The organism is Oceanobacillus caeni, from assembly GCF_019037185.1.
GTDB lineage: Bacteria > Bacillota > Bacilli > Bacillales > Amphibacillaceae > Oceanobacillus > Oceanobacillus caeni.
Genome location: NZ_JAHHXM010000002.1, coordinates 115,343 through 173,013, shown reverse-complemented (window position 1 = coordinate 173,013; position 57,671 = coordinate 115,343). Strand labels below are relative to the sequence as shown.

General features: G+C 34.9%; 54 protein-coding genes, 2 tRNA genes and 3 other annotated features (2 of these 59 running past the window's edge). Of the genes, 48 read left to right on the top strand and 8 right to left on the bottom strand.

Annotated features, from left to right (window positions below; genetic code table 11):
* From ytxC to KM885_RS02245, 7 genes are all read left to right on the top strand, one after another.
* Positions 1 to 38: the end of a sporulation protein YtxC gene (ytxC, locus tag KM885_RS02275; RefSeq protein WP_047185369.1), read on the top strand. The gene continues 820 nt to the left of window position 1, outside the view; only the last 38 of its 858 coding nucleotides appear in the window; its start codon lies off the left edge, out of view; it ends in the stop codon at positions 36 to 38.
* A gap of 55 nt (positions 39 to 93) precedes the next feature.
* Positions 94 to 320 (top strand) — a binding site (T-box leader).
* 68 nt (positions 321 to 388) lie between these two features.
* Positions 389 to 2,338, top strand: coding sequence for a threonine--tRNA ligase (thrS, locus tag KM885_RS02270; protein ID WP_204797698.1), 1,950 nt, complete (start codon positions 389 to 391; stop codon positions 2,336 to 2,338).
* Between the two features lie 245 nt (positions 2,339 to 2,583).
* Positions 2,584 to 2,705 (top strand) — a sequence feature (ribosomal protein L20 leader region).
* A 65-nt stretch (positions 2,706 to 2,770) separates the two neighbouring features.
* The gene (gene infC / locus KM885_RS02265) at positions 2,771 to 3,277 is read left to right on the top strand and encodes a translation initiation factor IF-3 (protein WP_047185366.1); all 507 of its coding nucleotides are present in this window, start codon (positions 2,771 to 2,773) and stop codon (positions 3,275 to 3,277) included.
* Between the two features lie 31 nt (positions 3,278 to 3,308).
* Positions 3,309 to 3,503 (top strand): 50S ribosomal protein L35, encoded by a 195-nt coding sequence (rpmI, locus tag KM885_RS02260; protein WP_047185365.1) that lies wholly within the window; start codon positions 3,309 to 3,311, stop codon positions 3,501 to 3,503.
* Between the two features lie 53 nt (positions 3,504 to 3,556).
* Positions 3,557 to 3,913: a 50S ribosomal protein L20 gene (gene rplT / locus KM885_RS02255; protein ID WP_047185364.1), complete on the top strand. Its 357-nt coding sequence runs from the start codon at positions 3,557 to 3,559 to the stop codon at positions 3,911 to 3,913.
* A 65-nt stretch (positions 3,914 to 3,978) separates the two neighbouring features.
* Positions 3,979 to 4,248 carry a DUF1294 domain-containing protein gene (locus KM885_RS02250; RefSeq protein WP_225344043.1) on the top strand — a complete coding sequence of 90 codons (270 nt, stop codon included), beginning with the start codon at positions 3,979 to 3,981 and terminating at the stop codon, positions 4,246 to 4,248.
* Positions 4,249 to 4,361: 113 nt separating this feature from the next.
* Complete coding sequence (locus tag KM885_RS02245; protein ID WP_047185362.1) at positions 4,362 to 4,934, top strand: TVP38/TMEM64 family protein; 573 nt, start codon at positions 4,362 to 4,364, stop codon at positions 4,932 to 4,934.
* Positions 4,935 to 5,004: 70 nt separating this feature from the next.
* Here the strand turns inward: KM885_RS02245 and KM885_RS02240 are convergent, their stop codons facing one another.
* On the bottom strand, positions 5,005 to 5,397 hold the full coding sequence (locus tag KM885_RS02240) for a hypothetical protein (protein ID WP_047185361.1): 393 nt from the start codon (positions 5,395 to 5,397) through the stop codon (positions 5,005 to 5,007).
* Positions 5,398 to 5,724: 327 nt separating this feature from the next.
* On the opposite strand from KM885_RS02240, the gene KM885_RS02235 reads away from it, so the two are divergent.
* Entirely contained in the window at positions 5,725 to 6,213 is a 489-nt protein-coding gene (locus KM885_RS02235) for a dUTP diphosphatase (protein WP_047185360.1), read from the top strand.
* 192 nt (positions 6,214 to 6,405) lie between these two features.
* Entirely contained in the window at positions 6,406 to 7,491 is a 1,086-nt protein-coding gene (locus KM885_RS02230) for a M42 family metallopeptidase (RefSeq protein ID WP_204797697.1), read from the top strand.
* A gap of 277 nt (positions 7,492 to 7,768) precedes the next feature.
* Here KM885_RS02230 and KM885_RS02225 read toward each other — a convergent pair whose 3' ends face one another.
* The 3 genes from KM885_RS02225 to sspI all read right to left on the bottom strand — a co-directional run bounded on the left by KM885_RS02225 (position 7,769) and on the right by sspI (position 9,590).
* Complete coding sequence (locus KM885_RS02225) at positions 7,769 to 8,209, bottom strand: cell wall hydrolase (protein ID WP_204797696.1); 441 nt, start codon at positions 8,207 to 8,209, stop codon at positions 7,769 to 7,771.
* Positions 8,210 to 8,625: 416 nt separating this feature from the next.
* Positions 8,626 to 9,225, bottom strand: coding sequence for a lytic transglycosylase domain-containing protein (locus KM885_RS02220; protein WP_047185356.1), 600 nt, complete (start codon positions 9,223 to 9,225; stop codon positions 8,626 to 8,628).
* A 146-nt stretch (positions 9,226 to 9,371) separates the two neighbouring features.
* Positions 9,372 to 9,590, bottom strand: a complete 219-nt coding sequence (gene sspI, locus KM885_RS02215; protein ID WP_047185355.1) for a small acid-soluble spore protein SspI — start codon at positions 9,588 to 9,590, stop codon at positions 9,372 to 9,374.
* Between the two features lie 97 nt (positions 9,591 to 9,687).
* Between sspI and KM885_RS02210 the strand changes: the two genes are divergently transcribed.
* The 4 genes from KM885_RS02210 to KM885_RS02195 all read left to right on the top strand — a co-directional run bounded on the left by KM885_RS02210 (position 9,688) and on the right by KM885_RS02195 (position 15,455).
* Entirely contained in the window at positions 9,688 to 10,437 is a 750-nt protein-coding gene (locus KM885_RS02210; RefSeq protein WP_047185354.1) for a TrmH family RNA methyltransferase, read from the top strand.
* A gap of 365 nt (positions 10,438 to 10,802) precedes the next feature.
* Positions 10,803 to 11,837: a phenylalanine--tRNA ligase subunit alpha gene (gene pheS, locus KM885_RS02205; RefSeq protein ID WP_047185353.1), complete on the top strand. Its 1,035-nt coding sequence runs from the start codon at positions 10,803 to 10,805 to the stop codon at positions 11,835 to 11,837.
* A 13-nt stretch (positions 11,838 to 11,850) separates the two neighbouring features.
* Positions 11,851 to 14,277, top strand: coding sequence for a phenylalanine--tRNA ligase subunit beta (pheT, locus tag KM885_RS02200; RefSeq protein WP_047185352.1), 2,427 nt, complete (start codon positions 11,851 to 11,853; stop codon positions 14,275 to 14,277).
* 386 nt (positions 14,278 to 14,663) lie between these two features.
* Positions 14,664 to 15,455, top strand: a complete 792-nt coding sequence (locus KM885_RS02195; protein WP_047185351.1) for a LysM peptidoglycan-binding and 3D domain-containing protein — start codon at positions 14,664 to 14,666, stop codon at positions 15,453 to 15,455.
* A gap of 61 nt (positions 15,456 to 15,516) precedes the next feature.
* Here KM885_RS02195 and rnhC read toward each other — a convergent pair whose 3' ends face one another.
* On the bottom strand, positions 15,517 to 16,452 hold the full coding sequence (gene rnhC / locus KM885_RS02190; RefSeq protein WP_084823993.1) for a ribonuclease HIII: 936 nt from the start codon (positions 16,450 to 16,452) through the stop codon (positions 15,517 to 15,519).
* A gap of 116 nt (positions 16,453 to 16,568) precedes the next feature.
* Here rnhC and zapA point away from each other — a divergent pair, with 116 nt between their 5' ends.
* The 12 genes from zapA to uvrC all read left to right on the top strand — a co-directional run bounded on the left by zapA (position 16,569) and on the right by uvrC (position 29,977).
* A complete protein-coding gene (gene zapA, locus KM885_RS02185; protein ID WP_244986880.1) occupies positions 16,569 to 16,877 on the top strand; it encodes a cell division protein ZapA in 309 nt (102 codons plus the stop codon).
* A gap of 6 nt (positions 16,878 to 16,883) precedes the next feature.
* Positions 16,884 to 17,426 (top strand): CvpA family protein, encoded by a 543-nt coding sequence (locus tag KM885_RS02180; RefSeq protein ID WP_047183678.1) that lies wholly within the window; start codon positions 16,884 to 16,886, stop codon positions 17,424 to 17,426.
* Positions 17,427 to 17,591: 165 nt separating this feature from the next.
* A complete protein-coding gene (gene polX / locus KM885_RS02175; RefSeq protein ID WP_216883483.1) occupies positions 17,592 to 19,310 on the top strand; it encodes a DNA polymerase/3'-5' exonuclease PolX in 1,719 nt (572 codons plus the stop codon).
* Positions 19,311 to 19,331: 21 nt separating this feature from the next.
* Positions 19,332 to 21,674 (top strand): endonuclease MutS2, encoded by a 2,343-nt coding sequence (locus KM885_RS02170; RefSeq protein WP_047183680.1) that lies wholly within the window; start codon positions 19,332 to 19,334, stop codon positions 21,672 to 21,674.
* A gap of 182 nt (positions 21,675 to 21,856) precedes the next feature.
* A complete protein-coding gene (locus tag KM885_RS02165) occupies positions 21,857 to 22,264 on the top strand; it encodes a DUF350 domain-containing protein (RefSeq protein ID WP_047183681.1) in 408 nt (135 codons plus the stop codon).
* Between the two features lie 168 nt (positions 22,265 to 22,432).
* A complete protein-coding gene (locus tag KM885_RS02160; protein ID WP_047183682.1) occupies positions 22,433 to 24,115 on the top strand; it encodes a long-chain-fatty-acid--CoA ligase in 1,683 nt (560 codons plus the stop codon).
* 205 nt (positions 24,116 to 24,320) lie between these two features.
* Entirely contained in the window at positions 24,321 to 24,917 is a 597-nt protein-coding gene (locus KM885_RS02155) for a TetR/AcrR family transcriptional regulator (RefSeq protein ID WP_047183683.1), read from the top strand.
* Positions 24,918 to 24,961: 44 nt separating this feature from the next.
* Entirely contained in the window at positions 24,962 to 25,735 is a 774-nt protein-coding gene (locus tag KM885_RS02150) for an enoyl-CoA hydratase (RefSeq protein WP_047183684.1), read from the top strand.
* Positions 25,736 to 25,765: 30 nt separating this feature from the next.
* A complete protein-coding gene (locus tag KM885_RS02145; RefSeq protein ID WP_047183685.1) occupies positions 25,766 to 26,539 on the top strand; it encodes an electron transfer flavoprotein subunit beta/FixA family protein in 774 nt (257 codons plus the stop codon).
* Positions 26,540 to 26,568: 29 nt separating this feature from the next.
* Positions 26,569 to 27,546 (top strand): electron transfer flavoprotein subunit alpha/FixB family protein, encoded by a 978-nt coding sequence (locus KM885_RS02140; protein WP_047183686.1) that lies wholly within the window; start codon positions 26,569 to 26,571, stop codon positions 27,544 to 27,546.
* A 138-nt stretch (positions 27,547 to 27,684) separates the two neighbouring features.
* Positions 27,685 to 27,999 carry a thioredoxin gene (gene trxA / locus KM885_RS02135; protein ID WP_047183687.1) on the top strand — a complete coding sequence of 105 codons (315 nt, stop codon included), beginning with the start codon at positions 27,685 to 27,687 and terminating at the stop codon, positions 27,997 to 27,999.
* A 187-nt stretch (positions 28,000 to 28,186) separates the two neighbouring features.
* On the top strand, positions 28,187 to 29,977 hold the full coding sequence (gene uvrC, locus KM885_RS02130; protein WP_204797695.1) for an excinuclease ABC subunit UvrC: 1,791 nt from the start codon (positions 28,187 to 28,189) through the stop codon (positions 29,975 to 29,977).
* 236 nt (positions 29,978 to 30,213) lie between these two features.
* Here the strand turns inward: uvrC and KM885_RS02125 are convergent, their stop codons facing one another.
* Positions 30,214 to 30,654, bottom strand: coding sequence for a DUF2507 domain-containing protein (locus KM885_RS02125; protein WP_047183689.1), 441 nt, complete (start codon positions 30,652 to 30,654; stop codon positions 30,214 to 30,216).
* 323 nt (positions 30,655 to 30,977) lie between these two features.
* Here KM885_RS02125 and KM885_RS02120 point away from each other — a divergent pair, with 323 nt between their 5' ends.
* Genes KM885_RS02120 through sdhB form a run of 3 tightly spaced genes read left to right on the top strand, consistent with a single transcriptional unit; the run spans position 30,978 to position 34,159 of the window.
* Positions 30,978 to 31,598 (top strand): succinate dehydrogenase cytochrome b558 subunit, encoded by a 621-nt coding sequence (locus tag KM885_RS02120; protein ID WP_047183690.1) that lies wholly within the window; start codon positions 30,978 to 30,980, stop codon positions 31,596 to 31,598.
* A 27-nt stretch (positions 31,599 to 31,625) separates the two neighbouring features.
* Positions 31,626 to 33,377: a succinate dehydrogenase flavoprotein subunit gene (gene sdhA, locus KM885_RS02115; protein WP_047183691.1), complete on the top strand. Its 1,752-nt coding sequence runs from the start codon at positions 31,626 to 31,628 to the stop codon at positions 33,375 to 33,377.
* A gap of 17 nt (positions 33,378 to 33,394) precedes the next feature.
* Positions 33,395 to 34,159 (top strand): succinate dehydrogenase iron-sulfur subunit, encoded by a 765-nt coding sequence (gene sdhB, locus KM885_RS02110; RefSeq protein ID WP_047183692.1) that lies wholly within the window; start codon positions 33,395 to 33,397, stop codon positions 34,157 to 34,159.
* 148 nt (positions 34,160 to 34,307) lie between these two features.
* Here sdhB and KM885_RS02105 read toward each other — a convergent pair whose 3' ends face one another.
* Positions 34,308 to 34,532 carry a helix-turn-helix domain-containing protein gene (locus KM885_RS02105; protein ID WP_010651078.1) on the bottom strand — a complete coding sequence of 75 codons (225 nt, stop codon included), beginning with the start codon at positions 34,530 to 34,532 and terminating at the stop codon, positions 34,308 to 34,310.
* Between the two features lie 408 nt (positions 34,533 to 34,940).
* Between KM885_RS02105 and racE the strand changes: the two genes are divergently transcribed.
* The 12 genes from racE to yihA all read left to right on the top strand — a co-directional run bounded on the left by racE (position 34,941) and on the right by yihA (position 47,293).
* Positions 34,941 to 35,765 (top strand): glutamate racemase, encoded by an 825-nt coding sequence (racE, locus tag KM885_RS02100; protein ID WP_047183693.1) that lies wholly within the window; start codon positions 34,941 to 34,943, stop codon positions 35,763 to 35,765.
* Between the two features lie 216 nt (positions 35,766 to 35,981).
* Positions 35,982 to 37,088, top strand: a complete 1,107-nt coding sequence (locus tag KM885_RS02095; protein WP_047183694.1) for a GerMN domain-containing protein — start codon at positions 35,982 to 35,984, stop codon at positions 37,086 to 37,088.
* Positions 37,089 to 37,433: 345 nt separating this feature from the next.
* The gene (gene rph, locus KM885_RS02090; protein ID WP_047183695.1) at positions 37,434 to 38,183 is read left to right on the top strand and encodes a ribonuclease PH; all 750 of its coding nucleotides are present in this window, start codon (positions 37,434 to 37,436) and stop codon (positions 38,181 to 38,183) included.
* An 11-nt stretch (positions 38,184 to 38,194) separates the two neighbouring features.
* A complete protein-coding gene (locus tag KM885_RS02085; protein ID WP_047183696.1) occupies positions 38,195 to 38,791 on the top strand; it encodes an XTP/dITP diphosphatase in 597 nt (198 codons plus the stop codon).
* Between the two features lie 29 nt (positions 38,792 to 38,820).
* Complete coding sequence (locus KM885_RS02080; RefSeq protein ID WP_047183697.1) at positions 38,821 to 39,330, top strand: metallophosphoesterase; 510 nt, start codon at positions 38,821 to 38,823, stop codon at positions 39,328 to 39,330.
* 310 nt (positions 39,331 to 39,640) lie between these two features.
* Positions 39,641 to 39,714, top strand: a tRNA-Gly gene (locus KM885_RS02075).
* Between the two features lie 5 nt (positions 39,715 to 39,719).
* Positions 39,720 to 39,793, top strand: a tRNA-Arg gene (locus KM885_RS02070).
* Positions 39,794 to 39,914: 121 nt separating this feature from the next.
* On the top strand, positions 39,915 to 40,898 hold the full coding sequence (locus tag KM885_RS02065) for a tetratricopeptide repeat protein (protein WP_047183698.1): 984 nt from the start codon (positions 39,915 to 39,917) through the stop codon (positions 40,896 to 40,898).
* A 143-nt stretch (positions 40,899 to 41,041) separates the two neighbouring features.
* On the top strand, positions 41,042 to 42,328 hold the full coding sequence (tig, locus tag KM885_RS02060) for a trigger factor (protein ID WP_204797694.1): 1,287 nt from the start codon (positions 41,042 to 41,044) through the stop codon (positions 42,326 to 42,328).
* 443 nt (positions 42,329 to 42,771) lie between these two features.
* Positions 42,772 to 44,049, top strand: a complete 1,278-nt coding sequence (clpX, locus tag KM885_RS02055) for an ATP-dependent protease ATP-binding subunit ClpX (RefSeq protein WP_060667958.1) — start codon at positions 42,772 to 42,774, stop codon at positions 44,047 to 44,049.
* A gap of 342 nt (positions 44,050 to 44,391) precedes the next feature.
* Positions 44,392 to 46,707 (top strand): endopeptidase La, encoded by a 2,316-nt coding sequence (gene lon, locus KM885_RS02050; protein ID WP_047183701.1) that lies wholly within the window; start codon positions 44,392 to 44,394, stop codon positions 46,705 to 46,707.
* Position 46,708: 1 nt separating this feature from the next.
* A complete protein-coding gene (gene yihA / locus KM885_RS02045) occupies positions 46,709 to 47,293 on the top strand; it encodes a ribosome biogenesis GTP-binding protein YihA/YsxC (RefSeq protein WP_047183702.1) in 585 nt (194 codons plus the stop codon).
* Between the two features lie 40 nt (positions 47,294 to 47,333).
* On the opposite strand, the gene KM885_RS02040 is transcribed toward yihA, so the two are convergent.
* A complete protein-coding gene (locus KM885_RS02040) occupies positions 47,334 to 47,816 on the bottom strand; it encodes a LiaI-LiaF-like domain-containing protein (protein ID WP_047183703.1) in 483 nt (160 codons plus the stop codon).
* A gap of 205 nt (positions 47,817 to 48,021) precedes the next feature.
* Here KM885_RS02040 and hemA point away from each other — a divergent pair, with 205 nt between their 5' ends.
* The 8 genes from hemA to KM885_RS02000 all read left to right on the top strand — a co-directional run.
* Entirely contained in the window at positions 48,022 to 49,398 is a 1,377-nt protein-coding gene (gene hemA / locus KM885_RS02035; protein ID WP_047183704.1) for a glutamyl-tRNA reductase, read from the top strand.
* A 477-nt stretch (positions 49,399 to 49,875) separates the two neighbouring features.
* Positions 49,876 to 50,805 carry a hydroxymethylbilane synthase gene (gene hemC / locus KM885_RS02030; RefSeq protein ID WP_216883482.1) on the top strand — a complete coding sequence of 310 codons (930 nt, stop codon included), beginning with the start codon at positions 49,876 to 49,878 and terminating at the stop codon, positions 50,803 to 50,805.
* Positions 50,802 to 51,569 (top strand): uroporphyrinogen-III synthase, encoded by a 768-nt coding sequence (locus tag KM885_RS02025; protein ID WP_060667953.1) that lies wholly within the window; start codon positions 50,802 to 50,804, stop codon positions 51,567 to 51,569. The genes hemC and KM885_RS02025 overlap by 4 nt, the downstream gene beginning before the upstream one ends.
* Positions 51,569 to 52,543, top strand: a complete 975-nt coding sequence (gene hemB / locus KM885_RS02020) for a porphobilinogen synthase (RefSeq protein ID WP_047183707.1) — start codon at positions 51,569 to 51,571, stop codon at positions 52,541 to 52,543. Before KM885_RS02025 ends, hemB begins: the two co-directional genes overlap by 1 nt.
* Before the next feature lie 15 nt (positions 52,544 to 52,558).
* On the top strand, positions 52,559 to 53,845 hold the full coding sequence (gene hemL, locus KM885_RS02015; protein ID WP_047183708.1) for a glutamate-1-semialdehyde 2,1-aminomutase: 1,287 nt from the start codon (positions 52,559 to 52,561) through the stop codon (positions 53,843 to 53,845).
* Positions 53,846 to 53,972: 127 nt separating this feature from the next.
* Positions 53,973 to 55,496 (top strand): LysM peptidoglycan-binding domain-containing protein, encoded by a 1,524-nt coding sequence (locus tag KM885_RS02010; protein WP_216883481.1) that lies wholly within the window; start codon positions 53,973 to 53,975, stop codon positions 55,494 to 55,496.
* Between the two features lie 113 nt (positions 55,497 to 55,609).
* Positions 55,610 to 56,620: a protein kinase family protein gene (locus KM885_RS02005; protein ID WP_216883480.1), complete on the top strand. Its 1,011-nt coding sequence runs from the start codon at positions 55,610 to 55,612 to the stop codon at positions 56,618 to 56,620.
* A gap of 370 nt (positions 56,621 to 56,990) precedes the next feature.
* Positions 56,991 to 57,222: a binding site (T-box leader), on the top strand.
* Positions 57,223 to 57,309: 87 nt separating this feature from the next.
* Positions 57,310 to 57,671, top strand: the start of a protein-coding gene (locus KM885_RS02000; RefSeq protein ID WP_047183711.1) for a valine--tRNA ligase. It continues 2,287 nt past the right edge of the window; the window shows 362 of its 2,649 coding nt (coding positions 1-362); its start codon is at positions 57,310 to 57,312; the stop codon falls past the right edge of the window.

The following is a 57,671-nucleotide window of genomic DNA, read 5'->3' as shown; positions in this document are numbered from 1 at the left end:
CTCGAGAATTTCCTTTTTATAATATGAAAAACCAATAGCACTTGCAATTATAATTTTATAGAGCTATAATACACTTTAGATTGATTATTGAAGTTAAAAGTTACGATAAGGACATGATTATTTTGGATACATATAGATTAGAGAGGGAAGTCGTTTGGCTGAAAGCTTCCTCTATAGGCCTGAATAATTACCACCTTTGAACTCTTTTCCAGAAGTTATAGTAAGGAATAGCGTATCATCTGCGTTAAAGATGTAGAGCCGCTAATTTTAGCGGGAACTAGGGTGGAACCACGAACTATTATACTACGCTCGTCCCTTTTGCGTTATGCAATTGGGATGGGCGTTTTTTAATTTAATATATGTTTACAGATAGAAAGGAGCAAGCAACATGGCAGAAGAAATTAAAATAATATTTCCAGATGGTAATGAAAAAGGATTTCCAATTGGAACAACTGGTGAGGAGATTGCAGCATCCATTTCTCCAGGATTAAAGAAACAAGCTATAGCTATTAAATTAGATGGTGAACAAGTAGATTTAAGACGCGAACTTGATCGTGGTGGGAAAATAGAAATCTTAACTTATAAAAATAATGAATCTATAGATATCATGCGCCATTCCACAGCACATTTAATGGCTCAAGCGATTAAACGATTATATAAAGACGTTCAATTTGGTGTTGGACCTGTAATTGATGAAGGATTTTATTATGATTTAGACATGGAATATAAAATCACCCCAGAGGATCTTCCTAAGATCGAAAAAGAAATGAAACGTATTGTCGATGAGAATCTTGAAATTAAGCGAGTAGAAGTTTCACGTGAAGAAGCGAAAGAACGTTTTCGCGAAATTAATGATGAACTGAAACTTGAATTAATTGATGATATTCCAGAAGGGGAACAAGTGACTATTTATGAGCAAGGTGAATACTTTGATCTATGTCGAGGAATTCACGTTCCTTCCACAAGTAAAATTAAAGCATTTAAACTTTTAAGTATTTCAGGAGCTTACTGGCGTGGGGATAGCAATAATAAGCAGCTTCAACGTATTTATGGAACTGCATTTGAAAAACAAAGTCAATTGGACGAGTATCTTCATATTTTAGAAGAACGTAAGGAACGTGATCATCGTAAGCTAGGTAAAGAATTAGGGATTTTTACCGTCTCTCAAAAAGTTGGACAAGGTCTACCGTTATGGCTTCCTAAAGGGGCAACTATTCGTCGTACAATCGAACGTTATATTGTGGATTTGGAAGAACGTTTAGGATATGATCACGTTTATACACCTGTACTGGGGAGTAAGGAGCTATATGAGACAAGTGGACATTGGGATCATTATGATGATGATATGTTCCCACCGATGGAAATGGATAATGAAACATTAGTATTGCGTCCAATGAATTGTCCACATCATATGATGGTATTTAAAAATCAACTATGGAGCTACCGTCAATTACCAGTAAGAATTGCAGAACTTGGAACGATGCATCGTTATGAAATGAGTGGTGCGTTAGCGGGACTTCAACGTGTTCGTGCAATGACTTTAAATGACGCTCATATCTTCGCTAGACCAGATCAATTAAAAGAAGAATTTACTCGTGTTGTAGAATTAATTCAACATGTATATAAAGACTTTGGAATTGAAGATTACTATTTCCGTCTTTCTTATCGTGATCCAGAGGATAAGGAAAAATATATTGACGACGATGAAATGTGGGAAAAAACACAATCCACTTTAAAACAAACAATGGACGACTTGAATTTGGATTATGTGGAAGCAGAGGGAGAAGCAGCATTCTATGGTCCAAAATTAGATGTACAAGTTAAAACTGCTTTAGGTAAGGATGAAACATTATCTACTGTTCAATTAGATGTTTTATTACCTGAGCGATTTGATTTATCTTATATTGGTGAAGACGGGAAAGAACATCGTCCTGTTGTTATTCACCGCGGTGTCGTTTCTACTATGGAACGTTTTGTTGCATTCTTAATTGAAGAATATAAGGGTGCTTTCCCAACTTGGCTTGCCCCAGTACAAGTGAAAGTAATCCCTGTTTCTCCGCAGATTCATTTAGATTATGCGAAGGAAGTTGCGGATAAATTAAGAAGACAAGGTGTTCGTATTGAAGTGGATGAAAGAGATGAGAAAATCGGCTATAAGATTCGTGAAGCACAAACTCAAAAAATACCTTTCATGCTCGTTTTAGGTGACAAAGAAATTGAAAATAATGCCGTAAATGTTCGTCGTTATGGAGAACAAAAATCAGAAACAATTTCCTATGAGGATTTTGAAAATCTTATTCAAAAGGAAATTACAGAACGCAAATTACGTAATAAATAAAGAAGACTTCCATCAAGTTGGGCTTTTCTTTCATCCCCACTGATGGCTAGTCGTACTTATCGGACCTTTACGGGCTGCTCGTCTAGGTGCGATAAATGCAATGGTAGGCCAAGTATGTATTTACACATACTTGGCCTTTGTCGTGAAATATGGTAAAATATGATTAATATCATTCGACTGAGAAAAATATTTGACTAGGTTTCTTAAGTGTGATATACTTTAAAAGTTGAAAATTAAATGATCTCAAAGACAAGTAGAAGCACCCGCTTCTCACCTGTTCGACGCACGTTTCGTGTAGTTGACTGGTTCCAAATTTATTATGTGTAATTGGAATGTGTGGGTGTATTACCGACACTTTTTTTCATGTATGAAGACTTGTCAAATAGATCAGTATCGAAAAAACTTTGGAGGTGTCTGACTATTAGCAAAGATATGAACGTCAATGAAAAGATTCGTGCAAGAGAAGTACGACTTATCGATTCAAATGGGGATCAACTTGGTGTGAAAACACGTCAAGAAGCGTTGGAGATTGCGCAAACTAGAAACTTGGATTTAGTTTTAGTTGCTCCAAATGCCAAACCGCCTGTATGTCGAATTATGGACTATGGGAAATATCGTTATGAGCAACAGAAAAAGGAAAAAGAAGCTCGTAAAAAACAAAAGATTATTAATATAAAAGAAGTACGGTTTACACCAGGTATTGGCGATCATGACTTCGAAACGAAGGTTAAGAACGCAAAAAAATTCCTTGAAAAGGGAGATAAATTAAAAGCATCCGTTCGTTTCCGAGGACGTGCAATCACACACAAAGAGCTAGGACAAGAGGTTTTAACTCGTCTAGCTGAAGAACTTAAAGATGTTGCGACAATTGAATCCAAACCGAAAATGGAAGGTCGTAATATGTTTATGATGCTCGCTCCGATTAGTGAAAAGAAGTAATAGATGCAACATTACGAGGAGGAAATAAATTATGCCTAAAATGAAAACTCATAAAGGGACTCAAAAACGTTTTACAAGAACTGGTTCTGGAAAATTAAAAAGATCTCATGCATACACTAGTCACTTATTTGCTAACAAATCTCAAAAGCAAAAACGTAAACTACGTAAAAGTGCTGTTGTATCTACTGGGGACTACAAACGTATCAAAACAATGTTACCTAAATAATTAGACTATTAATGATAAATATAGATTCGGAAATGTATTAGGAGGGAATTAATATGCCACGTGTAAAAGGTGGAACAGTAACGCGCCAACGTCGTAAACGCGTATTAAAATTAGCTAAAGGTTATTATGGTTCAAAGAGAACTCTATTTAAAACTGCAAAACAACAAGTAATTAAATCTGGTCAATATGCTTATCGTGACCGTAGACAAAGAAAACGTGACTTCCGTAAATTATGGATTGCACGTATTAATGCAGCTGCTCGTCTAAACGGTATCTCTTACAGCAAATTAATGCACGGACTTAAAGTAGCTGGAATTGACATTAACCGTAAAATGTTATCCGATTTAGCAGTTAACGATGAAAAAGCATTTGCTCAGTTAGTAGAACAAGCAAAAGGTGCTTTAAAATAATTTGAAATAAGCCGAATCCATTTAGACATGGGTTCGGTTTTTTATTGCAAACTAGGAGGAAAAAAGTGAATTCCATCATCTATTATATTTTAGGGGTAAACATTGTTGGGTTTATTTTAATGGGAGTAGATAAACAAAAAGCAGTGAAACAAAAATACCGAATACCAGAAAGAACTTTTTGGATCATCGCTTTGTTAGGTGGAGCACCAGGAACCTATATTGGGATGCAACGATACCGTCATAAAACGAAACATAAATCTTTTACAATTGGAATGCCAATCTTCATCATTTTAAACTTCTTTTTGTTTTTCTATTTGTCAGGTCTTGCTAGTTGAACCTTATCATAAATAGCATTTAAGGTCATATAAATGAATAGAAGGTAGAAATCTGAAGTGCAGGGTACTTTTCTCAGGGAGAACAGCTAGAAACTGGCAAAAGGAGGAAAGTTATGGAGTACATTGGGAACTATGTAATGGCGTTTATCGAAATGGGAGGATTACTTTCACCGTTATTATTTATTTGTTTTCATTTAATAAGGCCATTATTCTTTCTCCCGGTAGTATTTGTATGTGTCACAGGAGGAATTTTATACGGGCCGATAGCAGGCACTATTTATTCGGTTGTAGGAATAACCTTATCTAGCGTTATATTTTATGGATTAGTTAATCGGATGCCCAAAAAATTAGATAAACTAATCCGATTGAAACAAAAACTACTAGGGAGTAGCACTACATTAAATACATCCCAAATCGCCATACTTAGACTTGTCCCTTTTATTCATTTTCATCTATTGTCTTTATGCATTATGGAAATATCTTCTGGGATGAAGCAGTACACGAAATCATCTTTATTATCTAACATTCCGTTAGCCATCGTTTATACATGTTTAGGCGGATGGATTGCGAATTTATCCCCATTTCATATTTTCATATTTTTAATTGGTTTACTACCTTTCATTTATTTGGTTAGAAGTAAAGAAATTATTATAAAGTGGCGAGACTTTTTCCAGATGAGTACTTAACAAATAAAAGCCGAAAAATCCAAGTTAATTGGTTTTTTCGGCTTAAAATGTTTTTGTGGAAGGTCTAATACTACTCCATTTTCGTAATAAGTATTTCATTTATAGGATGTTTCCATTTGATTTTTGCATGTGGGTATCTAATAAGTATTTCATTTTCTAAGAAATATAAATCCTCGCGAGTAAACCCTTTCAAATCAAATGGGTCACGAATACTAATATCAATATCCACCACTTCAAATGAATCATCCACCACGCCTATATATTTTTCGCCTTCAAAGACACATCTTTTATACACAAGCTTCAAGTTTTTCTTGCTATTATTCGCTTCATCTACCATATAAAAATGGTTAGATTGTTTTGCAATTTTTAATTGTCTTTCTGGGTTTCTAGTGTACTCGATCCATGTATAAATAAGAAAAGCTATCGCGATAAGGATAAGTATACGAAATAAAATAACTATCATTATGATCGACTCCCTATTTAATTCGTTAATCTCCATACGTATTACTTGATACAATAGTTTCACGAATACTAAAAAATCATGGTACAATCAGAACAAAGGCGCAAGCGCCCGTTTATTGACGTATAGACTGGACTGAGCAGTAGGAGATAAAGGAAACACGGTGAGCGTGAGCGAGCCGATGTTGACTTATCGAACGGAGGTGAAGGAAGTCTACTAGTCACTGGGCGCTGGAGCCGGACGTGGCTATTTCTGTATCTAAGTTATACATAGCCATACAAATTTTATAATTTCCCGACAATAAAAAAGAGAGAGTGAGGATATACATTTATGAATTGGGAAGAATTATATTCCATGCAACAAAGTTTAGACAACCATATTGAATCAAATCACCAATTAAAAAATCAAGATTTATTCCAAGAAAAATACTTAGCTTTACTAGTTGAACTTGGTGAGCTTGCTAATGAAACGAGATGTTTTAAGTTTTGGAGCAACAAATCACGAAATAATAATGATATTATTTTGGAAGAATACGTAGATGGTCTTCATTTTATTTTATCACTTGGATTAGAAAAAGGATATCGATACACTAGTAGAAACCTCAGTGAATTAACACGAGCTGCTGAAACGGAACAATTTAATATAGTATTTGAATCTTGTATAAATTTTTATAAAAATGTATCAAAGGAAACTTATGAACAGCTATTTATGAATTTCTTACTACTAGGAGAAGTATTAGGGTTCAGTGAATCTGACATACAAGTTGCTTATTATAAGAAGAATGAAATAAATTTTGAAAGACAAAATAAAGGATATTAATGTTTGCCCCGCCTAAAAGGGCAGTAAGACTCCCATCTCAAGCTTCTGGGGAAATAAAGAAGGCAGGTGGGAGATCAACTGCCCATAATGGTCCGATAAGTGCGACTAACCATCAGTGGAGGATGAAGGAACGCCCCACTGATGGGAGTCTTCTTTATACAAGGCTCACAATAATAGAAGGAGGTTATATATATGACACAATTAGATGAAACGTTAATCATGCTTAAGGATTTAACCGATGCAAGAGGAATTCCGGGGAATGAGAAAGAAGTTCGTGAAGTTTTTGAAAAATACATTTCACCATACGCGGATGAAATCGAATATGATAATTTAGGTAGTACCATTGCCAAAAAAGTAGGAGATTCCAACGGCCCCAAAATTATGATTGCTGGGCATTTAGATGAAGTTGGTTTTATGGTTACACGAATTGATGAGAAGGGTTATGTATATTTCCAAACAGTTGGTGGCTGGTGGAGTCAAGTGATGTTGGCGCAACGAGTAACCATTCTAGGAGCAAAAGGAGATATAACAGGGGTGATTGGCTCAAAACCACCTCATATTCTTCCGCCAGAAGTACGGAAAAAACCTTATGAAATTAAGGATATGTTTATTGATATTGGTGCTTCTAGTAAGAAAGAAGCAGAAGAATTTGGTGTAAAACCTGGACAATCTATCGTACCTTACTTTGAATTTACACCGTTGAAAAATGAAAAAATGCTATTAGCAAAGGCTTGGGATAATCGCATTGGATTGGCAATCGCAATTGAAGTTTTAAAACAACTGAAAGATGTAAACCATCCAAATGTTGTCTATGGTGTTGGCGATGTGCAAGAAGAGGTTGGTCTTAGAGGTGCGAAAACGGCAGCTAATAAAATACAGCCTGACATTGGCTTTGGCGTAGATGTAGGGATTGCTGGAGATACTCCAGGGATAAAACCATCTGAAGCCGACAGCAAGCTAGGTGAAGGACCTCAAATCATGTTATACGATGGTTCCATGGTTTCCCATAAAGGTCTACGTGACTTATTTATTGAAACTGCAGAAGAAAAAAATATTCCATTCCAATATGCAGCTCTATCAGGTGGTGGGACGGATTCGGGCTCAATCCATCTAACCGCAAATGGTGTTCCGTCACTTTCCATCACCATTGCAACACGTTATATTCATTCTCATGCCGGTATTCTACATCGAGATGATTTTGAGAATGCAGTAAAGCTAATTGTGGAGGTAATCAAGAAATTAGATGCTGAAACGCTTAAAAAATTAATATTTGCATAAGTATGAAACAAGGCTTAGAGAATTTTTACTCAAAGCCTTGTTTTTTGAAAAGCAGTCAAAGAGATTTGCTATATATTTAAGTGCAGTGAAGTAATCTACATAAAAAAATCAACTTTTAACCCCGTCTTAAAATCAGTACGGGGTTATGCTGTTTGAGGTTTTAAAATTAAATAATTCGATTGTCACTTTACAATTGAATATATAAGGATAAAAAATCTATAAACTCTTACCGAGTATACTTAATGTAACTGCTTTAAAGATATCATTTGGAAATTAATTATCCAGAGTACACGCTATCACATGTTCCAGCCGCGGGTTCATAAAAACAATGTTGTTTAAATTGACCAGCAAATGGTTGATTGTACCATGTGGGAGGGCATGGAGCATATGGATTAAAGTACCAAAGGGCATATTTCGCTGGTTGTTTTCTCCAATATTCCAAATTCTGTCTTGCTAACCTTCTTTCAGATTCTCTTGCTCTTTGGTAAAAAACATTGCCTTTTTGAACAGCTTCAAATGAGAAATTTCCTCCTTGCACTTGAAAAATAACATCTTCAATTGTTCTTAACTCATTAAAGTCCACACAATCTGCTACAGCACGATTAACAATTACATTTCCTACATATAGCATCCCTAGTTTACCTTCGCCTTCAGCTTCAGCTCGCATCATCCTTGCCATTAAGTTAACGTCTGCGTTTCGGTAAGCAACTCTTGCCATTTTTTCCACCTCCAGAATATAGTATGAAAAAAAGTTAAATTAATGACATTGTGTGTTAAAAAACTTGGCATTTATCCCATCTTAAGCATCTGGGGAAACAAAAAGGTAGGTGGGAGATCAACTGCCCGTAAAGATCCAATAAGTGCGATTAACTGTTATCACGGCCAAAAGAGCAAGCAATCGTCGAAGAAATGTCCGTGACACGTGTTATCACGGCCAAAAGAGCAAGCAATCGTCGAAGAAATGTCCGTGACACGTGCTATCACGGCCAAAAGAGCATGCAATCACAGAAGAAAAGTCCGTGATGCCATCAGTGGGGATAAATGGAACCCCACTGACGGTTATTCTTCTTTATACATTCCTAACAACGTAAAAAAACCTCAAGCAAAGACTTTCGCTTGAGGTTTAATGTATGTTTAGGCTAAGTAATGATTCATTATCTTCCGAACGTAATTTTGTGTTTCTTTAAATGGGGGGATTCCGTTATATTTATCTACATTACCGGGACCAGCATTGTAAGCTGCTAATGCTAATTCTGTATTTCCATTATACCGGGATAACATCTGGGCTAAATATCTGGTACCACCCTCGATATTTTGCTTAACATCAAAAGGATTGGTAACCCCTAATCCTTTTGCGGTTGCTGGCATTAACTGCATTAGCCCTTGGGCACCTACTGAACTTCTAGCATAAGGGTTATAGTTTGATTCTTGTTTAATAACAGAGTGAATCAATTTCTCATCTATTTTATATTTACGAGCTATTTCTGTAATTTCAGCATCGTATGAAGAGGTAGGTATGTATGCTTTCTCCATTTTATTAGGTAAGCTCGGTAAAGGATTTGGCTGTTTTTCCTTAATATTTTGATCCGCTATTAGTTCGTTCATTTTATCTTGTAATATATGCTTAAACGTTAGTTCAGCCATAGGGGAACTTTTTACTGAAGAGTTAAAGTGAGAAGTCATATTCACAATAGCTTGAAGTTGAATAAATTGTTGTAAGTCTCTTATTTCCATTTGGTATTCCCCTTTCGTATATTTACTATTTTACGTTTAATTATTGAAATTGGCAATCTCTAAATATGTATCGTAAACAGTATAGGGGGATCTTTGGAAATAAAAGAAATAGATGCAATGAAGCATCTATTTCATATGAGGAGTTTTTAGTTAGTTGCTTGTTTAACACCTTGTTCTAAAGCCTGAACCATTTCTTGTTTATCTTCCGGACTGGATTGCTGCCAAATTAGTTCAAATAATACCCCTAGACCAGGTAGCATTTTTTCTTCGCCAGCTTGTATAGCGTCTACTATTGTTTCTTCTAATTGGTTTTGATCGTTATTAGAGAGATTGTGTAAAATTGCTTTACGAATATTTAGATCCATGGTGACAACTCCTTTGTTTTTTAACTATGGATAGTTTGACCAATGAATGCAATAATATGTATGATAATATGGAGAAAATCGATGAAGGATGAACGAAATGATTACTTCTGTAAAAAATGAGCAAGTTAAAGCATGGAAAAAATTACAAAAGCGAAAAGAACGGACCAATACTCAAACATTTCTTGTTGAAGGGTACCATTTATTACAAGAAGCGAAAAATAGTAATTGGGGTATAAAGGAAATTATCGTACAAGAAGGGGTAGAACTACCATCTTGGTGCGATGATTTTCACATTATTGAAGTAAGTAATAATGTATTCGAGCATATTTCTGAAACGAGAAGTCCACAAGGTATTGCAGCTATAATCGAAATGAAGAAAATGGAAGATGTTGTGGGAAAACATATCTTATTAATTGATTCGGTACAAGATCCTGGTAATTTAGGAACAATTATACGAACTGCAGATGCAGCTGGATTTGATGGGGTCATTCTTGGGAATGGTACGGTAGATTTATACAATGATAAAGTTATACGTGCAACGCAAGGATCTATTTTTCATATTCCGATATTCGAAAAGGATTTACAAAAAGTTATACCTGAATTAAAAGCAGATGGATTTTCCATATGGGCTACAGCATTAGAAGGGGCAACATTATACCATGAAGTGTCAATAGATACGAAAGTGGCTATTGTTCTAGGAAATGAAGGAGCAGGCGTTAATAAAGAAATCATTAATCAAGCAGATAAAATTGTAAAGATCCCCATATATGGACAAGCTGAATCTTTAAATGTCAGTATTGCTGCAGGGATTTTGATGTATTATGCAAAGGATAGTTGCAACAAGTGAAATAATTAACTATAATGTAATAAAATACGAAAAAATGAATGAAATATATGAACGCGTCGAAAGAGTTTGATAACATTCATGAGCGTTACAGGGAGGAAATGTCTAAGACTGTGAGCATTTCCATCGTATGGAATGTTGTCCCTTCACTCTGGAGCTGACACTTGGAGCTAAACAAAATAAAAGATGTGAGTACAAAATATTTTGTTTAAAGAAAGGTGTTCCGGATTTATCCGTTATCAAGTATTGAGTTGGGCACAATTAATGTGCCAACAAGGGTGGTACCGCGAATACAAGTCCTCGTCCCTTATTGGGAATGAGGGCTTTTTTTATTTTCATTCAAATGTAAAAAAAGGGAGGCTAAAATAATGAAAGATCAATTAGAAGCTATTCAAAAAGAAGCTTTGGAAAAAGTAACGCAAGCTGCAAATCTGAAAGAATTACAAGATATACGTGTAAGTTACTTAGGAAAAAAAGGATCCATTACAAAAGTGTTAAAAGGGATGGGAAAATTATCTAGCGAAGAACGTCCAATTATAGGCCAAATGGCTAATGCAGTCCGTGATGCGATTACAACTTCAATTGAAGAGAAAGCGACGAGTTTAGAGCAAGCAGCCTTAGAAAAAAGACTAGAAGAAGAATCTATTGATGTCACATTACCAGGAAGACCTGTTAATATTGGTGGACCCCATTTACTAACAAGTATTGTCGAAGAAATTGAAGATTTATTTATTGGAATGGGATATGAAGTGAAAGAAGGTCCAGAAGTAGAAACAGATTATTTTAACTTCGAAGCCCTAAACTTACCCAAAAACCATCCAGCCCGAGATATGCAGGATTCATTTTATATAACAAATGAACTATTGTTACGTACGCATACTTCTCCGGTTCAAGCACGTACAATGCAGGAGTATGAAGGGAATCAGCCAGTAAAAATGATTTGTCCTGGTAAAGTGTACCGTCGTGATACAGATGATGCTACACATTCTCATCAATTTACACAGATTGAAGGATTATATGTAGATAAAAATGTAAGGATGAGTGATTTAAAAGGTACCTTAGATAAATTTGCTAAAAAGATGTTTGGTGAGGAGCGCAAAATCCGTTTACGTCCGAGTTTTTTCCCATTTACAGAACCATCTGTTGAGATGGATATTTCTTGTAAAGTTTGTCATGGAGAAGGATGTAGTGTTTGTAAAGGAACTGGCTGGATTGAAATTCTTGGTGGCGGAATGGTTCATCCAAAAGTTTTATCCATGGCAGGCTATGATCCAAAAGTTTATTCCGGATTTGCATTTGGAATGGGACCGGAACGAATTGCTATGTTGAAATACGGTGTCAGCGACATTCGTGGTTTTTATACGAATGATGTTCGTTTCTTAAAACAATATCATAAGGCTTAAAGGAGGGACTCGTATGTTAGTTTCATTTAATTGGTTAAAAAATTACGTTGATTTAGGAGATATTACTCCAGAAGAACTTGCTGAAAAAATTACGAAATCTGGTATTGAAGTAGAAGGCGTTGAGTATTTTGCCGAAGAAAGTACGAATGTTGTTGTTGGATATGTTGTATCGTGCGAGAAACACCCTAACGCAGATAAATTAAATTTATGTCAAGTCGATGTTGGGGATGAAACTTTACAAATCGTGTGTGGCGCTCCAAACGTCGCCGAAGGACAAAAAGTAGCGGTGGCAAAACCAGGAGCAAAACTTCCGGGTGGATTTAAAATTAAGAAGGTAAAATTACGCGGTATCGAATCCAATGGAATGATTTGCTCATTACAGGAACTTGGGGTAGATGAAAAATATATCCCAACAGATATTACCGATGGGATCTTTGTATTCCCGGAAGATGCTGTAGTAGGTGAAAGTGTTGTTTCCCTTTTAAATTTAAATGATGCCATCTTAGACTTAGATGTTTTAGCAAACAGAGCGGATGCTTTAAGTATGCTAGGAGTGGCATATGATGTAGCTGCTATTCTTAATAAAGAAGTGAATCTCCCTGAAGAAGAATATTCTACTAGTGAAGGGAAAACGGAAGATTATATCGCTATTGAGGTAGAAGCACCGGAACTAAATCCATATTATGGTGCATTTATCATTCAGGATGTAGAAATAAAGCCATCTCCATTATGGATGCGAAACTATTTAATGGCCGTTGGTGTTCGTCCAATTAATAATGTTGTAGATATTACAAACTATGTATTAATGGAATACGGTCAACCTTTACATGCTTTTGATTATGATCGTTTTTCATCAGAGAAAATCGTAGTTCGCCGTGCTAATGAAGGGGAAACGATGGTTACTCTTGATGATCAAGAAAGAACGCTAACGACAGAACAGTTACTTATTACAAATGGAAAGGTACCAACTGCTTTGGCTGGAGTTATGGGTGGTGCTAACACAGAAGTAACATCAGAAACAAAAAATGTTTTACTTGAAGCGGCCTATTTCGATGGTGGATCGGTTCGCAAAACGGTTAAAGCGACTGGTTTACGAAGTGAATCCAGTACACGATTTGAAAAAGGCGTTGATCCAAATCGTGTGAAAAAAGCAGGTATGCGTGCAAGCTATCTTTTACAAAAATATGCAAATGGGAAAGTATTATCTGGTGTAGTTGAATTCGACGAGTTAGACAAGTCGGAAAAAGTAGTAACAATGGAGACTTCTGCTATCAATGCGAAATTAGGAACAGAAATTACTAGTGAAGAAATTGTGAATATTTTGAACAGATTACAATTCCCGTTCACACAAGATGGTGAGGCATTTACAATTCAAGTTCCGACTCGTCGCGGAGATGTTACAATATTTGAGGATATGTTAGAAGAAGTGGCAAGAATTTATGGATATGATAAGTTGCCATATACCTTACCAGAAGGTTCAAATCAAGCTGGACGTTTAACAGAAAAGCAATTATTAAAACGTAAAGTGAAACAATATATGCAATCAGCTGGTCTTTCAGAGATATTAACTTATTCGCTTACAAACGAGAAAAATATAAATCGACTAGTAAGTCCGGAAATATCGAAACAGAATCCAACTCCGATTAACCTTGCGATGCCTATGAGTGAAGACCACAAATATTTAAGATTAAGTATGTTACCTGAAATGTTAGGTACCTTAACATATAATTTGGCTAGAAATCAAAGTAATCTTGCTTATTACGAAATGGGATCTGTATTCATTTCTAATGAACAAAAGATTAGCAAACAGCCAAAAGAATTGTTAAGAATTGCAGGTGCGATAACCGGAAAATGGTTGGAGCAATCATGGCAACAAGAGGAAAAAGAAGTTGATTTCTTTGTTGTAAAAGGAATCTTGGAAGGTTTATCGGACTACTTAAAAGTATCAATAAGTTTCCATCAAGCGAAAGTTGACAATATGCATCCAGGTAGAACAGCGGTTGTCAAAATTCAAGATAAAACGATTGGGTTTGTTGGGCAGTTACACCCTAGTTTACAAAAAGAATTAGATTTAAAAGACACATACGTATTTGATTTAAATCTTGAAGAAATCCTTGATGCTTACGATGGTGAACCATCATTTGAAGAGATTTCGAAATATCCATCTGTTGCCAGAGACATTGCCTTCATTCTAGATAATGATGTTTTGGCAGGTGATGTTAAAACTGTAATAGAAGAAGTAGGTGCACCACTTGTCAAACAAGTAAGTATTTTTGACGTGTATGAAGGCGAAAATGTTCCAGATGGTAAGAAATCAGTTGCATATAGCTTGCTTTACCAAGATCCGCATAAAACATTGTTGGACGATGAAGTAGAAGCTTCATTTGAAAAAATTGTGGAAGCAGTAAATAATAAATTTAATTCTTATATACGTTCATAAAAGTTTGTACCGTTAACACATAGAATTTTCTGAAAGGAAGATTCTATGTGTTTTTTATGTGGATTCAAGTGCAACGATATACATGCAAGTCTAATAGCAAAACCGAGTTTTTTCTAATAAAATTTCATAGCAGTAAGAACCCAAATTATTATAGGTATGTTTGTCTTATAGAGAATAGAACCTATTAAACAAATTATATAGTAGTTGTAATGTATGAAATATACTCTTAAATGGAGTGTAACCGCACTAAGGTGTTAACCATGTTACGATTAGCTTGGCAGATAGGAAAGTTCAAACTTTCTTCCAGGGGCTTCATTACTCGCCCCACCGTAAAAGTCTGCAAAAGTGCAACAAAGGCTTTAATCAATTAAAAGGGGGACTACATAATGAAAAATTTAGTAGCCGTATTTTTGGGATTGATCTTGGCAAGCTTTGTGGGAATAACCGTAGCATCAGCACAACATGAAGTGCAAAAAGGGGATACACTTTGGGAAATTGCATTAGCACATAACACAACAGTAGAATCGTTAATGGAAGTGAATAACTTAAAAGGTACGTTAATCTATCCAAAACAAATTTTACAAACTGAAGGTGGCAAGGAAGTAAAACAGGAAAAACAACAAGGTCATCAAGAAGGTTATTATATTGTTAAAAAAGGGGATACATTAGGTAAGATTAGTGGAAATAACGGTTTAACCGTAACCCAACTAAAATCAATGAATAATCTATCATCTAACATGATTTATGCCGGTCAGAAACTAACTTTGAATGGTAATGTTCCAGCGGTAAACTCCAATCCTGCATCTGATGCTAAAGTAACTTCAATTGAGGTCAAGGAGGAAAAGGAAACTACACAAGAAAGTACTAATAATGATTCGACACCACAAGGGAAAACCATTTCCGTTGAAGCTACAGCATATACCGCTCATTGTACAGGATGTTCCGGTATAACAGCAACTGGTGTTGATTTAAGATCAAATCCAAATGCGAAAGTAATTGCTGTAGATCCAAATGTCATTCCTTTAGGAACTAAAGTACATGTGGAAGGATATGGTTATGCAACTGCTTCGGATACAGGTGGTGCAATTAATGGAAATAAGATTGATATCCATGTACCGACGAAAGAACAAGCAAATAATTGGGGCAGACGTACCGTTGAGGTAACTATCGTTGACTAGCTTTCTTTAAAATAAAAAGGTTGCTTATGCATGCATAAGCAACCTTTTTTTACATAATCAACTAATTTAAGTATTTTATTGCTTTTTTTGTGTTTGCAAAGTGTACTTTTGCCAACGAATCTAAGGCGTTTTCTCCCTTTGTTTTAATGATTTTTGCGATAACCTGATCTACTTTATTAGAAGCTCCTTTTGGTAATTCAATGCCAAATTCATTTGAAAGTTTTTCTATTTCCTTGACAAAACTAGTTCTAGCAACAATAGAACCTGCAGCCACAGCAATAGAGTAACTTTCTGCTTTTGTCATAAAATAGGTTTTTTCTTGTAATACTCGATTTTCTGATTTTAAATAATTGATATATACACCTGGTTCACAAAACTGATCAATTAATATACCTTCGTAAAATGCTTCTTTACCGATTTTTTTTCTCAAATGATTTATGGCTGCATGGTGTAACATTGCTTTCATTTTCCCCTGGGACCAACCTTTTCTTTGTAATCGGTTATATTTTTCATTATGTAAAATAACAAGCGAATACGGAATATTTAATTTCACAATTTCTTTAGATAAGTCCTTAATGATAGGGTCAGTTAAGTTTTTGGAGTCTCTAATTCCCAAATCCTTTAATAAATTGATTTGCTCTTTCTCTACATAGACCGCTCCCACTGTAATTGGTCCGAAATAATCTCCAGTACCAGCTTCATCAGAACCAATATGACTATTTGAAAATATTGTTGGCTCTGGTGAATAGGTATGTTTTTTGTTTGTTTTAGTTTTTATTAAGCTAGGTTGTGTCTTATTATTTACCCATTTATCAGCTTCCACTTCAGGAGATTTTCCTTGGAATAGTACTTTACCTGATTTATATGAGGTAATAACGGCACTGGAAGTCTTAGCTCGAAATACTGCTCCTTGCGGTGTAGAGGTAAGAGCATTCTGATAGTACTGTTTCATTTCTAGAATAATTTCTTTTGATAATTCAGTTACAATCTGTCCCAAGATATCTCTCCTTTAGAAATTTCCTTAACATAGGAATTTAATTAAACATTTAACAATATATATTGACTATAGCAAACTACGTAGGATAAGGAAAATCTTTTTAAAATAGCAGGTTCATGTTAATATTAGGTGTAGAATTCTTTGGCAGGGAGGCTTTTCTCGTGGCGGAAGTAAAAAAAGAACGTGTTACCGTGGAAATAAAAAATAGACCTTATACAGTAGTTGCAGATGAAGAATCCGCAAGTCATGTACGTTTAGTTGCAACTCTTGTTAATCAAAAAATGAAGGATTTGCAAAATGCTAATAGAAATCTTGATACAGAAAGTCTTGCTGTACTAACCGCTTTAAATACGATGAATGATTACTTAAAGTTAAAGGAAGATTATGCAAGATTGGTAGGTTCATTGAAAAGGAAAGAGGAATAGTAGAATATGTTTAATCTTGTATTATTATTGTTTTTAATGTTTGGCTTTTTTATGGGGCTTAAAAGAGGATTGATTTTACAAATATTACATTTAGTAGGATTTATCGTAGCTTTTGCCGTAGCAGCGATGTATTGTGATGATTTGGGGCCAAAACTAGCACTGTGGATACCGTACCCAGAATTACCTGAAAGTACTTGGGCTTCATTTCTTCAAACGTTACCATTGGAAAAAGGGTTTTATAATGCAGTAGCATTTGTACTTATTTTCATTGCTGTTAAAATTTTCATGCAGATTATAGCTTCTATGCTCGATTTTGTTGCCTCCATCCCTGTTATTAATTCTGTTAATAAATTGCTTGGTGCGGTTTTGGGATTTATAGAAGTATATTTGATTGCATTTATTATTTTATATATCTTAGCATTAACACCAGTAGAAACAGTGCAAGGATGGATAACTGGGTCACCAATTGCATTATTTATTGTTGAACAGACACCTTATTTCTCGGGTAAAATTTTAGATTTATGGTTCTCTTTTATGGAAGATAAGTAGAATTTGGACTTTATCCAGCAAATAAATTAAGACTGATTCATCTTATTAGTTATACAATTGTATCTCATGTACAATTGTATTAACATAAGAAGGATTAGTCTTTTAATTTTGTACAGTATATCATGAGCTACATGTAATTTTTCTAATGAAAAGGTGAAAATAACAATGGCAATAAATAAAAAAGATATTATAAAATTACTAGAGAAAATTGCAATATATTTAGAACTTAAGGGCGAGAATTCTTTTAAAATATCAGCCTATAGAAAAGCTGCTCAAGCTTTAGAAAAAGATGAACGATCGCTTGCTGAAATTGATGATTTCACAAAGATTAAGGGAATTGGTAAGGGGACCAATACCGTTATTTTGGAATATATAGAAAAAGGGTCATCAGAGACACTTAAACAACTTGAGCAAGAAGTTCCAAATGGTTTAATTCCATTACTGCAATTACCAGGATTAGGCGGTAAAAAGTTATCAAAGCTTTATCAGGAGCTAAACGTAACGGATGTAGAGTCATTAAGAGCGGCATGTGAGAATGGTAAGGTTGAAACTCTTCCTGGCTTCGGTAAAAAAACAGCGGAAAAAATTTTAGCAGCAATCGAGGAAGCGGGGACCCGTCCAGAACGGCTACCGATTGCTAATGTTATACCTATTGCAGAAAAAATAGAGACCTATATAAAATCGATGAAAGATGTTGAAAAGTTTTCATTGGCCGGAAGTTTAAGGCGAATGAAGGAGACGATAAAGGATATTGATTTTATTATTTCAACAAAAAATCCTGAGTCCATTAGAAATCAACTTTTGGACATGCCTGGTATAAAGGACGTTATTGCAAAAGGAGATACAAAGGTATCTGTTATCTATGATGATGTATATGATGTAAACGTGGATTTTCGAATCGTTACAGAAAAGGAATTTGCAACGACCTTACATCATTTTACTGGATCAAAAGACCATAATGTGGCTATGAGGCAATTAGCAAAGTCCCGTGGCGAGAAGATTAGCGAGTATGGTGTGGAAATCGAGGAGACAAAAGAAGTTCTAACTTTTAAAAGTGAGGAAGATTTTTTCCATCATTTTGGTTTAACGTATGTTCCTCCTGAGATACGTGAGAATACGGGGGAAGTTGAGTCTTTTGATAAAGCTTATCCCTTCTTAAAACTTGATGATATTAAAGGCGATTTACATATGCATACAACGTACAGTGATGGTGCACAATCATTGGAAGAAATGGTTAATCAAGTACGAAATAAAGGTTATTCCTATGTAGCGATTACAGATCATTCAAAGTATCTACGTGTTGCAAATGGATTAGACGAAAGTCGATTAAGAAAACAGAGGGAAGAAATTGATAAGTTAAATGAGAGATATGATGATATTCATATATTTGCTGGAGTGGAGATGGATATTTTACCGGATGGTAGTTTAGATTTTTCAGATGACTTCTTAACAGAAATGGATTTCGTTATTGGGGCGATTCATTCCAGTTTCAACCAATCTGAGGAGCAAATCATGGAAAGATTGTTTGCAGCATTGGAGAATCCGTACGTTTCATTAATTGCCCATCCCACCGGAAGACTAATTGGTAGACGGGATGGCTATCAAGTTGATGTAAATAAGTTAATTGAAAAAGCGAAAGAAACAAATACAGCTTTAGAAATTAATGCAAATCCAAACCGTTTAGATTTATCGGCTAAGTGGGCAAGGCAGGCCCAGGAGGCGGGAGTTCTTCTAGCTATAAATACTGATGCACACAGTTACCATATGCTTGAACATATGAAGTATGGCGTAGGAACAGCGAGAAAAGGTTGGGTTCGTAAAGATACTGTAATAAATACATGGGATAAAGATAAACTAATGAATTTTTTTAGCAGGAATAAGTAGAAATAAAAGGAGTTTAGAAGTATGAATGACCGTGTGCTTCAAATATTAGAATTTCCGAAAATTATTGAGCAATTAATCAATCAAGCAGCTACATCCATTGGTAAAGACTATGTTTCCAATATGAAACCTTCAACTGAAATAGAGAAAGTAAATCGAATGCAAGATGAAACGGATGAAGCAGCACAAATTATAAGACTAAATCAATCTATTCCTTTAGGCGGAATTACAGATATTCGAATGAGTCTCAAAAGAAGTGAAATAGGTGGTACTTTAACTACTGAAGAATGTTTAAACGTAGCAAATACCATTTATGGTGGAAGAAAAGTAAAGAATTTTATTGGAAGTCTAGAAGTTGATTTACCAATATTAAAAGAAATGGTAGACGAAATTATTTCTCTCCGGGAACTGGAACAAGAAATTAAAAATTGTATTGATGATCATGGCCATGTAATGGATAGTGCATCCCAGACGTTACGTGGTATACGTTCATCTATACGTTCATACGAGTCCAAAGTGAAAGAAAAATTAGAAGGTTATACAAGGTCAAATAGTAAAATGTTATCTGACTCCATCGTGACCATAAGAAATGATCGTTACGTTATACCGGTAAAACAAGAGTACCGTGCGTCTATTGGCGGAATTGTTCATGATCAATCATCGTCTGGTCAAACGTTATTTATGGAACCAAAAGCAGTAGTGGAATTAAATAATCACTTACAAGCTGCTTATATGAAAGAAAAACAAGAGATAGATCGGATTTTAAATGAATTAAGCGGATTAATTGCGGAACAGAGTGAATTTCTTCATCAGAATGTATCTATATTAGGCGAAATTGATTTTATTCATGCTAGAGCCTTATTAGGAAATCAAATGAAAGCTGCAAAACCAAAAATGAATAATCAAGGTATTATAAAAATGAAACAAGCACGTCACCCACTAATCCCTGTAGAAGAAGTTGTTCCAAACGATATTGAAATAGGCGAGTCTTATTCGTCTATTGTTATTACGGGGCCAAACACAGGTGGGAAGACAGTTACATTAAAAATGGTTGGATTATGTACATTAATGGCTCAGTCCGGATTACAAGTACCAGCATTAGACGGTTGTGAGTTAGCAGTCTTCCATGAGGTGTTTGCAGATATTGGAGATGAACAATCGATTGAACAGAACTTAAGTACTTTTTCATCTCACATGACAAATATTGTGGATATTATTAAAAATGTGGACCATCGTTCATTCGTATTATTTGATGAATTGGGTTCAGGAACAGATCCAGGTGAAGGTGCAGCACTGGCTATGGCAATATTAGATGAAGTTATTTCCAGAGGTGCTCAGGTTATTGCCACAACTCATTATCCGGAATTGAAGGCATATGGTTATAATCGTGAAAATGTAATTAATGCCTCTGTTGAATTTGATGTCGAAACATTACAACCGACGTATCGATTATTAATCGGCATTCCCGGGAGAAGTAATGCATTTGAAATATCAAGTCGGTTAGGGTTAGATCCCCAAATCATTGATAGAGCGAAAGGATTAGTTGGGGTAGATTCTAAAAATGTAGAAAATATGATTGCTTCATTAGAACAGTCTCAAATTTCAGCTGAAAAGGACTATGAAGAAGCGCACAAAGTATTATTAGAAAGCGAAAAAATCCACAATCAGCTGGAAAAAGAGTACAAACAGTTCCTGGATAAACGGGAACAACTATTTAAAAAAGCGGAAGAAAAAGCTGAAAAAGCTCTAACAAAAGCTCGTGAAGAAGCACAAATCATTGTAGATGAAATGAAAAATATGAAATCCAATGTGGAAATAAAAGAGCATGAGTGGATTGAAGCTAAAAAGATGTTGGAAGAAGCAAAACCGAATCTATTAAGAAAAAATGCTTCAACACAAAAGGTTTCTGCAAAAGAAACGAATGAACTTCACCCAGGAGATGAAGTCAAGTTGTTAACGGTAAATCAAAAGGGTGAAGTACTGGAAAAAGTTAGTGATAATGAATATTTAGTACAAGTCGGAATTATGAAAGTAAAGATGAAACGTAAAGACTTACAGTTATTAGGTAAACCTAAACAAAATGATGTAAAACCTGTTACAACGATTAAAGGTTCCAATTACCATGTTAAGACAGAATTAGATTTAAGGGGGGAGCGTTATGAAGATGCTCTACTTAAATTGGAAAAATATATAGATGACAGCCTGTTAGCTGGTTATCCGAGAGTGTCTATAATTCATGGAAAAGGAACAGGGGCTTTACGAAAAGGTGTACAGGACTTTGTGAAAAACCATCCGAATATTGCTTCATCAAGACCTGGTGCAAATGGTGAAGGTGGAAGTGGAGTTACTGTAATAGAGTTTCGTTAGTTTTAACTTAAAAGTAGCCATGCCCCGACAAGTGACGGAACATAGTCGAATCGGACTTTTGAACAACCTCTCTAAGGGTTTCAATTGCACCTGGCTACTTTTTCTTTATAAATATTCACATAAGAAGTTATTTTAAAAACATGGTATGATAGGCTTGGAATAAGGACGAAAGGGGCTTTTTCATGGAAATGTTTTGGGAAAATATTGTAGTGATAACTGCTGCAAGATATAGTGTTGTTGTACTATGTACCATGATTTTCCTAGCAATTTTTGAATTGGTTACTTCATATAAAAATTGGCAAGAAATTAAAAATGGAAATTTTGCTGTCGCAATGGCAACAGGAGGAAAGCTTTTTGGAATAGCTACTATTTTTCGTTATTCCATTGAACATAACGATACGATTCTGCAAAGTATAGGTTGGGGAGCTTTTGGATTTCTTTTATTACTCCTTGGTTATTTTATCTTTGAGTTTCTTACACCAACTATAAAAGTAGATGAAGAAATAGGTAAAGGGAATCAAGCAGTTGGATTTATATCTATGATGATATCCATTGGATTATCATTTGTTATAGGTGCAAATATTCGTTGACATAGAAGAGAGGTGGAAAATGGATGGTATTTGAAAGATTAGCTAAAATATTAATAGTTGTAGCTGCTATTTTCATGATTTGCGGAGTTGTTTATTTTCTTTAAAAATATTCAAAAAATAGCATTTAATTTGTATAATGGTCATAATAAGTAAAAAGGAGGTATGTAAGTGGATTATAAAAAGTGGCATGATCATTATCCAAGTGAAATACCAATAAGCTTATCTTATGATGAAAAACCGCTACACATGTTCTTACGGGAAAGTGCTGAACGGTACAGTGGGGATATAGCGCTTCACTTTATGGGAAAAGAAATGACATTCACCGAACTTTATTTACAATCAAAAAAAATGGCCAGTTATCTTCAATCACTAGATTTAGTGAAAGGGGATAAAGTAGCTATTATGCTTCCAAACACCCCGCAATCTGTAATTAGCTATTACGCTACACTTATGGCAGGTGGTATTGTTGTTCAAACGAATCCTTTGTACACGGAAAGAGAACTTGAGTATCAATTAGTAGATTCAGAAGCCAAATTTATTGTTTGTTTAGATATCTTATTGCCGAAAGTAAAAAATGTACGTGACAGAACAAATCTTCAACACGCTATTGTTACTAGAATTAAAGATTACCTTCCCTTTCCCAAAAATCTGATTTACCCATTTATACAAAAACGTGAATATAACATAGTTGTTAATGTTGAACAAACTCATGATACCCACGTATGGAGAGATATGTTAGACATGGCAAGTAGTGAGTATCTAGAGGTGGAAATAAATCCAAAAGAAGACTTAGCCCTTCTTCAGTATACCGGCGGAACTACTGGTAATCCAAAAGGTGTGATGCTCACTCATTATAATTTAGTTGCAAATGTTCAAATGTGTAATGCATGGCTATACAAATCAAAGAATAAGCGTCAAACAGTATTAGCGGTGTTACCGTTTTTTCATGTGTACGGAATGACAACTGTAATGAATTTTGCAGTGATGCAAGGATCTAAAATGATTTTAATGCCAAAGTTTAATCCAGATGACATTTTGAAGGCGATATCAAAACAAAGGCCTACTTTATTTCCTGGTGCGCCGACAATTTATATTGCGCTATTAAACCATCCTAATCTTAATGAGTATGATTTATCTTCTATAGAGGCTTGTTTAAGTGGATCTGCTGCTCTCCCTATAGAAGTACAAGAGAAATTTGAAAAGATAACTGGTGGAAGACTTGTTGAAGGGTATGGATTGACGGAATCTTCTCCTGTTACTCACGCTAATTTTATTTGGGGAAAACGAGTAAATGGAAGTATAGGTGTACCATGGCCAGATACAGATGCGAAAGTGTTTCGTGTAGATTCCGATTTAGAAGAAGTAGATTTGGGCGAAATTGGTGAAATTGCTGTAAAAGGTCCTCAGATTATGCAAGGTTATTGGAATAATCCAGAGGAGACAGAGAAAGTATTGAAAGATGGTTGGTTGTTAACTGGTGATTTAGGGTATATGGATGAAGATGGTTATTTCTATATCGTAGATCGGAAAAAGGATATGATAATTGCAAGTGGTTATAATATTTATCCGAGGGAAGTAGAAGAAGTTCTCTATGAGCATGAAGCGGTTCAAGAAGCAGTTGTAGCCGGTGTTCCCGACTCCTACCGAGGTGAAACCGTAAAAGCGTATATTGTATTAAAGAAAGGGTACCAAATTACAAAAGAAGAATTAGATAAATTTATGAAGGAAAATCTGGCAGTCTATAAAGTTCCTAAAATATACGAGTTTCTAGATGAATTACCGAAAACAGCTGTAGGAAAGATTTTAAGAAGAAAATTGGTGGAGGACGATAAAGAAAAAGAGAAAGTATAATTTTGTATTTCTTTTTTTACAGGTTAATAGGACACGCTATGGCATTGACTTTTTTTATTATTTTTATTACCATGGAGATATGAATGAGTATTCATTCATTATATTCTTAGCAGATTAGTAAGCATAAATTTTCTTATCCTGTTAAGCACAGTTAAGGTATTCTCCAGTCTAAAATACGAATGCCAAGTTTCCTAAGGAGTAAAATATGAAAAATAATCGACCAAAGTATTATCAAATTATAGATGCCGCAGTTAAAGTTTTTGCAGAAAATGGATTCCATGGTTCCCAAGTTTCTAAAATCGCAAAAGCAGCTGGTGTAGCTGATGGAACCATTTATCTTTATTTTAAAAATAAAGAAGATATATTAATTACTATGTTTAAAGAAAAAATGGGTCAGTTTATTGATAGAACCGTTCATCAAATTAATCAAAAAAAGAATGCAAATGAAAAATTATTGACATTAATCGAAATGCATTTTACTCAACTTTCAGAAGACCGTAATTTGGCGATAGTAACACAATTGGAATTAAGACAATCCAATTATGAATTACGTTATGAAATAAATAGTGTACTAAAACCTTATTTAACAGTAATTGATAATATTCTTATGGAAGGAATAAATGATAAATTATTTCGGGATAATTTAAAAATACCTTTAGTAAGGCAGATGATATTTGGAACGCTTGATGAAATTGTTACAAATTGGGTCATGAAAGATTGCAAGTACGATTTAACCGCCGAGGTTGAGCAAGTTCACCAATTGTTAATTGGAGGAATTTGTCGAATAGATAAAATAGTTTAAAATTTTGATAAATTAGTTTACAATGAAAAAAGGGGAGGAAACTTATGGGGAAAATTCAGTTTGAAATCAATAAAAATATTGCAAATCTGACCATTCAAAGCCCGCCGGCAAATGCATTATCTAGTAGTCTACTATCTGAATTAGAAGGAAAGCTCAATAAAATTGAAGAAGAACCATCTGTAAAAGCAGTAGTTATTAAAGGAGATGGAAGGTTCTTCTCTGCTGGAGCGGATATTAAAGAATTTACTTCTATGCAGAACTCTAGCGATAGCCGAACCTTTTCAAATAAAGGACAAGAGCTATTTAACCGGATAGAAAATTTCTCTATTCCAGTTATTGCAGCTATTCATGGCGGTGCCTTTGGTGGCGGATTGGAATTGGCGATGGCTTGTCATATTCGAATCGTCACTGAAAATTCTAAACTGGGATTACCTGAAATAACTTTAGGTATAATCCCGGGGTATGCAGGAACCCAACGTTTACCAAGGTATGTTGGTAACGCCAAAGCTTATGAAATGATGCTTACAGGTGAACCTATTTCAGGAACAGATGCTTTTGCATTTGGTCTAGCTAATAAGGTGGTGAAAGAAGAGGAATTGATTTCAGAGGCAACTAAATTGGCGGAAAAAATTGTATCCATGAGTAAACCTGTTATTAATCAAATTATGCATCTAGTTAATTTTTCTAAATCTGATTTATTTGAAAAAGGGGTACAAGAAGAGGCGATTGCATTCAGTAAGGTATTTACGAATGCCGATGCTAGAGAAGGAGTTCAAGCCTTTATAGAAAAACGTAAACCTAATTTCCAAGATAAATAGAAGGATAAGAAGATAAAGGAGGAATATTAAATGAACATTTATGTATTGTTAAAAAGAACATTTGATACAGAAGAAAAGATTGTAGTATCAAATGGTGTAATTGAAGAAGATGGTGCAGAATTCATTATTAATCCATACGACGAATACGCAGTCGAAGAAGCGATTAAACAACGTGATGAGCATGGCGGTGAAGTAACCGTTGTCACAATCGGAGATGAGGAATCTGAAAAACAATTACGGACGGCATTAGCAATGGGTGCAGATAAAGCTGTTCTAATTAATACGGAAGAAGACCTTGAAGAAGGAGATCAATTTACAACAGCAAAAATTTTGGAAGCGTTTTTCGAAGATAAAGAAGTGGATTTAATCCTCGCAGGTAACGTTGCCATTGATGAAGCTAGTGGACAAGTTGGACCACGAGTTGCTGAACTACTTGGAATACCATACGTTACAACGATTACAAAGCTTTCTATTGATGGTAAGACGGTAAATATTGAAAAAGATGTAGAAGGTGACGTCGAAGTAATTGAAAGTTCTTTACCACTTCTTGTTACCTGTCAACAAGGTTTAAATGAACCACGTTATCCTTCCCTACCAGGAATTATGAAAGCGAAAAAGAAACCACTCGAAGAATTGGAATTAGATGATTTAGACATTGATGAGGACGATGTTGAAGCTAAAACAAAAACGATTGATATTTTCTTGCCGGCTGAAAAAGAAGCAGGAAAAGTTTTAGAAGGTGAATTAGAGGATCAGGTGAAAGAACTAGTTTCACTGCTTAAAAATGAAGCGAAAGTACTATAAATAGGTGATAAAAGAAGGGAGAGGTAGACATGAGTGAGAAAATTTTAGTTATTGCAGAAACAAAAGAAGGGGAAATTCGTAATGTATCATTTGAGGCTATAGCGGCTGCGAAAAAAATAAAACCAGATGGTGAAGTTATTGGTTTAGTATGTGCGGATGATGATTTGGAAAATTTGGCACAAGAGCTTATTTACTATGGTGCAGACCGTGCGATAACTGTTAAAAATGATAATTTGAAATCATATACCTCTGAAGCATTTGGGCAAGCGGTATTAGCTGTAGTGAAACAAGAATCTCCAGATGCAATTATCATGGGCCATACATCAATCGGAAAAGATCTTTCTCCGAAGCTAGCAAGTAAACTAGAATCTGGTTTGATTTCGGATGCAATTGATATTGAAACAGACGGTGATCAACCAGTATTTATTAGACCAATTTATTCTGGAAAAGCTTTTGAGAAAAAAGTGATTACATCTGGAATACCTTTCATTACAATTAGACCAAACAACATTGCCGCATTAGATCGTGATGATTCTCGTTCAGGAAACATTAATAATGTGGATGTTGATATCAAAGATTTACGCACAATTGTAAAAGAAGTGGTTCGTAAAACTTCGGAAGGTGTAGACTTATCAGAAGCAAAGGTAATTGTAGCTGGTGGTCGTGGAGTTAAAAGTGCAGATGGATTTAAACCATTATATGAACTTGCAGAAGTTCTTGGTGCAGTGGTTGGGGCTTCACGCGGAGCATGTGATGCGGACTATTGCGATTATTCACTGCAAATTGGGCAAACCGGTAAAGTAGTTACTCCGGATTTATATATTGCAGTTGGAATATCTGGAGCAATCCAACACCTTGCAGGAATGTCTAATTCTAAGGTTATCGTAGCCATTAATAAAGATCCTGAGGCTAATATTTTTAATATCGCGGACTATGGAATCGTTGGTGACTTATTCGAAGTTATTCCAATGTTAATAGAAGAATTCAAGAAAGTAGCAGTAAGTTAACTATACCTTTGATGATGGGTCTACTTCATTTATAGAAGAGGGCCCATTTATTCTGAATAAGCAAAGTATTAGGAAGTACAATATTAACAATGGTATACTCAACCTACGTGGTTAAAGTCATAAAAAGGAGGAATTAAGATGGCTATTGAAAATGTTACAGATAAAGATTTTGCTGAACAAACTTCAAAAGGTTTAGTTTTAGCTGACTTTTGGGCTCCATGGTGCGGTCCTTGTAAAATGATTGCTCCAGTCCTAGAAGAAATTGATGGAGAAATGAGCGAAAAAGTTCAAATTGTTAAATTAGACGTAGATGAAAATCAAGAAACAGCTAGCAAATTTGGTGTAATGAGTATTCCTACTTTATTATTATTTAAAGATGGAAACGTAGTTGACCAAGTAATTGGTTACCAACCAAAAGAGGCATTAGTTGATTTAATAAATAAGCATGCTTAATGAATAACCACGATTCAATCCCTTGTTACACGAAGTAACAAGGGATTTTCTCAGCGGACAGGTATGTTAAATTCTTTTTTCCACATAAGTGCAACGAAAGTGAATCGCCAAAAAGCTTGGCAAACCCCAAGTTTTCTAAGATAATGTTCTCGTAGAATATTTCTAAATATAAAAGGATTGTAAACATATGAATAGAACGATAAGTGAAAAATTAGCGGTATTACCGGCTAAGCCCGGCTGTTATTTGATGAGGGATAGGCATGGAACTGTTATTTATGTTGGAAAATCCAAAACATTAAGAAATAGGGTTCGTTCCTACTTTACAGGGGCACATGACCAAAAAACACAACGATTAGTACAAGAGATTGTTGACTTTGAATATGTTGTTACGTCTTCAGAGATGGAAGCATTAATTTTGGAAATGAACTTAATAAAAAAATACGATCCAAGATATAATATAATGCTGAAGGACGATAAGTCTTATCCATATTTAAAAATAACCTCGGAAAGACATCCTCGACTTTTAATTACACGGAAATTAAAAAAAGATAAAGGAAAATATTTTGGCCCATATCCAAACGTTATTGCAGCTAAGGAAACTAAAAAATTATTAGACCGATTATACCCGCTACGTAAATGTAATAATCCATCCGGACGTCCTTGCTTATATTATCATATGAATCAGTGCCGAGCATGTGGGGACAATCCACTTTCTACTGAAGAATATCAAGCTATTATTCAGGAAATAACTTCTTTTCTTCAAGGTGGATTTAAAGATATCAAACAGAATTTGAAAGAAAAAATGTTAGAAGCGAGTGAACAACTTAATTTTGAGCGGGCAAAGGAATATAGAGATCAAATTCAGCATATTGAGTCGGTTATGGAACAGCAAAAAATGACCCTTAACGATAATGTGAATCGTGATATTTTTGGGTATAGTTATGATAAAAGTTGGATGTGTGTTCAAGTATTTTTTGTAAGACAAGGAAAGCTAATCGAAAGGGATGTTTCGTTATTCCCGTTTTTCGATACTCCTGAGGAAACTTTTTTAAGCTTCATTGGAAGGTTCTATTTACACGAACAACATATTAAACCAAAGCAAATACTGGTGCCTATCGGAACAGACACAGACATCTTAAAGGAATTACTAGAAGTAGAGGTCCATACTCCGTATAGAGGGAAGAAGAAAGAACTGGTAGAGCTAGCTTCTGAAAATGCAAAAATTGCTTTAAAAGAGAAATTTTCATTAATCGAAAGAGACGAGGAACGGACTATACTTGCTGTTGAAAAATTAGGAGAAGAGCTAAATATAGCAACTCCACATCGCATTGAGGCTTTTGATAATTCAAATATTCAAGGTACAAGCCCGGTATCAGCCATGATTGTATTTGTTGATGGAAAACCAAGTAAAAAAGACTATCGAAAATACAAAATTAAAGATGTGAAAGGTCCGGATGATTACGAGACAATGCGTGAAGTCATACGCAGGAGATATACTCGAGTATTAAAAGAAGATTTGCCACTACCAGATTTGATTGTTATAGATGGCGGTAAAGGCCAAATGAGTGCGGCGCTTGATGTGTTAGAAAATGAATTAGGTCTAGATATACCTTTATGTGGATTAGCTAAAGATGATCGGCACAGAACGAGTGAATTATTGTATGGGGATCCTCCAGAAGTAGTCTCTTTATCAAGGAAGTCCCAAGAGTTTTATCTTGTACAACGAATACAAGATGAGGTCCATCGTTTTGCGATATCGTTTCACCGACAATTACGTGGAAAAAGCTTATTTCAATCTGAGTTAGATAATATTCCTGGAGTCGGAGAAAAACGAAGAAAGTTATTACTTCAACATTTTAAATCAATAGATGAAATAAAGAGATCGGATTTGAAAGAAATTACAAAACTAGGGATACCTAGTAATACTGCAAAAGAAATTATTAATTTTTTAAATAAAAGTAAAGAGGAGGAGCGATAGTTTTAAATACTAACTACCCTCCTTTTTATTTGTCTAGAAAATCATAAAATTTATATGGCTGTGAATAACTTAGATACAGAAATAGCCACGTCCGGCTCCAGCGCCCAGCGACTAGCGAGACTTCCTTCACCTCCGTGCGATAAGTCAACATCGACTCACTCCGTTCGTCGTGTTTCCTTTATCTCCTACGGCTCAGTCCAGTCCGTACGTCGCTAAACGGGCGCTTGCGCCTTTGTTCATTTATCCGTAAAGTATATAGAAAATTTGATCGTGTAAATGCGTTTATTTATTTCCTCCATACATTCGCATTCTCTACCTTCAATTTGTTGAATTGCCTCAGCTAAAAATCCTGATTCTAATCGAAAATCTGTATGAAAAGGACCATTAAGTTTTAATGCTATTGAATCATCCATTAAATGAAAGATTAGTTCCTTTTTCTTTTCTTTTATTAACTCAAGTTTTCCCCAACCAAATGTCTCAAAAATAAGTATTAGTGTTTCCAATGAATCAATTTCTATATTGCGCGCTATGTTTTTTCCCATGAAATACAATAAAGAGTCCGCTTCCTTACCAAGAATTTCCGGTAAGCCTATATATCTTAGAGCATCATAGCCGGCACCATTCGTATGTAATTTTTCTAGTTGTGAAATTGTTAGTTTATCGGCTTTATCTGACATGGATGTCATCCTTTCTATTCCTCTCGTAAGTTATGCCTAAGGTATAACCTATCGTCTTATCGTCGTTTAAAATGATAACTAAACCATATTATCTATTTTATTTCGTGATTAATCAAGCCGCGATTATGAACTTTTAATATTCCAATATTCCTTTTCTCGATAAATTTAGTGTCTCGTTTTCTTGACGCTTACAATAGTTAGAAGTACAATAAACTTGATAAAAAGATTGTACAATTTTAAAAATAGGAGCAAGTTTGTTTTAAAGCGCTTTATTTTTAATAATTGTACTACAAATTCTATTAACCTACTAAGGGGGGATAAAAATGGCAGTACATAGGGAGTTGTTTTACAGAAGATTACATTCATTACTTGGGGTAGTACCAATTGGACTTTATTTGGTGACGCATTTAGTAGTAAACCATTTTGCTGTTTATGGAGAAGAAGAGTTTAATAGAGCAGCAGGTTTTATGGGAAATCTTCCATTTTTGATCTTATTAGAGATTTTTGTTATTTATCTACCAATCTTATTTCATGCGGTGCTAGGTGTGTACATTGCTCTTACAGCAAACTACAATCTGAAGAATTATGGTTTTTTCCGAAATTGGATGTTTGCTCTGCAACGTATCACTGGGATAGTAACATTAATTTTTATTGTATGGCATGTTTGGGAGACCCGTGTTCAAAAAGCACTAGGAGTAGTAGAAGTTAACTATAGTTTGATGGAAAGTATTCTATCTAGTCCATTTATGTTCTGGTTCTACGTAGTTGGTGTAATTTCAACCGTTTTCCATTTTTCAAATGGACTATGGGGCTTCATGGTTACATGGGGAATTACACAATCTCCTAAATCACAAAAAATCACTACATATGGTGTCGTAGTAGTCTTTCTTGTGCTTAGTTATATTGGAGTAAGATCACTAATCGCATTTGCTTATGGAGTATAGAGACAGAGAAAAAAGGAGTGAGTTATTATGAGTAATCGCAAAATAGCTGTTGTTGGCGGAGGGCTTGCTGGGCTTATGGCTACGATAAAAGCTGCTGAAGCAGGAGTCAACGTAGATTTATTCTCAATTGTACCGGTTAAACGTTCTCACTCAGTATGTGCTCAAGGTGGTATTAATGGAGCGGTAAATACAAAAGGTGAAGGAGATTCACCTTGGATTCACTTTGATGATACTGTTTACGGTGGAGATTTCCTTGCAAATCAGCCTCAGGTTAAAGCAATGTGTGATGCAGCACCTGGCATCATACATATGTTTGACCGTATGGGTGTTATGTTTAACCGTACCCCGGAAGGTTTACTAGACTTTCGTCGATTTGGGGGAACGCAACACCACCGCACTGCATATGCAGGAGCTACAACTGGACAACAATTGTTGTACGCACTAGACGAACAAGTTCGCCGTTATGAAGTAGAAGGCTTAGTAACGAAATATGAAGGTTGGGAATTTGTTGGTGCTGTATTAGATGAAGAAGGAATTGCAAGGGGAATTGTGGCTCAGGATATTAAATCACATGAAATTAAAGCATTCCGTTCTGATGCAACTATCTTTGCAACAGGTGGACCTGGAATCATCTTTGGTAAATCAACGAATTCTATGATTAATACAGGATCAGCTGCAAGTACCTTATATCAACAAGGTGTTAAATATGCAAATGGAGAATTTATTCAGATTCACCCAACTGCAATTCCTGGAGACGATAAACTTCGCTTAATGAGTGAATCTGCTCGTGGTGAAGGTGGTCGTGTATGGACTTATAAAGATGGTGAACCATGGTACTTCCTTGAAGAAAGATACCCAGCATATGGTAATCTAGTTCCTCGTGACATAGCAACACGTGAAATCTTTGATGTTTGTGTGAATGAAAAATTAGGAATTAATGGGGAAAACATGGTATATCTTGATCTTTCACATAAAGATCCTAAAGAATTAGATATTAAACTTGGTGGTATTATAGAAATCTATGAAAAATTCGTCGGTGAGGACCCACGTAAAGTACCTATGAAAATTTTCCCTGCAGTTCATTATTCTATGGGTGGAATGTGGGTCGATATTAATCAAATGACAAACATTCCTGGAATATTTGCTGCTGGGGAATGTGACTACTCACAACATGGTGCGAACCGACTAGGTGCTAACTCCTTATTATCTGCAGTATTTGGTGGATCCGTAGCTGGACCTAAGGCGATTGAATATATTGATGGCCTTGATAAACATGCTGAAGATGTTTCTTCTGAACTATTTGATTCTAAAGTTAGGGAAGAAGAAGAGAAATTTAAAGAATTAATGAGTATGGACGGTAACGAAAATGCATACCAGATTCACCAAGAACTAGGGGAATGGATGACAGATAACGTTACAGTAGTACGTGAAAATACTAGACTTCTAAAAACAGATGAGAAGATACAAGAATTGCTAGAACGTTGGGGAAATATCAACATCAATGATACATCTAGTTGGTCTAACCAAGGTGTTATGTTTACTCGCCAATTAAAAAATATGCTTCATTTGGCAAGAGTAATTACACTTGGTGCTTATAATCGTAACGAGAGTCGTGGAGCACATTATAAACCTGAATTCCCGAAACGTAATGATGAGGAATTTTTAAAGACTACTATCGCTGAATTCGATGAGAAAAATCAAGCACCTAAACTGAGTTATGAAGATGTTGATATATCGTTAATTAAACCACGTGAACGTGATTATACTACAAAACATTGATTGGGGAGAGAAGTAAAATGGCTGAACAAAAGACGGTTACATTTATAATAACTCGACAAGACGGCCCAGATTCTGCTCCTTACGAGGAAACTTTCGAAGTACCTTATCGGAAGAATATGAATGTTATTTCTGGGTTAATGGAAATACGTAAAAATCCTGTTAATGCTAAAGGGGAAAAAACAACACCGGTTCAATGGGATATGAACTGTTTAGAAGAAGTATGTGGTGCTTGTTCTATGGTTATTAATGGTGTTCCGAGACAATCCTGTGCTGCATTAGTAGATGAATTGGAAACTCCAGTTCGTCTAGCGCCAATGTCAACATTCCCAGTTGTTCGTGATTTGATCATTGACCGTGAGCGTATGTTTGATGCATTGAAGCAAGTTAAAGCATGGATTCCTATCGATGGTACACACGATCTTGGTCCAGGGCCACGTATGCCTGAAAAGAAACGCCAATGGGCATATGAATTATCTAAATGTATGTCATGTGGAGTATGTTTAGAATCTTGTCCAAACGTAAATGATAAATCAAACTTTATTGGACCAGCAGCATTATCTCAGGCTCGTCTGTTTAATGCTCACCCAACAGGAGAAATGAACAAGAGTGAACGTTTAGATGGTTTAATGCAAGAAGGTGGAATTAGCGGTTGTGGGAATGCGCAAAATTGTGTACAAGTTTGTCCAAAAGGAATACCGTTAACAACCTCAATTGCAGCAATGAACCGAGCAACTAATATCCAAGCGTTTAAGAATTTCTTTGGTAGTGACAACGCACATTAAAGAAATTATACTTTTTACCTACAAACAAAAACCGACTTCTTTATCGAAGTCGGTTTTTGACATTTACTTGCTTAATCGAGTAAATGGTTTATAAGACCTAATAATCACGTGTAGTTCGGATCTTTCTATTGGGATAAGAACTAATAATTTAAAGTTTCAATTCCCCCATACGAAGAAGTTCAACTACAGCTTGTGATCGCCCCTTAACCCCTAATTTTTGCATAGCATTTGAAATGTGGTTACGGACAGTTTTCTCTGATATAAACAATTCCTGGGCAATTTCTTTTGTTGTTTTGTCTTGTACTAATAGTTCGAATACTTCTTTTTCTCTTTTGGTTAATAACTGCTTCGGTTTATACTCGTTGTCCTTCAAGTGTTAACCCCTCCTTGCTCTTATAGAGCTGCATGTTGAAGGGAAATTATCTAGTCACTATAGCTTATGAGGACGCTGGAAATTAGTGAGTGTTTTCATTCATGAAAAGTAAAATTTCATGAATAAATTTGTATCCAAACTATTATTTGAATTTAATCTAAAACTGGTGGTAATATGTAAGTTAAATAATTTTACCTACATAAATTTTAAAAAAAATGGAAACGGTAACATAGGAATAGTTGACTACATATTATGAAAAAGTAAGGACTTATAACTATTTATTTTAACATATATACACGGAATGGGTTGATATGATAAACTGTTGCTTGTATATATTGAAATAAACTAGAACCTTAAATTTTGGATAAATAACCTAAAAATAAAACAGCACAGAAGAGGCGATTTTTATTGGATAGAGCAATCGGAGTAATTGATTCTGGAGTTGGTGGCTTAACTGTTGTTCAAGAGTTGATGCGTCAATTACCAAAGGAAAAGTTAATTTATTTAGGAGATACAGCAAGATGTCCTTATGGTTCTAGACCTGCTGAAGAAGTGAAATTATTTACTTGGGAAATGGTTCGCTTTTTATTAAATAAAAATATTAAAATGTTAGTTGTGGCTTGTAATACTGCTACCGCTTTTACGCTAAAGGAATTACAGCAGTCATTAGATATTCCGGTTGTTGGTGTAATACAGCCTGGTGCCCGAGCTGCAATAAAATGTACAAATAATAATCATGTTGGTGTAATTGGGACAGAAGGTACGATTCGTAGTAGTGCTTATACGAATGCATTGGAAAAAATAAATGCAGATATTCATGTTTATGGATTGGCGTGTCCTTTATTAGCTCCAATGGTTGAAAATGGAATATTGGCAGGTATGGAAGCAAAATCAGTAGTAGAAGAATCTATTTCACCATTAAAACAAAATAAAGATATGGATACATTGATATTAGGATGTACCCACTATCCATTATTAAAAGACACGATACAAGAAGTTATAGGTAACAATGTAACCATTATTTCTTCTAGTGAAGAGACTGCTAGAGAAACAAGTACTATATTAGACGTACATGGATTATTGAATAGTAAAACAGATGAGCCTATTCATCAATTTTATACTACAGGTGAGCTGAATATATTTATTGAAATAACTAGAAAGATTTTTAAGGATTCAAATTTCAGCAAGTTAGAAATTAAAAGAGCTAGTTTACGAACAAATCAGGAGGTTTAAGCTCCTGATTTTTATTTTACCTTCTCTCCTCATCTATGCTGGTAGCGAATACCAAGTTTTCCGAAATATTTTCATGCATAATCCTGTATGAGATGATGATGAATCCATGCGGAATATGTAATGAATTATTTTTAAATAGAAGTTTCCTACGATAGGTCTATTTTTTTATGATAGCTCGTATACATTATAGTACAAACTATCGTAGGAGGTATTAGCATGAATAAGAAAGGTGCTTTAATCGTTGGCGCGGTTTCGCTTTCGCTTATTTTATCTGGGTGTTTTCAAGGAGAACAGTCATTAGAACAGGAAATGGACCCACCTCAAGATGCGGAGGCTGTAAATAGCTTAGAAGATTCAACTTCTGAGAATAAGAAAGATAATGTAGAATCTAAGGATTCAGCTGACTCCAAGGGGAAGAAAACCAAATCAGATGATGCAGTTACAGAAATGGTTCCTAGAGAATTATACTTAATGGATAAGAATGGGATGGTTGCTGCTCAAACGATTGAATTACCAGGGACATCAGAAGTTGGTAAACAACTCATGGAACATCTGGTGAAAGATGGACCAGTAACCCCTCTACTACCGAATGGGTTTCAAGCCGTGTTACCAGAGGGTACTGAAATTTTAGGACTTAATTTAAAGGAAGATGGTACGATAATTGTAGATGTATCGGAAGAATTTAAAAACTATGAGCCAAATGAGGAAATTAAAATTCTGGAGTCGATGACATACACCTTAACACAATTCGAAAATGTTAAAAAGGTACAATTGTGGATTAATGGACATCCTCAGGAGGAAATGCCAGTTAATGGAACACCAATTGGGAATGGATATGCAAGAGCAAATGGAATAAATGTTGTGGAATCCAATTCAAATGATTTATTAACTGCTACCCCTGTAACGATGTTTTATCCATCTGAACATAATGAAAACAGGTATTATGTTCCTGTAACTCAGTATGTTGATTCAAAAGAGGATGTGGAAATCTATGAAGCAATTGTAGATTCATTGATTCAAGGACCTGGTTACAATTCAAATATTGTCCACGTGTTTAATGAAGGTACTAAATTAAGTAGTGAGCCGGTAATGAAAGATGGAGTTCTTAAATTAATATTTAATGAAGGTATTTTGAAAGATAAAGAGCAGTCTGTTATTTCGGATGAAGTAATGGAGACACTAGTAAGAACTTTAACTGAACAAGCTGGTGTAAAAGCCGTTGATGTAAAAGTTGAAAATGTAGATCAACTCGTGAATGAAAACGGTGAATCATATGAAGAGCCAGTAACAAAGGATACATTTACAAAAACAGAAAAATTATAAAAAGAAAGGGGTTCGAATTTTGAACCTCTTTCTTTATTGTCAGGAAATTATAAAATTTGTATGGCTGTGAATAACATAGATACAGAGATAGCCACGTCCGGCTCCAACGCCCAGCGACTAGCGAGACTTCCTTCACCTCCGTGCGATAAGTCAACATCGACTCACTCCGTTCATCGTGTTTCCTTTATCTCCTACGGCTCAGTCCAGTCCGTACGTCGCTAAACGGGCGCTTCCGCCTTTGATAATTTAGTGCAAGTTTTCTAAAAAATGAGCCTAATGAATTCTCGTGTTGCTTTTTAGCAAAATATGATAAGCTAATGATGGAAATAAGAGGAGGATTTACGTATGAGAAATGATAATCGTGAACATAACCAATTAAGAACTATTGAAATTATTCCGAATTACATAACACATCCAGAAGGTTCGGTACTTATTACAGTTGGGAATACAAAAGTAATTTGTAACGCAAGCATCGAAGACCGTGTTCCTCCATTTATGCGAGGTCAAGGAAAAGGGTGGATTACCGCCGAATATTCAATGCTCCCTCGTGCTACTACCCAAAGAAATATAAGAGAGTCAACTAAAGGTAAGGTTAGTGGTAGAACGATGGAAATTCAACGATTGATTGGTAGAGCATTAAGATCTGTCGTGGATTTAGAAAAAATAGGTGAAAGAACCGTATGGGTAGATTGTGATGTTATTCAAGCGGATGGGGGAACAAGAACTGCATCTATCACAGGCGCATTTGTTGCGGTTGTTTTAGCTTTTGGTGAACTGCTGAAAAATAAAGCGATCAAAGAAATGCCTGTAACGGATTATCTAGCTGCAATTTCTGTGGGTATATTAAAAGAAGGAATAGAAATATTGGATTTAAATTATGAAGAAGACTCAGAAGCAGATGTTGATATGAATATCGTAATGACGGGTTCAGGGGAGTTTGTGGAAATCCAAGGGACTGGAGAAGAAGCAACATTTGGTTTAAATCAGCTAAAAATGATGTTGAAACTTGCTAGTGAGGGGTTAGAGAAAATTATAGAGGTACAAAAAGAGGCAATTGGTGCTTTATCCGAACGAATAGGTGAAACCAAAAAATAAGGAGTTTTTTTATGAAACAAATTATTATTGCCACTAAAAATCGTGGTAAGGCAAAAGAGTTTAAAGAGTTTTTTTCCCAGAAAAATATAGAGGCCCTTTCGTTATTAGATATTGAAAAACAACTTCCAGACGTGGATGAAACTGGTGATACTTTTGAAGAAAATGCATCATTAAAAGCAGAAGAGATAAGCCATATATTAAATAAAGCTGTTTTGTCTGATGATTCCGGGTTAGTTATCGATGCTCTAGACGGAAGACCAGGTGTTTATTCAGCGAGATATGCTGGGGAAGATAAAGACGATGAAGAAAATGTAAAAAAAGTTCTTAAAGAATTAGAAAATATCCCGGAACATGATAGAAATGCACGATTTGTTTGTGTTTTGGCTATAGCGAGACCAGAAGGGCAAACAAAATTAGTTAGAGGGGAATGTGAGGGAAAAATAGCTTTATTCCCTTCCGGTGATAATGGATTTGGTTATGATCCTATTTTTATTCCAGATGGTTATCAACAAACAATGGCCGAGTTAGAGCCAGAAGAAAAAAATCAGATAAGTCATCGTAAACTTGCAATGGATAAGTTAGATGACTTGATAGATATATTGTTTTAGATTTTAAACCAAAGGGGCTGTCATGCGTTATGTATGAAGTATTAATTATTAGTGATAGTCATGGACTAAAAGAAGAAATCACGGAAATTAAAAGTCGGCACCCGAATATTACCATGATTCATTGCGGTGATTCTGAATTGGAATATGATTCGGTAGAACTAGAAGGAATGTATAAAGTTCGTGGAAATTGTGATTTTGATTCAAGATATCCAGAAGAAGAAATTATTTCAATTGGGGGTTTAACGTTTTTCGTTACACATGGACACTTATTCCAGGTAAAGTCAACATTTATGAAGCTATCATATAGGGCAAAAGAACTTGGTGCAGACGTTATCTGTTTCGGCCATTCTCATATTGCTGGGGCTGAACAGAATGACGGGCAATTATTTATTAATCCTGGAAGTATTCGTTTACCTAGAAATAGACACGAAAAAACATATGCAATTGTAAAATGGGAATCCATTGATCATATAAATATTCAATTTTATTCAACGGATGGATTCGAAGTGGAAGAATTATCCTATACAGCATCTTTCTAAAAAGATCATGGGGGTTGGGACATAACGAAATGTTTAACTCAAATGACGGACAATCCCGCAGAATCTCCAGAGCGGTTTATCTACTCCATTATTTCTGTAAAGTTCGGATTTCTCTTATTATAAAACATTTTATCCCAACCTCTGTGAAAAATGACTTATCCCACCTTAATGGGCAGTAAGACTCTCACCAAGCCCCCCACAGATAGAAGTCTTCTTTATTTTTTTATAGAAAGTGTTGACAAAGAATGTCAATTTAACTATAATTAAATTTGTCGTTAAATTATTAATCATACTTAATTTTTAAAATCATGCGGGTGTAGTTAAATGGTATAACCTCAGCCTTCCAAGCTGATGTCGTGGGTTCGATTCCCATCACCCGCTCCATTTATGTCCCAGTAGCTCAGCTGGATAGAGCAACAGCCTTCTAAGCTGTGGGTCGGGAGTTCGAATCTCTCCTGGGACGCTTTGAATCAACTACTAGAGAGAAACCAACTGATTGGTTTCTCTTTTTATGTTTAATTTTAAATATATAGGGAATCTATATGTAATAAAAAACGATTATCTTTATGAAAGAAGGTGAATGAATGCGCATACAACAAGATGATAAAATAATTCTATTTCCGAAATGGAAGAAAGAATTGGAAAAAGCAAGCTTAATCGCTCTTAAGGAAAAAAGATATGATGAAGCTTTAATTAAATTAGATAAGTTAATTAACTATCAAGTAGACAATCATGAAATTATAACCGGAAAGTTAATTTGTCTAATGGAACTAGGTGAATTTAATGAAGCCCAGAATTTATGTGAGGATTTATTAAAACAAGAAGATGAACACTACTATCATTATGTACATATTTATTTAACAATTTTATTTCAAACGAATCAATATAATTTATTAATGGATCAAGTTGAATATGAATTTCAAAAAAAGGATATACCTAAATTACAAAAAGAACAATTTAAACAATTATATGAAATTAGTGAAAAAATGAATATTGATATGAATATGGAGAAGGAGGCAATCCTTTTTCAAGATTTGTTTACAGCTGTAGAGGAAGGTAATTTTGATGAGCAATGGCGGCAAGTGGAGAAATTAAAATCACTTCATGCAAATCCCTCAAATCAAATTATCGAACTTCTTGTAAATGATGACGTTCACCCACTTGCAAAAACAGCAATAATAGAATGGTTAAAAGAAAAGCAATGGACGACTGAAGTAGAGGTTAGTAAGTTTAATGTAACTTTAACTATAATTCCAAAAGAATTAGAATGGGTTAAGGAAAGTGAACCTATATTAGAAACTAAAGCATTACTTCGGGAATTAGAGCAAGATAACCCTTCGTTATTCCATTTGATAACAAAACTGTTATATGATTATACTTATGTCATGTATCCGATAAAACCACCGAAAGATGATTATTTACATATTGCGAAAGCACTAGAACTGATTGGAAAAGAATCTTTAGGAGTTGCATCCAATCAAGTTCCGGAAACAACTAAACAAGTAGAAAATTACATAGAGAAAATAAAATTTAGTGAATCACTTTATCTAAGCATTATTGACAGTTAAGAAGAGATATGTGATAAATGCTTGAAAGCCGAACGAATTATGTTATAATATAGTGGTTGCAAAATACTTAGTAGAGTAAAAAGTAATTATCGTAATTTACATAATTATGAAATGGATATAATAGTTTGTGGAGGGAAATAAATATGTCAGCTAAATGGGAAAAACAAGAAGGTAACAAAGGGGTACTAACATTTGAAGTACCTGCAGATGAATTTGAAAAATCGTTGGATCAAGCCTTCAAAAAAGTAGTCAAAGATGTACAGATGCCTGGATTCCGTAAAGGTAAAGTACCAAGAGGGATTTTTGAAAAACGATTTGGTGTCGAAGCCTTATATCAAGATGCAGTAGACATTGTACTTCCAAATGCATATGGAAAAGCTGTTGAAGAAACAGATATTTTCCCAATTGCACAACCTGAAATTGATATTGAACAAATTGAAAGAGGGAAAGACCTAATTTTCACAGCGAACGTTGAAGTGAAACCTGAAGTGAAACTTGGTGAATATAAAGGTCTAGAAGTAGAAGAACAGTCTGTTGAAGTAACTGACGAGGATGTAGATGCTGAAATCAATCGTCTTCGCGAACGTCATGCAGAATTAGTAGTGAAGGAAGAAGGAGAAATTGAAGAAGGCGATACAGTGGTTATCGACTTTGAAGGTTTCTTGGGTGACGAAGCATTTGAAGGTGGTAAAGGCGAAAATCACTCATTAGAAATTGGTTCCGGTCAATTCATTCCTGGATTTGAAGAACAATTAATTGGTAAAAAGTCTGGTGAAGAAACAGAGGTTAACGTAACATTCCCAGAAGATTATCATGCTGAGGATTTAGCTGGAAAAGAAGCTACTTTTAAAGTTAAAATCCACGAAGTGAAATTTAAAGAATTTCCTGAATTAGATGATGAGTTTGCTAAAGATGTTGATGATGAAGTAGAAACTCTTGAAGCATTAAAACAAAAGAAAAAAGAACAGCTTGAAGAAGAGCGTAAACAAAACGCTGAAAATGAAAAACGCCAACAATTAATTGAAAAAGCTTCTGAAAATGTAGAAGTTGATATTCCTGATGCTATGGTTGAAACTGAATTAAACCAAATGCTTCGTGAGTTTGAACAAAACCTACAAATGCAAGGTCTAACAATGGAAATGTATAGTCAATTCTCTGGTCAAGATGAAGATGCACTAAAAGAACAAATGAAAGAAGATGCAGCTAAACGCGTTCGTACTAATTTAACGCTAGAAGCAATTGCAAAAGCTGAAAATCTTGAAGTTACTGAAGAAGATATTAATGAAGAATTAGAGAAAATGGCAAGCATGTATGGCATGGATGCTAAACAAATCGTTCCATTATTAGGTGGAAATACGGAAGTAATTGAAAGTGATCTTTTAATGAGAAAAGCAATTGACTTCTTAGTGGATCAGAGTAAAGCTGTTTAATAATGATAACGTACGTACTAGAACATTATTAACCACATAATGATAAATGCAACAAGGTGCGAAATATAGGCGCACCTTGTTTTGTCTTATTTATAGTAAAATACTACTTAAAAGAAAATATCTTTCATATAGTATAAGAAATAATTAAAATAACAATAATTATTTTAAAATTATTTTTGGGAGTTTTATCTCACCTAAACGGGCAGTAAGGCTCTCACCTCAAGCTTCCGGGGACAAAGAAGGTGGGTGGGAGATCAACTACCGTAATGGTCCAAGAAGTGCGACTAACCATCAGTGGGGGATGAAGGAAAACCTCCATTGATGGAAGTCTTCTTTATTTGTTTAAGAAAAATCAGTGGTTTTTATTTTGTTTTTTGAAAGTCTTCTGATATGATGGCTATAAATTGAAACCTAGATTTTAGGATATTTAGGGGTGAAAATGTATGTTTAAATTTAATGAAGAAAAAGGACAACTAAAATGTTCGTTTTGTGGGAAAAGTCAAGATCAAGTACGCAAATTAGTTGCCGGACCAGGCGTTTATATATGTGATGAATGTATTGAGCTATGTACGGAAATTGTGGAAGAAGAACTTGGTACGGACGAAGAAATGGAATTAAAAGAAATTCCAAAACCAAAAGAAATTTGTGAAATTCTTGATGACTATGTAATTGGACAAGAAAAAGCTAAAAAGAACTTATCTGTTGCAGTATACAACCATTACAAACGCATTAACTCACCAAAGGGTAATGATGATGTTGAATTGGCTAAAAGTAATATTGCGATGATTGGACCAACTGGTAGTGGTAAAACATTACTCGCACAAACGTTAGCGAGAATCATTAATGTTCCTTTTGCCATGGCTGATGCAACTTCACTTACTGAAGCAGGTTATGTTGGGGAAGATGTTGAAAACATTTTATTAAAGCTAATACAGGCTGCCGATTATGATGTTGAAAAAGCCGAAAAAGGAATCATTTATATTGATGAGATTGATAAAGTGGCTCGTAAATCCGAAAACCCATCTATTACTCGTGATGTTTCCGGAGAAGGGGTACAACAAGCACTTTTAAAAATCTTAGAGGGAACTGTTGCAAGTGTACCACCACAGGGTGGCCGTAAACATCCTCATCAAGAGTTTATACAAATTGATACAACCAACATTTTGTTTATCCTAGGTGGAGCTTTTGACGGTATTGATCAAGTTATTAAACGTCGCTTAGGTAAAAAGGTGATTGGATTTGGCTCAAATTCAAAACAAGAAGACTTAGATATGGGTCAATTGCTTCAACAGGTATTACCAGAAGATTTATTACGCTATGGATTAATTCCTGAGTTTATAGGAAGAATTCCGGTTATCGGTGCACTTCAACCTCTCGATGAGGATGCACTAGTTGAAATTTTAACAAAACCTAAAAATGCATTGGTCAAACAATATGAAAAGCTATTTGAAATGGATAACGTGGAATTAGAAATAGACGAAGAGGCACTAATTGAAGTTGCTAAGAAAGCAATCGAAAGAAAAACAGGTGCTCGAGGATTACGTTCTATTTTAGAAGGAATCATGCTGGATGTTATGTTTGAATTACCATCTAGGGAAGATATTGATAAATGTATTATTACAAAAGATACCATTGTAAATGAAAACGGAAGTCCGACATTAGTATTTAACGACGGAACGGTACAAGAGGGTATCAAAAATCATCCAAAAGAGAGTGCGTAAAAACAAGTTAAAATGATATTATGCAAAAAGAGACTACATAGCAACACGGCTCTCGTCTTTGAGCTGTTGGCTTAGGTTAGTCTCTTTTTTGCAAAAAACTTATTTAGCAGGATAGCATAAAAAGTCTTTCCACTCTGTACAAATGCAACGAAGGCATTTAAATTCCAATATTGCATGTAAGTTTTCTAAATATGTAATTTTTGTTCTAAAAAATGTTTAGTATAATAAGATACGTAAATAATAAATTTGAAGTTGATTTTAGTTTACAAATAAATGTATTAACTTTAAACTTTTAAAGCATACATATAAGTTAATAATTCACATATTTGGAGGTCACATTTCATGACGAAAGATTTAATTCAAGTCCCCCTCCTTCCACTGCGCGGTTTACTCGTATTTCCAACTATGGTTATACATTTAGATGTTGGTAGAGATAAATCTGTTCAAGCTTTAGAAAAAGCAATGATGGATGATCAGACTATATTTTTAGCAGCTCAAAAGAAAGTAAGTCTAGATGAACCAGAAACGAAAGATATTTACCAAATTGGTACATTAGTGAAAGTAAAACAAACATTAAAGCTTCCTAATGGTACAATAAGAGTATTAGTAGAGGGATTACATCGTGGGGAAATCGTACGTTTTATAGAAACGGAAAATGAATTTGTAGTAGAAATAGAAAAGTTAGAAGATATTCATGGCGATAATCATGAAGAAGAAGCGCTTATGAGATCGCTTTTAAATCAATTTGAACAATACATAAAAGTTTCAAGAAAAGTTACGGAAGATACGTTGGCAACAGTTGTTGATATTGAAGAACCAGGTAGGTTAGCGGACATCATTGCTTCTTATCTATCGTTAAAAGTGAAAGAAAAACAAGAAATTCTTGAGATACAAGATGTTAAAAAGAGAATAAAGAAATTAATTCAATATATATCAAATGAAAAAAAGGTATTAGATTTAGAAAAGAAAATTGGACAACGTGTCAAATCATCCATGGAAAAAACACAAAAAGAATACTATCTTCGTGAACAATTAAAAGCAATACAGAAAGAACTTGGGGAGAAAGATGGTAAAACAGGCGAAGTTGACAGCCTTAGAGAAAAGATTGAAGGATCGGATATGCCCGAACATGTTATGGAGGTTGCCCTAAAAGAATTAGATCGATATGAAAAGGTCCCCCAAAGTTCCGGGGAAAGCTCTGTTATTCGTAATTACTTAGAATGGTTATTAGTACTTCCATGGACGAAAAAAACGAAAGATACCATTGATATTAAAAAAGCAGAAAAGGTTTTAAATAGTGAGCACTATGGATTGGAAAAGGTAAAAGAAAGAATTTTAGAATACTTAGCCGTTCAAAAATTAACGAATACAATAAAAGGACCAATATTATGTTTGGTTGGACCACCAGGGGTAGGGAAGACATCATTAGCTAAATCAATTGCTTCCTCTGTTAACCGTAACTTTGTACGGATTTCACTGGGTGGGGTGCGTGACGAAGCAGAAATTAGAGGCCATAGAAGAACTTATATTGGTGCCATGCCAGGTAGAATCATTCAAGGAATGAAAAAAGCTGGTACCATAAATCCGGTGTTTTTACTTGATGAAATTGACAAAATGTCTAACGATTTTCGTGGCGATCCAGCTTCAGCCATGTTAGAAGTTCTTGATCCAGAGCAAAATAGTACTTTTAGTGACCATTTTATTGAAGAGAATTATGATTTATCGAATGTTTTATTTATCGCTACAGCAAATAACGTAAGTTCTATTCCAGGTCCCTTATTAGACCGAATGGAGCTAATTTCACTATCTGGATATACAGAAGTAGAGAAAATGCATATTGCAAAAAAACATTTGATACCAAAACAAGTGAAAGAAAATGGTTTAACTAAAGGAAATTTGCAAATTAGAGATGATGCTTTAATGAAGTTAATTCAAACCTATACTCGAGAAGCCGGGGTACGAGGTCTAGAGAGACAAATCGCAAAGCTTTGTAGAAAAACTGCGAAGGTTATTACGTCGGAAGAGAAAAAGCGTGTTATTATAACCGAAAAAAGTATAGAAGAGTTTCTTGGTAAGCCGATTTTTCGTTATGGATTAATGGAACAGGAAAACCAAGTAGGAACTGCAACAGGACTTGCATATACAACGGTAGGTGGAGATATTTTATCTATTGAGGTTAGTCATTATCCAGGAAAAGGAAAACTCACTTTAACCGGAAAACTAGGAGAAGTCATGCAAGAATCAGCACAGGCTGCATTTAGTTACATTCGTTCCCGTGCAAAAGAACTGAATATTGATCCTGACTTTTACGAAAAATATGACATTCATATACATGTCCCAGAAGGTGCAACTCCAAAAGATGGTCCATCCGCTGGTATTACGATGGCAACTGCTCTGGTTTCCGCTCTATCAGGCCGTGCAGTAAGAAAAGAAGTCGGTATGACCGGGGAAATTACCTTAAGAGGTAGAGTATTGCCTATTGGGGGACTAAAAGAAAAGTCTTTAGGCGCCCATCGAGCTGGATTAACAACGATTATCATTCCGGAAGATAATAGAAAAGATATAGAAAATATTCCGGACAGTGTCAAAGAGGAATTAACATTCATACCTGTAAAGCATTTAGATGAAGTGTTAAAACATGCATTAGTGGAGGAATAAAATGAAAGTAACAGATGCAGAAATAGTAATTAGTGCGGTTAGTAAAAAGCAATACCCAAATGAAGGAGTTCCGGAAATTGCATTAGCAGGTAGATCGAATGTTGGGAAATCTTCTTTTATAAATAAATTAATTAACCGAAAAAGTTTAGCTAGGACATCATCTAAACCTGGTAAAACCCAAACTCTAAATTTCTATAAAATAAATGGATCTTTTTATTTTGTAGACGTCCCAGGATATGGTTATGCGAAGGTTTCCAAAAAGGAAAGAGAAAAATGGGGAAAGATGATGGAAGAATACTTTCAAACACGTGAAACATTAAAGGCTGTTCTTCTCATTACAGATGTTCGCCATGAACCTACTAGAGATGATGTACAAATGTACGATTTTCTGAAATATTATGAATTACCAGTTATCGTTATTGCAACAAAATTAGATAAAGTTCCTAAGAATAAACGGGCACAACACATTAAACGAACAAAACAAACTTTACAAATAGATTCTAATGATGTTGTGATACCTTTTTCATCAGAAACAGGAGAAGGTAAAGACGAGGCATGGGCGCTCATACGGAGCTTCTTGAAATAAAATAGAATAGAAAAAGAAATAACCAATATAAAGATAGAGGTTATTTCTTTTTCTTTAATAAATATATACCTATAATAATTAAAATAATTGGCCAATAATTTGTAACGAAAGGGGTAACATCATTTACCCAATTAAAATAGGCGGATACTTTAGATGAAAAAATCATAAAAATACTAACCCCGATAAATAATATTCCTAAGATATATCCTTTTTTGGTTTTTGTTGCTCTAACGATAAATGCGATTCCAATAATTAACGTATACATTCCCCAATGATTGCTCCAAAAATGATAATGCTCCAAACCATAGGAGTGAATTCCAAGTCCTAATATAATAGTTCCACTAAATAAAAATTGATTATTTTTTTGTATGTAACTATAAAATAAGAATAGGATACCAGTAATGATTAAGATGGTTTGCCAGGAATAAAAATTAGTGATTAGTGGAATTTCTAATTGCTTAAGTAAGAAGAATACCCCAATTACGATTAATATGTATGCTAATAATGAATTCCTTTTCTTCAATTATAACTAATCCCTTCTATAGTTTCGTTTCCTTGCTTATAAATATATTGTATGATAAAGTACATTCGAGTTAAACTAATAACGTTCTTATATAATATTTGTTTCAAATTCTGTTCACATTTATAGAATTTGGTGTATTAAAACTATGTTACAATGTAAATAATATGTCATTTTTAAAAGATAAAGATTTTTGGGGGTAGTCAATTTGCACATTCTTAAAGTAGGACTCAATTATAAAACAGCCCCTGTAGAAATAAGGGAAAAACTAACTTTTCCAGAGAGTACCCTTGAAGAAGCAACGAACGAATTAAAAAAACAAAAAAGTATTTTGGAAAATGTTATTATTTCTACATGTAATCGTACGGAAATTTTTGCTGTTGTTGATCAACTTCATACCGGTCGATATTATATTAAAAAATTTTTAGCAGATTGGTTTGGAGTAGATAAAGAATTATTTTCTCCTTATTTACAAATAGCAGAAAATGATGGTGCCATAGAACATTTATTCCGTGTTTCCGCTGGATTAGATTCAATGGTATTAGGAGAAACTCAAATTTTAGGGCAAGTAAGAGATGCCTTTCTTAAAGCACAAAAAATAAGCACTACAGGTACTATTTTTAATGAATTATTTAAACAAGCCATTACATTTGGAAAACGTGTCCATAACGAAACAGGCATTGGAGAACATGCAGTTTCGATTAGTTATGCAGCAGTTGAATTAGCGAAGAATATTTTTGTGAATCTTAGCGAGAAACATGTTGCTGTCTTGGGTGCTGGTAAAATGGGCGAATTAGCAGCTAAAAATTTACAAGGATCAGGTGTGACGGAAATAACAGTCATTAACCGTACCATTGAAAAAGCGGAAGAATTAGCTGAGGTGTTCCATGCAAGGGCTGTTGGTCTAGATAATCTAGAAAATGTATTAGAAGAAGTTGACATCCTGATTAGCTCTACAGGCTCGAAATCTGTTATTTTAACAAAAGAAATGATTGAAAAAATTCAAATAAAAAGAAACAATAAACCTCTTGTTTTAATAGATATCGCGGTTCCAAGAGATATCGATGCCGACATCAATGGAATGGAAAATGTTTTTCTTTATGATATTGATGATTTACAGGGGGTTATCGACCATAATTTAGAAGCTAGAAAAGAAGCGGCTGAACAAATTGAGCTAATTATTGAACAGGAAATTGTCACATTTAAAGAATGGATTAAAACATTGGGAGTTGTACCGGTTATATCTGCACTTCGCAATAAAGCCTTGTCGATTCAAAAAGAAACGATGAAAAGTATCGAAAGAAAGATGCCTGATCTTACGAAACGTGAAAAAAAGGTGTTAAATAAACATACGAAAAGTATTATTAATCAACTATTGAAAGAGCCAATTACTCAGGCAAAAGAAATGGCTGGAGGAAGTCATGCAGATCACGCCCTTGAACTTTTTGTTGAAATCTTTGGTATTGAAGATGAAGTAAGGGAAGAATTTGCAAAACAGGGCGAAAAAGACGAAACGTTAATGTCTCTTCAAAAAAGTGAATATATTTCTTTTTCACATTTAGAAAAGATTTCAGGTGTAAATTAATATTTTTTCTGTTAAAAACCAGAAGGCTTTATGCTTTCTGGTTTTTACCTGCACGAATCTTATTGTTTTTCAAATAGTTTAAAAAAGGTTAAAATATATGTGTTATCACTTAATTTAATTATATCTTAGAAATGTAAAATATGTAGCTATGAGTAATTTTGTATAAGGAAAGCCACGTCCGGCTCCAGCGCCCAGCAACTAGCAAACTTCATGCTCCTCCACTACGATAAAGAAGACTTGCCGATTCGTGAAACGAGAGGCTTAGTCGCACTTATACCCTTGTGGTGAAAGTCAACATCGGTTCGCTTACAGCTCACCGTGTTTCCTTTATCTCATTGCTATAGAGGAATGTCCGATTAAGAACGCCGCTTTGCGCGGCAACATCGGACCACCTGGCATGGCCAGGCGCAGTTTGTACGTTGCTAAACGGGCGGTTACGCCTTTGTTCATGGCAACACGATTTAGGAGGATTTATTCATGCGAAAAATCGTCGTAGGATCAAGAAGAAGTAATCTAGCATTAACACAAACGAAATGGGTTATCAATGAACTTAAAAAAGCTGGTGTCCCAAACGAATTTGAGATAAAAGAAATTGTAACAAAAGGGGATCGTATTTTAGATGTCACTCTATCTAAAGTCGGCGGAAAAGGTTTATTTGTTAAAGAAATTGAACAGGCAATGTATGATAAAGAAATAGATATTGCGGTCCATAGTATGAAAGATATGCCATCCGTAATGCCAGAAGGGCTTGTTATTTCGTCTATCCCTGTTAGAGAAGATCCTCGAGATGCATTCGTATCTAAAAATAATATTACTTTAAAAAATTTACCTGAAGGAGCTAATGTTGGAACAAGTAGCTTGCGTCGTGCAGCACAAGTTCTTAAAGCAAGACCCGATATAAATATTAAATGGATTCGTGGAAATATTGAGACAAGAATTCGAAAACTTCATGAAGAAGATTATGATGCTATTATTTTAGCAGCTTCTGGATTAAAACGAGCAGGTCATGATAATGGAATTGTAACGGAGTATTTAGAACCCGAAGTAGTTGTTCCTGCAGTCGGACAAGGTGCTTTAGCAATCGAATGTAGAGAAGATGATCAGGAAATACGTGAAATATTAAATAAGATTAATGATAGTTACACAGCTAGAACCGTAACTGCTGAAAGAACTTTTCTTCAATTATTAGATGGTGGTTGCCAAGTTCCGATTGGTGGATATGCCTATCTGGAAGACGATGAAATAGTGTTAACCGCATTAGTCGGTACACCTGATGGTAAAACAATATTAAAAGAGGTTGTTCGTGGTACTGATCCAAAAGCAGTTGGTGAGGAAGCAGCTACATTATTAATAAACCAAGGTGGCAAAGAAATAGTAGAAAGGGTAAAAGAGGAGCTTGATAAATGATAGCACCTCTAAGAAGTAAAAAAATTATTGTGACAAGGGAAAATGCAGGTGGAAAAATCTTCTCTAAAAAAATTAGTCAATATGGTGGTATTCCAATTGAAGTCCCCTTGTTGCGTATTGACTGTGATGATCGTGATGAAAACAGGCGAATTATGAAACAACTGGATCACTTTGATTGGTTTATTTTCACAAGTGCCAATGGTGTAGAATATTTTTTTAAATTGGCTAATAAACATCAAATTTCCCATGAAATATTAAACGCAAAAAATATTGCAGTAGTAGGTGAAAAAACAAATCAGAAATTGAAGAAATATGGTTATTCAGCTGATTTTGTACCTACTGTTTATGATGCGAACACGCTTAGCAAAGAATTCTTAGCTAAATTTCAAAATCCAGGAGAAATTCTACTCATCCGTGGTAATCTATCTAGGGATGTTTTACCAAGTGAATTGAAGAAAGCGAATCTTTCATTTACAAGTCTTTATGTTTATAAAACAACTATAAATTTCAAAAGTAAAAACTTACTAAATGAAATATTACAAAGGGAATTTGACTTTATCACATTTACAAGTCCATCCACAATTGATGCTTATTTCGAATTATCAGGGTATTTAGTAGATAAACCATGTGTTTGTATTGGAACAACTACGGAAAATAAGGCAAGGGAAAAAGGGTTTTCTACCATATTGACGCCAAAGGTTTTTACTGTAGATGCAATGATCGATATTATCATTGATTATATAAATAAAAAGGAGCATATATAATGGATTTTAAAAGACATAGAAACTTACGTTCATCCGCTTCCATGCGTTCATTAGTTCGAGAAACGCATTTACGTGTGAATGATTTTATTTATCCAATGTTTGTAATAGAAGGGAATAATATTCGTGACGAAGTTCCTTCCATGCCAGGGGTTTATCAAATATCGATGGACTTATTACTAGAAGAAGTAAAAGAAGTTTATGAATTAGGAATCAAAGCAATAATGTTTTTTGGTGTAGTTACTGCAAAGGATGAAATTGGAACAGGTGCTTTTATGGATGATGGGATTGTTCAAACGGCTACACGGATGGTGAAAGAAAACTATCCGGATTTATTAGTAGTTGCTGATACATGTCTTTGTGAATATACAGACCATGGTCATTGTGGTGTCATTCATAATCATGATGTTGATAATGATGAATCTTTGAAAGTTCTAGCTAAAACAGCAGTTTCTCAGGCAAAAGCGGGAGCGGATATTATCGCCCCATCAAATATGATGGATGGTTTTGTTGTAGCAATTCGTCAAGCTCTGGATGAAGCAGGTTTTGAAAATATTCCCATCATGTCTTATGCAGTAAAATATGCATCTGCATTTTATGGTCCATTCCGTGATGCGGCTGATAGTGCACCACAATTTGGGGATCGTAAAACCTATCAAATGGATCCAGCAAATCGTTTGGAAGCTATACGTGAGGTTGAATCAGATATTGAAGAAGGTGCAGATTTTATTATGGTAAAACCTGCATTATCCTTTTTAGATATTATTAGAGATGTACGCAATCATGTTAATGTGCCGGTTGTCGCTTATAATGTTAGTGGAGAGTACGCAATGATTAAAGCTGCTGCACAAAATGGCTGGATTGATGAGAAAAGTATCGTTATGGAAATGTTGACATCAATGAAGCGTGCGGGTGCAGATATTATTTTGACGTATTTTGCTAAAGACGTCGCAACTTGGTTAAAAGATGATAAATAAGTGGAGGTGTATGGATTGAGAAATTTTGAAAAGTCTCATGAAATATATGAAGAAGCTGTTAATTTACTACCAGGTGGTGTTAATTCACCTGTTCGTGCTTTCAAATCAGTTAACATGGCTCCGATTGTAATGGAATCAGGAAAAGGATCAAAAATATACGATGCAGATGGTAATGAATACATTGACTATGTACTAAGTTGGGGACCTCTTATTTTAGGTCATGCAAATGATCGAGTAGTTGGAAAGTTAAAAGAAGTCGTGGAAAAAGGGACGAGCTTTGGTGCAAATACTGAAATAGAAAACAAATTAGCTAAATTAGTCATTGAACGGGTACCTTCTATAGAAATGGTTCGAATGGTAAACTCGGGTACAGAAGCAACGATGAGTGCGATAAGACTTGCTAGAGGATACACTGGTAGGGATCTTATCATGAAGTTTGAAGGTAGTTATCATGGTCATGGAGATTCCTTACTTATTAAGGCGGGTTCTGGAGTTGCTACATTAGGCTTACCAGATAGTCCCGGTGTACCAAGTTCCATTGCTAGTAACACGATTACAGTACCATTCAACGATTTAGATAGTGTTAAACTTGCTTTTGAAAAATATGGTAAAAATATTGCTGCCGTTATTATGGAGCCTGTTTGTGGTAACATGGGTGTTGTACCACCGGAAAATGCATTTTTACAAGAAATGAGAAAAATTACGGAGCAAAATGGTTCCTTACTTATTTTTGACGAAGTTATGACAGGATTCCGAGTTGGATACCATTCCGCTCAAGGATATTTTGATGTTAATCCGGATTTAACTTGTCTAGGTAAAGTTATTGGTGGTGGTTTACCTGTTGGTGCATTTGGCGGAAAACGTGAAATAATGGAACAAATTGCTCCTGTGGGTCCTATTTATCAAGCGGGAACTTTATCAGGTAACCCATTAGCAATGACAGCCGGTTTTGAAACAATTTCAGCTTTAACCAAGCAGTCCTATGAGGAAATAAATAAAAAGGCTGATCGATTAGTAGAGGGTTTTAAACAAGCGGCAGAAGATTACGAAATTCCACTACATATTAACAGAGCTGGATCCATGTTAGGTGTATTCTTTACAAATGAGAAAGTGGTTAATTTCGACGCTGCAAAAACATCCAATCTGGAGTATTTTTCTAAATATTATCAAGCAATGATTGAAGAAGGTATATTTTTACCACCTTCCCAATTTGAAGGTTTATTCCTATCAACCGAACATACGGATGCCGACATCGAAAAAACAATTGAAGCTATTCGAAAAGCATTCTCTAAACTTAAATAATTTAAAAAAGCTATTCCCAACTGAAACGGGGATAGCTTTTTTCATGCATAACCAAATACACTTTCTCATATAAATGATTAAGACACATTAAGCATATTGGGTAATGCTTAGGAGGGAGGAAGTCAGTTTGTCGGCTGATCAATCGGTATTTAGTTTTGAATTAAATGAAACTTTATATTTTGAAAAAGGACAGGAAATAGAAGAGTTACGTGGAATATCATTGGAACCTGAAATTACGATACAAACGAATGAAGATTATATTTCCATTAGAGGTGTAATAGAATTAACGGGAAATTATAAAAAAGCAACTACTATAGAAGATCGTTTAGAAGAATTCAATCATGAAGCGAAGAGGTATATAGAAAGTGTAGCTGATACGGATGACGAAAATGCAGAGTTCTCACATCGGTTTCCAGTAGAAATATCTGTGCCTACCTATCGTGTCGGTAATTTAGATGACGTAATGGTTAGTGTGCAGGCATTTGATTACGAAATACCTAAACAAACTCAACTTAAAATGTTTTCTACAATAGCTATACATGGTATTAATCAAGAAGCAGGAATTAGTAGAGTAGAAGATGATAGCGTGGAAGATACTTATCAAGAACCATTAGCTGATCAAGAAGATGTGTCAGGTATTTCAGACAAAGTGGTGGAAGAAGAACCTGTTTTATCGGAAAGAGAGGCAAAAGACACATTTGAATTTGAAATTAAACAAAAACAACAAGAGCAAGAGGAAGAACCTGAAATTGCAAGTAAAGCAGAAATACCTGCTTTAGAGGAAAATAGGGATGAAGACGGGCAAGCGGAAGAATCCGAAATCACAAGTGAAGCAGAAATACCTGCTTTAGAAGAAAATAGGGATGAAGACGGGCAAGCGGAAGAATCCGAAATTGCAAGTAAAGCAGAAATACCTGCTTTAGAAGAAAATAGAGATGAAGAGGAGCAAACAGAAGAACCCGAAATTGCAAGTAAAGCGGAAACTCCTACTTTAGAAGAAAATAGAGATGAAGAGGAGCAAACAGAAGAACCCGAAATTGCAAGTAAAGCGGAAACTCCTAATTTAGAAGAAAATAGAGATGAAGAGGAGCAAACAGAAGAATCCGAAATTGCAAGTAAAATAGAAACTCCTACTTTAGAAGAAAATAGAACGGAAGAGGAGCAAGCAGAAGAACCCGAGATTCCGAGTATAACGGAAACCCCTACTTTAAAAACAGATAGAGATGAAGAGGAACAAATAGAAGGGGTAGAGCCCGAAAAGCCTGTAGAAGAAGGAAGATGGTCATTTAAAACTCAGACGCAAACTTTAGCTGAATTCTTTAACAATCATAAAGAAGTCTCAAATACAGAATCATCCGAATTACAAAGCGAGAATGTTGAAGAAGAGGTGGAGGCTGAGTCCTTAGAAACAGAAGGTGAACATGAATCTAGAGATAAAGGGGACATTACTTACTTATCTGATATTTTCCGTAATTCAAGTGAAGAAGAATATACAAAAATGAGGCTTTGTATCGTTCAGAAAGACGACACAATAGAAACGATATCTGAACGGTTTAAAGTAAGTCCATTACAAATCATAAAACAAAATCAGTTAGAGGATGATTTTGATGTAGCCGAAGGACAGTTACTTTATATTCCTTCTAAAAAGTAAACTCTAATTAAAATGTGAACAGAGACACCCCTTGAAATTATTCAAGGGGTATCTAATTTTAGCAGATTCAAAAGTAAATATTAAAGTCAAGTATTCTATAAGGTGGTGGTATAATGACGGATAATATTAATAATGTACTTGCTGCGTATAATATCCATCCACTAAAGATCAATCAAGTAACATCTCAACTCTATTATATTAAAGATTATAATAAAGAATACGCATTAAAGAGAAGCGGTTTAACAGAAGACATGGTGAAACAATGGGAAACGATTTATCGATATTCAAACACCCAAAATCTTGATATGGTGCTACCAGTATATTTAACAAAAGAAGGTAATTTATATTATCGTCATGAACAATCCATATTTTATTTGTCTCCCTGGATTAATGATACAAATAGAGAAAGGGATACGAACTGGGTTTCTAGCTTCTATGAATCGTTGGCAAAATTACATTGGAAAACGAAACGGATTCAAAAAATAGATATAGAAACGGTTTCCAACCCATTTTTTTCTTTTCAAAACTATTGTAGGGAGATGAGAAAGCAATTACTCACATTTATTCACCAATTCGAAAAAAAGCAGTATATGTCTCCGTTTGAGCTGCTTGTCTGTACTCATTTTCGTGACATAGAATATGCATTTGTTGAAGTGGATAAACGAATTAATCGCTTTATAAATGACCATGAGGAAGATGAATTAACATGGAGTTCTTCGCTATGTCATCATAGATTAGACCATTCACATATTAAAAAATCATACTTTATTAACTGGGAATCTGCGCGTTTTGATCACCCTGTTATGGACCTGATCTTATTTTTCCAAAATGAAATTGGTAGTTTCAATCCTTCTACTGAGCTTTATATTGACAACTTTTCCTCCTACACAGATATTAATGAATTAACGTTACCAGAACTTCAATTTTTATCCATTTATTTACTTTCGCCAACGAATTATATACAAAGTATTAATGACTATGTGAGTGGTGTACGTAGTTTATCAATGATACAGCACGTAACAAACATTCAACATGAATACAGAAAAATTATTTTTGGATTACAATGGTCGGCGTTTATAGAGAAAGAATATGAAACGTTAGATTTAGATGATTTAGAAGTTTAAATCCACCGTAAATAAAAGCATATTAAAAGCCCGATTAAAATCCCTAATAATATTAAATCGAAAAAGGATGGAAAGAAAATTGTCCGAATGAGTTGAAAAAGTAAAATTGGCAATGTCACTCTTTCTAAAATAAAAATACATTTTCTTGCCCACGGTGGTAACTTATATCGATAATATCTACCCATTATAATCACCTCATTTTCCACAATAAATTGTTTATTATTTCCATGGGATAAGGGTAGTAAATACCCCACTAATGAAGAATCACTATATAATATGTATACTTACACCATATTTGTGAAAAAATAGGAATATATAATTTGACGAAAGATAAACTAAGCTATAAAATATGGATAATATATAGTATTAATCAAATGCAGTGATTGGGAAGAGTACAAAATAATACCTTCAGAGAGGGAAATCTAGTGCTGGAAATTTCCTAGGAATACTTATTTTGGAAGGTCGCCCATGATGCAGCTTCTTTGAACTTGCAGTAGAAGAAGCCGGTAATATGCCGTTATGTGAATGAAGTGTATTAATTCAATTTTTGGAATTAATAAACAAAGGTGGTACCGCGAAAATTAATCCTTTTCGTCCTTTTATGGATGGAAGGGTTTTTATTTTGCCACGAAAAGAAAGTAGAAACATTTAGTCCTACATAAGACAAAAAAGTATTAGGAGGTAATACTATGAGTGATAATGAATATTCAAATCTTCCACCAAAATATAATCCTCAGGAAGTAGAAAAAGGGCGCTACCAATTTTGGCTAGACGGTAAGTTCTTTGAAGCGACAAATGATCCGGAAAAAGAACCCTATTCTATTGTTATTCCACCACCAAATGTGACTGGGAAATTACATTTAGGACATGCTTGGGATACAACGATGCAGGATACAGTATCCCGAATGAAACGTATGCAAGGGTATGATGTATTGTGGTTACCGGGAATGGACCATGCGGGGATTGCTACCCAAGCAAAAGTAGAAGCTAAATTGAAAGAACAAGGAAGAAGTCGTTATGATTTAGGTAGGGAAAAATTCTTAGAACAAGC

Excerpts from the sequence above, each read along its gene's own strand:
- uvrC (WP_204797695.1), top strand. The coding sequence starts at position 28,187 with ATGAATAGAACGATAAGTGAAAAATTAGCGGTATTACCGGCTAAGCCC.
- thrS (WP_204797698.1), top strand. The coding sequence starts at position 389 with ATGGCAGAAGAAATTAAAATAATATTTCCAGATGGTAATGAAAAAGGA.
- sspI (WP_047185355.1), bottom strand. The coding sequence starts at position 9,590 with ATGGATCTAAATATTCGTAAAGCAATTTTACACAATCTCTCTAATAAC.
- KM885_RS02225 (WP_204797696.1), bottom strand. The coding sequence starts at position 8,209 with ATGGCAAGAGTTGCTTACCGAAACGCAGACGTTAACTTAATGGCAAGG.
- rpmI (WP_047185365.1), top strand. The coding sequence starts at position 3,309 with ATGCCTAAAATGAAAACTCATAAAGGGACTCAAAAACGTTTTACAAGA.
- KM885_RS02125 (WP_047183689.1), bottom strand. The coding sequence starts at position 30,654 with ATGTCAGATAAAGCCGATAAACTAACAATTTCACAACTAGAAAAATTA.
- KM885_RS02180 (WP_047183678.1), top strand. The coding sequence starts at position 16,884 with ATGTTTAATCTTGTATTATTATTGTTTTTAATGTTTGGCTTTTTTATG.
- KM885_RS02085 (WP_047183696.1), top strand. The coding sequence starts at position 38,195 with ATGAAACAAATTATTATTGCCACTAAAAATCGTGGTAAGGCAAAAGAG.
- KM885_RS02080 (WP_047183697.1), top strand. The coding sequence starts at position 38,821 with ATGTATGAAGTATTAATTATTAGTGATAGTCATGGACTAAAAGAAGAA.
- rplT (WP_047185364.1), top strand. The coding sequence starts at position 3,557 with ATGCCACGTGTAAAAGGTGGAACAGTAACGCGCCAACGTCGTAAACGC.
- rph (WP_047183695.1), top strand. The coding sequence starts at position 37,434 with ATGAGAAATGATAATCGTGAACATAACCAATTAAGAACTATTGAAATT.
- clpX (WP_060667958.1), top strand. The coding sequence starts at position 42,772 with ATGTTTAAATTTAATGAAGAAAAAGGACAACTAAAATGTTCGTTTTGT.
- KM885_RS02170 (WP_047183680.1), top strand. The coding sequence starts at position 19,332 with ATGAATGACCGTGTGCTTCAAATATTAGAATTTCCGAAAATTATTGAG.
- KM885_RS02220 (WP_047185356.1), bottom strand. The coding sequence starts at position 9,225 with ATGGAAATAAGAGACTTACAACAATTTATTCAACTTCAAGCTATTGTG.
- zapA (WP_244986880.1), top strand. The coding sequence starts at position 16,569 with ATGTTAATATTAGGTGTAGAATTCTTTGGCAGGGAGGCTTTTCTCGTG.
- KM885_RS02245 (WP_047185362.1), top strand. The coding sequence starts at position 4,362 with ATGGAGTACATTGGGAACTATGTAATGGCGTTTATCGAAATGGGAGGA.
- infC (WP_047185366.1), top strand. The coding sequence starts at position 2,771 with ATGAACGTCAATGAAAAGATTCGTGCAAGAGAAGTACGACTTATCGAT.
- KM885_RS02210 (WP_047185354.1), top strand. The coding sequence starts at position 9,688 with ATGATTACTTCTGTAAAAAATGAGCAAGTTAAAGCATGGAAAAAATTA.
- hemC (WP_216883482.1), top strand. The coding sequence starts at position 49,876 with ATGCGAAAAATCGTCGTAGGATCAAGAAGAAGTAATCTAGCATTAACA.
- KM885_RS02235 (WP_047185360.1), top strand. The coding sequence starts at position 5,725 with ATGAATTGGGAAGAATTATATTCCATGCAACAAAGTTTAGACAACCAT.
- hemB (WP_047183707.1), top strand. The coding sequence starts at position 51,569 with ATGGATTTTAAAAGACATAGAAACTTACGTTCATCCGCTTCCATGCGT.
- KM885_RS02240 (WP_047185361.1), bottom strand. The coding sequence starts at position 5,397 with ATGATAGTTATTTTATTTCGTATACTTATCCTTATCGCGATAGCTTTT.
- KM885_RS02195 (WP_047185351.1), top strand. The coding sequence starts at position 14,664 with ATGAAAAATTTAGTAGCCGTATTTTTGGGATTGATCTTGGCAAGCTTT.
- KM885_RS02120 (WP_047183690.1), top strand. The coding sequence starts at position 30,978 with ATGGCAGTACATAGGGAGTTGTTTTACAGAAGATTACATTCATTACTT.
- sdhB (WP_047183692.1), top strand. The coding sequence starts at position 33,395 with ATGGCTGAACAAAAGACGGTTACATTTATAATAACTCGACAAGACGGC.
- pheS (WP_047185353.1), top strand. The coding sequence starts at position 10,803 with ATGAAAGATCAATTAGAAGCTATTCAAAAAGAAGCTTTGGAAAAAGTA.
- KM885_RS02065 (WP_047183698.1), top strand. The coding sequence starts at position 39,915 with ATGCGCATACAACAAGATGATAAAATAATTCTATTTCCGAAATGGAAG.
- KM885_RS02095 (WP_047183694.1), top strand. The coding sequence starts at position 35,982 with ATGAATAAGAAAGGTGCTTTAATCGTTGGCGCGGTTTCGCTTTCGCTT.
- lon (WP_047183701.1), top strand. The coding sequence starts at position 44,392 with ATGACGAAAGATTTAATTCAAGTCCCCCTCCTTCCACTGCGCGGTTTA.
- polX (WP_216883483.1), top strand. The coding sequence starts at position 17,592 with ATGGCAATAAATAAAAAAGATATTATAAAATTACTAGAGAAAATTGCA.
- KM885_RS02025 (WP_060667953.1), top strand. The coding sequence starts at position 50,802 with ATGATAGCACCTCTAAGAAGTAAAAAAATTATTGTGACAAGGGAAAAT.
- KM885_RS02005 (WP_216883480.1), top strand. The coding sequence starts at position 55,610 with ATGACGGATAATATTAATAATGTACTTGCTGCGTATAATATCCATCCA.
- sdhA (WP_047183691.1), top strand. The coding sequence starts at position 31,626 with ATGAGTAATCGCAAAATAGCTGTTGTTGGCGGAGGGCTTGCTGGGCTT.
- tig (WP_204797694.1), top strand. The coding sequence starts at position 41,042 with ATGTCAGCTAAATGGGAAAAACAAGAAGGTAACAAAGGGGTACTAACA.
- yihA (WP_047183702.1), top strand. The coding sequence starts at position 46,709 with ATGAAAGTAACAGATGCAGAAATAGTAATTAGTGCGGTTAGTAAAAAG.
- KM885_RS02230 (WP_204797697.1), top strand. The coding sequence starts at position 6,406 with ATGACACAATTAGATGAAACGTTAATCATGCTTAAGGATTTAACCGAT.
- KM885_RS02150 (WP_047183684.1), top strand. The coding sequence starts at position 24,962 with ATGGGGAAAATTCAGTTTGAAATCAATAAAAATATTGCAAATCTGACC.
- KM885_RS02140 (WP_047183686.1), top strand. The coding sequence starts at position 26,569 with ATGAGTGAGAAAATTTTAGTTATTGCAGAAACAAAAGAAGGGGAAATT.
- KM885_RS02165 (WP_047183681.1), top strand. The coding sequence starts at position 21,857 with ATGGAAATGTTTTGGGAAAATATTGTAGTGATAACTGCTGCAAGATAT.
- KM885_RS02145 (WP_047183685.1), top strand. The coding sequence starts at position 25,766 with ATGAACATTTATGTATTGTTAAAAAGAACATTTGATACAGAAGAAAAG.
- KM885_RS02155 (WP_047183683.1), top strand. The coding sequence starts at position 24,321 with ATGAAAAATAATCGACCAAAGTATTATCAAATTATAGATGCCGCAGTT.
- pheT (WP_047185352.1), top strand. The coding sequence starts at position 11,851 with ATGTTAGTTTCATTTAATTGGTTAAAAAATTACGTTGATTTAGGAGAT.
- trxA (WP_047183687.1), top strand. The coding sequence starts at position 27,685 with ATGGCTATTGAAAATGTTACAGATAAAGATTTTGCTGAACAAACTTCA.